This is a genomic window from Candidatus Pseudoscillospira sp. SGI.172 (assembly GCF_050313575.1).
GTDB lineage: Bacteria > Bacillota > Clostridia > Oscillospirales > Oscillospiraceae > Vermiculatibacterium.
Genome location: NZ_JBNPLQ010000012.1, coordinates 1 through 55,417 on the forward strand (window position 1 = coordinate 1; position 55,417 = coordinate 55,417).

Below are 55,417 nucleotides of genomic sequence, written 5' to 3' on the forward strand. Positions count from 1 at the left end.
GCCCGCAGGCGCGAAAAAGGTGGATCTGTTTTCTGCCGCGGCGTGTACGTGACAGGAAACACCTCTCAGCCCGTCAGTGTGCGCATGGTCCGCCTACGGCGGACCATGCGTGCGCGCAACGGGCTGCATCCTGCTCGAAAAAGCGGCAAAGCCACTTTTTCGACAGTCTCCAGACGTGCTTTTCAGCCGGAGTACAGCCAACTCTCGCTGCTGCGAATTTGATGCCGGCCCTTCCTGCTGCCGGAATAACGATCATTGATCTCCCCGCGGTCCAATCAAATGCAGCGGCGTTCTCCATCGGCCATTTATGATCCTCTCCTGCACAGCCGTCTGTCTTGGAGCCACGCAAACGCACGCCGATACGGTTATGACAGCAGAACGGCCGGAACCGGCCCCCGCTCTTGTGCTCTTTTCCCCTTTATGCTATACTTTTCCAAAAACAGAGGAGATCGTCTCACATGGAATGGATCATTCGTCCGGTAGAGGCGGGCGACGCCCTTCTGAATGAGATCCTGGATCTGGCCGATCACTGGCTCATGCTGGTGCGGGTGGAATTGGAGGTGTTCTCCGACAATGAAGGGGCCATTCGGCTGTATGAGTCCCTGGGTTTTCAAAAAGAGGGCCTCAAGCGAATGGCCACTGTGCGGGGAGGCCGCTATGTGGATGAATACCTCATGGCCCGGCTTCGCCCCGGTCTTGAGCCCTGAGTTCTCCCCTCAGGAAAACCATGCCCGCAGCTCCAGGCCGTCCTGAAATTCCCAGTGCTCCTCCAGAAAAGCGGTGCACCGCCCGATGAGCCACCCATTCACCAGCGCGCAGAGAACGGTCCCCCACCGGACCCTGACAAACTGTCCCGCGCCGAAAAAGACAAAGGACAGGATCACCGCCGCTCCGCAGCTGACGCAGTCGTAGACCGTCTTGATCCGGTGCATCTTCAGCCCTGTCTTGCGCGTGAGTTCTTTGACGGCAAGTTCATAGGCCGCCGGAGGAAAATAGGTATGGAACAGCAGAGTCACCCCCAGGGCACACAGGAGCATTCCCAGCAGATAGCAGCCTCCCCGGGCTGCCCAGCCGCTCACGGGAATGGGGGCGGTAAGTCTCATCGCGGTGTCCAGAAACAGGCCGTACGCCACCGTCGTGACAAAGGAAAAAAGGTAGGCCCCGCGAAATCGACCCATGACCGCAGCCAGCAGCAGGAGCACCACCGCCTGAAACAGATACTCCGCCATGCCGAAAGTGAACCACGGAAAAATCAGCGACAGCTTCCGGTAGAACACATAAGCCGGCGCCGCCACCATGGAAACCCCAAAATCCGCCGCCGCCATGAGGGTCGTTCCCGACGCCAGGATGAGCAGCCCCAGCAGATAGGCCGCCTCGGTGTAAAAAATCCGCTTCATTGTCTCTTCCTCGTATAAAAAATGAGCAAGACAGCTTTTTCCGTTTGATAAAGAAACGGAAAAAGCTGTCTGTTTATGAGGATATCATATTTTCTGCCGCCGCGCAGCCCCAAATACAAGCCCCGCGTTATTCGTACCGTTTCCCGGCAAAATAAGCCGGCAGGAAAAGTCCCACCATGGCAGTCAGCTTCAGCGTGAGATCCACTGCAAGAGGCCGCGCGGGGAAGAGCTCTTCCGCAGCCCACCAGGCCGCCGGAAACAGCACTGACGCCCCCAGAAGCCACAGCCGCATTCCCCGCAGAATGTGGGGCCAGTTGCTGTTGTTGAGCCGGATCCCCGCCAGATTCATGCGAAAAACCCCGTCTCCGTAAAAACTGATCCGATTTTCATCATAATAGGCGGGCAGGGTATCAGGGGCAAAAAAGCACAGCCATGCGCCGAAGAGAAGGCTCAGCCCCTCCACCAGCAGCACATTCTCCGCCAGCTCCGCCCACTGCGCTCCCCAAATCACCAGCAGACACACTTCCCCCAGCCCCACTGCTCCGCAGAGCAGATAGGCCAGACTTCGACGCCGCCGCGCCGCTTCCCGCGCCTTCCGTTCCTGTGCGGACAGCTCCACTGTTCCGGCCACCAGCCGGTCCACCGCGTCCACTTTCCACGGTTCCTCCCTGGGCATCCGCTGCCCGGAGAGGAGCTCTGTGACGCTCACCCCCAGGGCCTCTCCCAACGGGAGCAGCAGCTCCACGTCCGGCATGCTCAGTCCCCGCTCCCACTTGCTCACCGCCTTGTCGGAGACGAAAAGACGCTGGGCAAGCTCCTTCTGTGTCAGTCCCTCCTCTTTTCGCAGCGCGCTGACAAACGCGCCGAAACGCCCCTTGTCAATGGATTCCATTTCACAGCCTCCTTTTCCACGCCAGGGTAACCCATCCCGCCCTCCGGCGTCAACCGACTGGCGGTAGAGTCCTTTGCCCCCAGTGCCTTGAGGTCTTAATTTTCCCCCAGATCCATCACGTCCACCGCGTGGCGCATGTGGATGGCCATGGCATAACCCGCCCCGGCCTCATCCCGCTTCCGGAAAAAGTCCAGCAAAAGGGCGTGGTCCCGCAGGGTGTCCTCCGCCAGCTCCCGGGCGTGCCCGCCGGAGGTGATGGCCCCCGACACAGCCTGGCTGATGACGGGCATCAGGCGGGAAAAAAACTCGTTGTGGGCCGCCCGGACGATGGCGGTGTGGAAGTCCTGATCAGCCTGGGTCCGGTCCTCCTCCGCCAGAATGCACCGGTTCACCGCCTCCCCCCGGGCCACGATCTCCGCCAGCTCCTCCGGGGTGGCCCGGCGGCAGGCCAGACGGGCCACCTCCGGCTCAAAAATGCGCCGCAGTTCAAAGAGATCCCGCAGCTGCACCCGCTCCCGGGCCAGCGCGCCGAATCCGAAATCCCCCCGCTCCTCCACCTCACGGGAGACAAAGGCCCCTTTTCCCCGGCGGATCTCCACCACGCCCTGGGCGGCAAGGGTACGCAGCGCCTCCCGCAGCGTGGCGCGGCTCACCCCCAGCTCCCCCGCCAGCTCCACCTCCCCGGGCAGCTTCTCCCCCGGGGAAAAGCGCCCCTCGGCCACGATCCGGCTGTACAGCTGATCCGCCGTTCTCTGGGACAAACTTTTTTTCTCCATCGGTCCGCCTCTTTTCCTTGACATTGTTTCTTCTATCATATAGTATATTGTCAGACAATTCAAGTGTGTTCAGACACATTTTCAAGGAGGAAGTTTTGATGCGCAGCGACAACGTGACCCGGGGCGCCGAGCGCGCCCCCAACCGCTCCCTTTTCTACGCCCTGGGCTATACCAAGGAAGAGCTGGAGCGCCCCCTCATCGGAGTAGTCTGCTCCCAGAGCGAGATCGTCCCCGGCCACATGAATCTGGACAAGATCGCCGAGGCGGTGAAGGCGGGCATCCGGCTGGCGGGCGGAACGCCGGTGGAGTTCCCCGCCATCGCTGTGTGCGACGGCATCGCCATGGGCCACGTGGGCATGAAATACTCCCTGGTGACCCGGGAGCTCATCGCCGACTCCACCGAGGCCATGGCGCTGGCTCACCAGTTTGACGGCCTAGTCATGATCCCCAACTGCGACAAAAATGTCCCCGGCCTTCTCATGGCCGCCGCCCGGCTGAACATCCCCGCCATCTTCGTCTCCGGCGGACCCATGCTGGCGGGCACCCTGCGGGACGGCCGGCGTACCTGCCTGTCCCACATGTTTGAGGCAGTGGGCGCCTACAAGGCTGGAAAGCTGGATGAGGACGGCCTGGAGGAGTATGAGCAGAACGCCTGCCCCTCCTGCGGCTCCTGCTCCGGCATGTACACGGCCAACTCCATGAACTGCCTCACCGAGGGCATCGGTATGGCCCTCCGGGGCAACGGCACCATCCCCGCCGTTTACTCCGCCCGGCTTCGGCTGGCCAAGCACACCGGCATGAAGATCATGGAGCTGGTGGAGAAGGACATCCGCCCCCGGGACATCATGACCGAGGCCGCCTTCCATAACGCCGAGACGCTGGATATGGCCCTGGGCTGCTCCACCAACTCCATGCTCCATCTCCCCGCCATCGCCCACGAGTGCGGGATCGAGCTCTCCTTTGACTACGCCAACCAGATCAGCTCTCAGACCCCCAACCTCTGCCACCTGGCCCCCGCCGGGGACACCTACATCGAGGATCTGGACCGGGCAGGCGGCGTGTACGCGGTGATGAAGGAGCTGACCAAAAAGGACCTGCTGGACACCTCCCTCCTCACCGTCACCGGCAAGACGGTGGCGGAAAATCTGGAGGGGGTGGAGAACCTGGACGAGCACCTCATCCGGCCCATCGACAACCCCTATTCCCCCTACGGCGGGATCGCTGTCCTGAAAGGCTCTCTGGCCCCCGAGGGGTGCGTGGTGAAGCAGTCCGCCGTGGCGCCCGAGATGATGGTCCACACCGGCCCCGCCCGGGTTTTTGACAGTGAGGAGGACGCCATCGCCGCCATCTATGGCGGGAAGATCGTCGCCGGGGACGTGGTGGTCATCCGCTACGAGGGGCCCAAGGGCGGCCCCGGCATGCGGGAAATGCTCAACCCCACCTCGGCCATCGCCGGCATGGGTCTGGACAAAGAGGTGGCGCTCATCACCGACGGCCGCTTCTCCGGCGCCACCCGGGGAGCCTCCATCGGCCACGTCTCCCCTGAAGCCGCGCTGGGCGGTCCCATCGCCTTTGTGGAGGAGGGCGATCTCATCTCCATCGACATACCCAACCACTCCATTGAGCTGAAGGTGGACGAGTCCACCCTGGCCGCCCGGAAGGCCGCCTGGGTCTGCCCCGCCCCCAGGATCACCGCCGGCTACCTGTCCCGCTATGCCAAGCTGGTCACCTCCGCCGCCCGGGGCGCCGTACTGGAGTAATCAGCGCCGAGTCAAACTCCCGCCGCGAAACACAGGTTTCGCGGCGGGAGTTTTTTCCCCTTGACGGATATCGAATATCGATATATTTAAGGGCAGAAATGATTGGCAAAGAAGGAGGCAGAAACGTGGCGCGCAAAAAGCTGGAGACCCTCACGGAGCAGATGTACTACATCCTCCTCTCCCTGGCAGGAGAACCCCGCCACGGCTATGGCATCATGCAGGACGTCTCCCAGCGCACCGGCGGCCGGGTGAATATTGGCGCGGGCACTCTGTACGCCTTGCTGGCCCGATTTGAGGAGGAAGGACTCATCGCCCTCACCGACACCCGGGAAGGGCGGAAGTATTATCTGTTCACCGGCGAGGGCAGACGGATCCTGCGCGACGAGTACGACCGGCTCCGCCGTCAGGTGGCAGACGGGGCCGACGCTTTGGAAAAGGAGGAATTCTCTTGAAGGAGACCTGCTGGAAGCTCTTCTGTTATCTGATCATCGACCACAGGGCGGCGCAGGCATGGCTGAACCGCATGGCCGAAGACGGCTGGGAACTGGTACATATCTATTTTGGTCTGTTTGCCAGATTCCGCCGCACCGAGCGTACGGACCTGTCCTATTTTCTGGACTGGGCCGACCCAAAATACCTGGAGACAAGCGACTACCTCCAGCTCTGCTCGGACGCCGGATGGGAGCCGGTACAGACTGTGGACTATCTCAATCTTTATGCCTCCCGGCCGGGGACCTCCCCCGCTCCCATCCAGACCGACTCGGAGCTGGAATACCGGCGCTTCCGCCAAAAAGCCCTGCGGCGGATGGCGCTGGGCGGGGTGATTGCCTTTGTGGTCACGCCCCTGATCCTCCTGCCCCTGCTTCTTCTCCCCTCCAGCGCCAACGTGTCCCCACAGGAGATCGCAGCCGGTTTGCTCTCCTCCAGCCTTACCTCCTCCCTCATTCTGTTTTGCCTCCCCTTCTGGCTGGCGGGCGGACTGGCCTACCTGGCTCTGCTGGCCGGCAGGCTGCTGCGCTGGCGGCAGGCAGTGAAGGACGGCCGGCAGCTCCCGGTTCCCACTTCCCGAACGGCCGGAGCGTGGGGAAAACTCAAGCTGCTGGGCGAATTCTCCCTGAGCCTGATGCTCCTGCTTCTGCTTCCGGACGCGCTGCTCAATGGCGCGATCTCTCTTTCCAACGTCATCGGGCTTCTCATCGGCTGCGCCATCAGCATTTCTCTCTATCGGGACAATTCCAGACTGTTTCGGCGGGTGCTGTGCACTGCCGGGTGCCTGGCTCTCCTCCTTCTGTGCATACTTCTCCACAGCCCGGTCCGAAATGCGTTCCCCGGACGTCTGCCCCCCTCCCCCGTTCTGGCAGACACCCGGGTGATCAATGAGACACGGGCCGACACTCTGCTGGGCAGCCATGTCAAGTGGGAAGAGTTTTTCCCCAGACCGGACATGGGCGACTCCAAAATCGGATATCCGGCCTCCGTCACCGTGGAAGCGCAAACCTGGGTCTCCCCCGTCCTGGCGGACTGGGCCTTCGGCACACCGCCTTCCAACATGGTGGCGGTACCGGGCCGGGGCGATACCTGGCAGTTTACCGGCAATACCGCCGAACACGGCGGCTACCGGCTGCGCCGTGGAAATACCCTCCTGACCCTGTCCTACTACGGTGACCTTCCCGCCGATCCGCTCTCCGCCGCCCTGGCTTGGCTGGATGGTTTTTAAAAAAGCGCCCCTGACGGTTCTGAGCCGTCAGGGGCGCTTTTCGGTTTGTCAGAAGGGTTTTGGCCCGTCATTCGAAAAGTTGTCATAATTGGGTCCGGCATATCCGCCGTTTTGCCGCTGGGCACCCGCGGAGACAAAATCGTAGAAATTGGCCTCCGCCGCCCCCATGTAGGGAGAGACCCACACGTAGAGCACCCCCATGGTGCAGGCGCCCAGGAGAAGCCACCCCAAAAAGGACAGATCCAAAACAAAGAGCTCCATCTTCCAGCCCCGCATGGTGATCTTACTTCTGGAAATGGCCTGACGGGCCGTGCATTCCGGATCGTCCAGCAGGAAATAGCAGGCCAGACGGTACCGATAGGATACCATCACCCCCACGACCCCCGCCGCCACATAAAGCACGACGCTCACGGTGAGCAGGACCTCGTTTTCCTGCAAAATTCCCACAGTCAGGAGGATGGCTCCCGGGATCATAGCCAGCAGCTCCCACAGGGAAACAAACACCCAGATCAGGATGTTCATCCACAGCACTCTTCCCACTTTGGCAAATCCGTCAAAGAGGTTGCGGTAACCGGGCTGTTCATTCCGTGCCAGACGCAGCGTGTAGGAGGTATAGCCAAAGCTCATGACAGCCCCGTACAGCGCCAGAAGCAGCTGGAGGACAGAGAAAATACCCACGCTGCCCATATCCCGTAAAAAGACGTATTGAAAAACTTCTTCCCAGTCATAGCCCCAGGCAAGGTACTGCATGGCCTCCACGAAGGGGTCACCCACGATGCGCAGTGTGATCCCATTCACGGCAGTGGTCAGCAGGATGAACACCAGCGTCACCCAAAGCGGATTCGGCCGAGTCCGGCGCATACTGTTTTTCGCCGCCATCTTCGCTTCAAATCGGTTAAATCCCATGTTTTCTCCTCATTTCCCTCTGAAACGCGATCAGTGGTCAGCGACCCGCGCCGCCGCCCCGGGAGCCGCCGCCCCCAAAACCGCCGCCGGAAAATCCGCCGCCACCGAAGCCGCCGAACCCGCCGCCGAAAGAACCACCGCCCCGGCCCGCACCGCCGCCTCTGCTGCTTCCGCCGCCGAAGCCGCCGCCGAACCCGCCGCCAAAGCCGCCAGGGCCCCCGCGGTGGTCGTCCCAGTGGTCATGAGGCGGATGATGATAATGACGATGGGGACGTCCAAAGAAAATGGGACAGTAGATGGGGGGCGGGGGCATCCCCGGTCCCAGATAGCGCCGGCGATAACGGCCATACCGGGCGGCATCCAGCGCCACCAGCACCACTACGATCAGGATAATAAGGAACATCGTCTTAAACATTCCGGCCCCCGGATGGTAGGACTCATAGTAGCCATGCTCCGGCCCGGGACCGTAAGCCCCCCCCTGAACGGGAGCCGGATCCGCTACCACGCCGCTTTGAAGTGCGGCGTCGATCCCGCCGTAGTAGCTGTCATACCAGTCGTAGGCAGCGTCGAAGAAAGCCAGGGTGGCCGAGTCGTACTTCCCGGCGTCATAGTCGTCGTAAAAACAGTCCTCCAGCATGTTCTCCAGCTTGGCGGAGGTAAGGGAGTCCTCGATGCCGCTGCCCTGGAGAGCCCGGACCTTGTTCTCCCCGACCGCATAGACCAGCAGCAGACCGTTGTTTCGCTCCTTGTCGCCGATGCCCCAGGTGTTGAAGCACTCATAGGCGTAGTCGGCGGAGTCCATGCCGTCCATAAAGTCCACTGTGACCACCACGACGGCGCCGCCGGTGGCCCGGCTGAGCTTGTCGTTCTGGTCAATGATATGCCGCTCGGTCTCCGCCGAGAGGACGTCGGCATAGTCCCCCACATAGGTGTTGGCGGGGGCGTCCACGATAGCAAGGGCGGGAACCGTCAGCAGTGTTCCCAGCGCCAGTGCCGTCAGGGCGGATACAATTTTTTTCATATCGTCTCTCCTCAGCGGTAGATGGGCAGTTCTTTCACGCCGGTCAGCGGCCCTATCAGGCTGGCGGGAAAGCCGCCCAGGACGCGGGTGTTGAACTCCTCCGCCAAGTTGTTGTATGGGTCGTGGGCGATGGTAAATTCCAGGGAATCCAGCTGGGCCCGGAAGCCGGAAACGTATTTCGCATCCTGTTCCGACAGCTGTGCCGCCTCCAGCTTTTCAATGAGCGCCCTTGCCTCGGTGTCGATCGTCCCATAGCGCTCCGCCTCTTCGGGGGCAATGGGGTCCATCAGGAACGTCTGGAGCCTCTCTGCCTGTTCCCGGACCCCCGGCGCGTCGGGATACCGTTCCGCCACGGAGCAGAGGTTGCTGGCGGTATTGAACCGGGTGAACAGATCGTTGCTCACCGAGCGGCCGTCGCCGTTGGCTCCGTTCACACAGACGTTCCATGCGTCGTTCCGCACCGCCGCCAGGGAACGGTGAGAACCGAAAAAGGCGCCGAAGAGGACGGCGGCGGCCAGCACGACTGCCCCGCCCTTCCGGGATTTGAAAAAGCTCACGGGGAGACCCCCTTTCCATTAAAACAGCGGCCGGTTTAACCTCTCAATTCCAGCAGCTTCTTTTTCAGCTCGCCCTCGATGCGCCCCAGCTCCGCCTCGGCCTCCTTGCGCTTTTGGGCGCCCTCTGTCTGGATCTTCATCATCTCATCCAGGGTGGAGATCAGCTGCTGGTTGGTGTGCTGGAGGGCCTCGATGCTCACCACGCTCTTTTCAGCCTCCCGGGCGGTCTTGATGGTGCCCATCTTGAGAAGGTCGGCGTTCTTCCGGAGCAGGTCGTTGGTCATGTTGGTGACGGCACTCTGGGCCGCGGTGGCCTGACGGGAATTCTCCATGCCCAGAGCCAGCACCATCTGGCTCTTCCAGAGGGGAATGGTGTTCACCAGAGAGGACTGGAGCTTCTCCAGCATGAGGGCATCATTGTTCTGGATGAGCCGCACCTGGGGCCCCATCTGGATGGAGACCATGCGGGTCAGCTCCAAGTCATGGAGCTTCTTCTCAAAGCGGCCGCACAGGTTGGCCAGGTCGTTGTAGGCCTGGGCATCCTCCTGCTTGCCGGAGGCAGTGGCCTTTTTCCGCAGCTCCTCCAGCTCTCCGGCCCGGGTAGCCTCCAGCTTCTTTTTGCCCGCCAGAATGTACATGGTGAGCTCCTTGTAGTACTTGGTATTCAGCTCATACATCTGGTCCAGCATGGCCACGTCCTTCATCAGGGTCACCTGGTGGCCCTCCAGGACCTCCACGATCTGGTTGACGTTGGTCTCCGCCTTGCTGTACTGGGCCTTCATGGCCCGGATGTCGTTTTTCTTCTTCTGGAAGAAGCCGAGGATGCCCCCCTTCTCCTCCTGCTGACCGAAGTTCTGGAGTTCCCCCACCAGTCCGGCCAGAGCGTCGCCCACCTCCCCCAGATCCTTGGTACGGACCTTGCTGAGGGCACTCTCGGAAAAGCCCGCGATGTTCTTCTGGGCGGCCGCGCCGTACTGGAGCACCACGTTGGAGTCCCGGATGTCGATCTTCTGGGCAAAGTCATCCACCATCTTCCGCTCCGGCTCAGAGAGCATAGACTCGTCGAGCTTGACGGCGTTGGCATCCCGGGCGGCCTGATCGGCCTGCTGAACGGCGGTCTCCGAGGCGGTGGGCTCCAGGGTCAGGCCGGGAGCTTCCGGCGCCGCGGCCTGCGCCGCAGCGCCCTCATTGGGGGTCAGGGTCAGTTCCGGCATAAACTCAGTGTTCTCAGACATACAGCTACATCCTTTCCCGGGCCGCCTTCAGGGCGCGCCCCTTGTTTTCCTCGTATTCAGCCGCCCATGGAGAAGGGCTTCTCCTCCTGCAGCCCCTCCTGTTTGAGCAGATTCTCCATCACGGTGATGTCGGTGGAGATGTCCAGCGCCTCATCGGCAAAGAGGGCGTCAAGCTGCTTGTCAAAAGCCGAGACGATGGTGTCCATCATAGTCTCGATCTTGCCCCGGGCCCCGTTGATGTTCGCTCCTGACACCCCGGCCTCGCCCATGCGGTCATACGCATTGAGCAGCTTCAGCGTGGTGGGGAGATAGTAGTTCATAAACTTGCGGATCTGACCCAGTTTTTCAGGGTGGGAGACCACATGGGTGATGATCTTTCGGGTGTCTTCCTCCAGCCGGTCGATCTGGGCGGAGATCTTCTCCCCGGGGATGTTGTCGTTGAGCCGGCGCATTTCGGCCAGCGCCCTGTCCCGCTCGGCGCTCAGGGCGTCCAGCTGGGGATTCCCGGTGGTCTCCGGCTCCACAGGATCCGGCATCTCAAACACCTTGTCCGGAAAGAGCTTTTTCCCCGCCAGAGCCGCGCCGAAGGAGACGGCAATGACGAGGAGAAAGTGGGTAAGCTTGTAAAGCGGAAAGAACAGCGCCCAGACCACCCACACCGCCGCCGCCAGATAGAGCGGGGCGGGAGAGCGTTTGACCACCTTTGCCACGGCACTTCCTCCTGTCCGGGGCCGACACCCCGCAAATCATTTTACCTTCTCCGTTTTCCCCTGTCAAGGAAACCGGGTGGAATTCACACTTCCTTTAAAAGTTTGCGTTTTCTCGTTTGTTCTTATTTTTCTCCGCTCCGGCGTTGACTTTCAGCAGGAAAAAATATATCATAGTGAGAAATACCAACGGAAAGAAGATGGTCCCCATGATGACCCTGGAAGATTTCAAAGCCGCCCGAAAGTTTTTGGACGGTGTGATCGCCCCCACCCACCTGGTCCCCAGCCCTGCTTTTTCCAAGGCGACCGGCAACCACGTCTATCTGAAGCCGGAAAATATGCAGATTACCGGCGCCTACAAGCTCCGCGGCGCCTATTTTAAGATCAGCACCCTCTCCGAGGAACAGAAATCCAAAGGACTCATCACCGCTTCCGCCGGAAACCACGCCCAGGGCGTGGCCTACGCCGCCCAGCATGCCGGGGTGGCCGCCACCATCGTCATGCCCACCACCACTCCGCTGGTAAAGGTCAACAACACCAAGGACTACGGAGCCACCGTCATCCTCCACGGCGAGACCTTCGACGACGCCGCTGCCGAGGCCCAGCGCCTGGTGGAGGAAAAGGGCTACACCTATATCCCCCCCTTCAACGATCTTACCGTGGCCACCGGCCAGGGCACGATCTCCTATGAGATCTTCTCCGATCTGCCCGATGTGGACATCATCCTCATCCCCATCGGCGGCGGCGGACTGGCCGCCGGCGTGTCCACGCTGGCCAAGCTTCTCAATCCCAAGGTGAAGGTCATCGGCGTGGAACCCACCGGGGCGGCCAGCATGTACGCCAGCCGTCAGGCGGGCAAGGTGGTCACTCTCCCCCGGGTGGACACCATCGCCGACGGTGTGGCCGTCAAGACCCCCGGTGATCTGGTCTTCCCCTTCGTTCAGGAAAACGTAGATGAGATCCTCACCATTGACGACAGCGAGCTGGTGGACGCCTTCCTGGACATGATGGAAAAGCACAAGATGATCGTGGAAAACGCCGGCCTCCTCACGGTGGCCGCGCTGAGCCACCTGAAGGCCGAGGGCAAGAACGTGGTGCCTGTCCTCTCCGGCGGCAATATGGACGTCATCACCGTCTCCTCTCTGGTCCAGCACGGACTGATGGGCCGCGGACGGGTGTTCACCTTCTCGGTGATCCTCCCCGACCGCCCCGGCGAGCTGCTGCGGGTGGCCGACATCGTGGCCTGTGAAAACGGCAACATCATCAAGCTGGAGCACAACCAGTTCGTCAACCTCAACCGGCAGGCCGGCGTGGAGCTCAAGGTCACCCTGGAGGCCTTCGGCCACGACCATAAGCACCAGATCATGGCCGCCATGCAGGCGGCGGGCTACGCCGCCCGGGAGATCGACACCACCGGTTTCTGACCTTCTCCAGATAGCCATTGCCGCCGGTCGGGGCACAGGCCCCGGCCAGCGGCTATATCATGCGGAGCCGACGCATCCGATCCGCCGGGGCCGGCTCCGTGGGGCGAGCGAGCTCTGGGGAGACCGGCGGCGACCCATCGGTCATCCGCTTGGTGTATCCTATGTCCGGGGACTCTTCCCGGTCACCGGCTTGGCGCCAACATTTTTCTGTTGCCACGAAAGGACGGTTCTCATGGTCAAGATCGCACCCTCCATTCTCTCTGCCGATTTCTGCAACCTGGAGCGGGACATTCAGAAGGTCTCCTCCGCCGACTGGCTCCATGTGGATGTGATGGACGGCATGTTCGTCCCCAACATCTCCATCGGCGTGCCGGTGGTCCAGTCTATCCGTAAGCACACCGGCATGTTCCTGGACACCCACCTGATGGTGGAGAAGCCCGGCCGGTATGTGGACGCCTTCGCCAAGGCGGGGGCCGACCTCCTGTCCATCCACCTGGAGGCCGACATGCCCCCCGCGCTCCACGCCGCCCTGGACCGGATGGAGGACCTGGGGGTCCAGAAGGGCATCGTCCTGCGCCCCATCACCGCGGCCGAGGCGGTGATCCCCTACCTGCAGCGGGGGATCGATCTGGTATTGGTGATGACGGTGGAGCCCGGCTTCGGCGGGCAGTCCTTCATGGCCGACCAGCTCCCCAAGATCGCCGCCATCCGAACCTATATCGACCGCTACTGCCCTGCCTGCCACCTGGAAGTGGACGGCGGTGTCAACACCCAGACCGCCGGAAGCTGTGTGGCCGCCGGGGCCGACGTGCTGGTGGCCGGCTCCGCCGTCTACGGTGCGGCGGACATCCCCGCCGCCATCGCCGCCCTCCGGGGCTGAGCGGAGGAGACAGACATGGAATACTTTCCCCCCGCTCTCGAAGCACTGGTGGAACAGTTCGCCCGCCTGCCCGGCGTGGGCAAAAAGTCCGCCCAGCGGCTGGCTTTTTTCGTGCTGGGCCTCCCGGACGAGGAGGCGCGCGCCTTTGCCGACGCCATTGTCTCCGCCAAAGGCTCCATCGCCCTGTGCCCGGTGTGCCGCAACTTCACAGAGGGAGAGGGGCCCTGCCCCATCTGTGCCAGCTCCAAGCGGGATGAGTCCACCATCTGCGTGGTGGCCGATCCCAAGGATGTGGTGGCGCTGGAGCGCTCCCGGGAATATGCCGGGCGCTACCACGTGCTCCACGGGGTGATCTCCCCCATGAATCATGTGGGCCCCGACGATCTGCACATCAAGGAGCTGCTGGATCGTGTGTCAACCGGAGACATCCGGGAGGTCATCATGGCCACCAACCCCACCACCGAGGGAGAGGCCACCGCCATGTACCTCTCCCGGCTGCTCAAGCCCTTCGGCGTCCGGGTGACCCGGCTGGCCTACGGAGTTCCCGTGGGCGGCCAGCTGGAATTTGCCGACGATGCCACCCTTGGCCGGGCCCTGGAGGGCCGCCGGGAAATGTGAATGAGCCTTCTTTTCTGCCTCCGGACAGGCTTCCCCCCTGTCCGGAGGCTTTTCTTTTGAAAAATAATTGTGAAACTGGAAAATGAAATCGGGTGTCAAACCCGTCTAACGGGCAAAGAGAGGGAGGCGATGACTTTGGAGGAAGCGGAATTCGCTCAACGGGCCGAGGCGCTCCAGCCCCGGCTGTACCGCACCGCCCTGCTGTATCTGGGCGGGGAGGCTCCCGCCGCCGAGGCGGTGGCCGAGACGGTCTACCGGGGATTTCTGAATCGGAAGAAGCTCCGTCAGCCGGAGTTCTTCTCCACCTGGATGACCCGCATTTTGATGAATGTCTGCTGCGACGAGCTGCGACGCCGCAAGCGGGAAACCGCCCGGGAGGACCTGCCGGAGCCCGCCGCCGAGGACTATGACCCGCTCCCCCTGCGTACGGCGGTGGAGCGCCTCCCCGACGAGGTGCGGGCGGTCATCGTCCTGCGGTATTTTACCGGCCTGACCCTGGCCGAGACCGCCGAGAGCCTGGGCATCCCGCCCGGGACGGTCTCCACCCGCCAACGGAAGGGGTTTGCTCTGCTCCGGCTTGATCTGGAAGAGGAGGGATTTTGATGGAACGCAGAGAAGAATACGAAAAGCTGTTGGAAGCATGGAATGAAACCCCGCTTCCTCCCGCCCTGGACAGCTGTGTGGGCCGTGCCCGGAAACGGGCTCACCGCCGCCGCTTGGGCCGGGACTGGGGCGCGGTCCTGGCCTCCCTGGGCGGAGCAGCCGCCGCCTTCGCCCTGGCGGTGAACCTGTCGCTCCCCTTTGCGCTGGCCTGCGGGCGCATCCCAATTCTCAAGGAGATGGCTGCCGCCGTGGCCCTCTCCTCCAGCCTGAAAGCTGCGGTGGAGAACGACTATGTCCAGCCGGTAGGGCAGAGCCAGACGGTCAACGGCCTGACCATGACGGTGGACTACCTTATCCTGGACAAAAAGCAGGTCAACATCTTCTACCACTTTACCGGAGACTTCTCCTCCCTCTCCGGCTCGCCGGAGCTTCGGGATCCGGCCGGGGAGCGCCTCTCCTGCTCCTACTCCGGCGGCGGACTGGCGGAGGCCTCCGGGGAGATCCACCAGGTCTCTGTCTCCTTCGGAGACGGCGGAGAGCTGTCCCAAACGCCCCCGGCACTGCGCTTTCTCTATCGGATCGAGCATCTGGAAAACGGCACGGAACAGGGGCCGGAGCCGGACGTTCCCGTGGAAGAATACGACCCCTGGGAAAAGCCTGCCACGCCCGAGGCGCTGTTCACCTTTTCCTTTGATCTGGAGCTGAACGAGGAATACCGCTCCCAGGGTCTCTCCTACGACCTCAATGAGTGGGTAGAGCTGGACGGGCAGCGCATTCTGCTGAAAACCGTGGAGATCTACCCCACCAACCTGCGGGTGGAGCTGGAGGGCGACCCGGCCAACACCGCCTGGCTCAAGTCCCTGGACTTCTACATTGAGGATGAGACCGGGCGGCGCAACGACCCCATCACCAACGGCATTACCGCCTCCGGCACCACGAACAGCCCCGCCATGGGCGCCTTCTACCAGGAGAGCAGCTTTTTCTGGAACTCCCGCCATCTGAACCTCTACATTACCGGCGGGCAGTGGCTGGACAAAGATCAGCGCTTTGTTACGGTAGATCTGGACACCGGGACCACCAAGGATCCCCTCCCCGAGGGCATTCTGCTGGGCGGCGCCGTCCGCCGGGGAACCAACACGGCGGTGGTCCTCTACGGACGCACCCTCGAGGGTGACTCCGATACCGACCTGCACGCCTATCAGCTGGCGGGCTGGACCTGCTGGGGCCCCGACGGCAGCGAGTGGAGCTTTGACAGCATGCAGAGCTCCGCGGGCGGGATAGATCAGATCGGCGGCGCCACCTTCCAAACTCCGGAGGGCTACTTTGAGGAGACCTGCCTGATGACAGGCTATCCCCACAGTACCCTGACCCTGGAGATGCTTCAGAGCCGAAGGTTCACCCTGGATCGGCCGGTGACGGCGGCGCTGAAATGATCCGCCGCACCTTCAAACTCCCGCTTGACATTTTCCGCAAAATTGATACAATAATCCTGTTCTTGCAAGACCCCGTTCATGCGGGGTTTGAACGGTGTGTTGGCCGGATAAGACGGCAGGCGAAACGCCTGCGTCTTGTCCGGCCTTTTGATTGGGTTTGCCTTTTTTCGGGAAAACTGATATACTGATTTTCCGACGTTTTCCTGCCGGCGCTTTTCCGGCCCATTCCGCTGACGAGGTGCTCATATGGATTTTTACAACATCAACGACATCAAAGCCCTGCTGGCCCGGCACGGCTTTCGCTTCTCCCGGTCCATGGGGCAAAACTTTCTCATTGAGAGCTGGGTCCCCCGGGATGTGGTGGAGGCCTCCGGCGCGGGGCCGGGCACCGGCGTACTGGAGATCGGCCCCGGCATCGGCCCCCTCACCGCAAATCTGGCCCGGCGGGCGGACAAGGTGGTGGCAGTGGAGCTGGACCGGTCGCTGCTTCCCATCCTGACGGAGACGCTGGCCGATTGTCCCAACGTCTCCGTCATCTCCGCGGATGTGATGAAGCTGGATCTGGCCGCCCTGGCGGCCGAGCACTTCCACGGCCTCACCCCGCTGGTCTGTGCCAACCTCCCCTACAACATCACCACGCCGGTGCTCACCGCCCTGCTGGAGAGCGGCCTCTTTGCCGCCATCACCGTGCTGGTCCAAAAGGAGGTGGCCCAGCGGATCTGTTCTGCCCCCGGAAAGGGGAACTACGGCGCCTTCTCCATCTTCTGCCAGTACCACGCCGACACCGAGCTGCTTTTCGATGTGCCCAAGGAGTGTTTCCTCCCTGCCCCCAAGGTCACCTCCGCCGTACTGCGCCTGACGCCCCACCCCGCGCCCGCCTGCGTCCACGATGAAGAATTCTTTTTCCGGGTGATCGCCGGGGCCTTCTCCCAGCGGCGGAAAACCCTTTTAAACGCCCTCTCCTCCGCCTTTCCCCTCTCCAAAGAGGAACTGCGGGAGTGCATCGACCGGGCGGGCCTCCCCGCCGACGTGCGGGGGGAGCGGCTGAGTATAGCGGAGTTCGCCCGCCTGTCCGACGAGCTTCAGGCCCGGCTTCCCTAGAAAACAGCCTTTCCGTACCCTGGCGGAAAGGCTGTTTTTTTGTTAAATATTCTTCCGGATCTGCTCCAGCGCGCTCTTTTCCAGCCGTGAGACCTGGGCCTGGGAGATCCCGACCTCAGCGGAGACCTCCATCTGGGTCTTGCCCTGAAAGAACCGCAGGGCCAGGATGCGCTTTTCCCGCTCGGGCAGCTTGTCCACCGCGTCCTTCAGCGCGATGCGGTTGAGCCAGCTCTCGTCGGTGTTGCGGCCATCCTTGACCTGATCCATCACGCACACCGCATCGCCGTTGTCGGAGTAGACCGGCTCGTAGAGGCTCACCGGGTCGGTGATGGCCTCCAGGGCAAAGACCACATCCTCCCGCTTGGCCTCCAGCATCTTGGCGATCTCCTCAATGGTGGGTTCCCGCTGGTTCTGCGCGATGAATTTTTCCTTGGCCTGAAGGACCTTATACGCCGTGTCCCGCATGGAGCGGGACACCCGCATGGCGCTGTTGTCCCGGAGATAACGGCGGATCTCCCCCACGATCATAGGCACTCCGTAAGTGGAAAACCGCACATCCAAATCAATGTTGAAGTTGTCGATGGCCTTGATGAGGCCGATGCACCCCACCTGAAAGAGATCGTCGGCGTTTTCTCCCCGGCGGTCGAATTTCTGAATGACCGACAGCACCAGCCGCAAATTGCCCGCGATGAGCTGCTCCCTGGCGTTCATGTCCCCCCCCTTCGTGCGCCGGAGCAGTTCCATGGTCTCCTCGTTTTTCAGTACCTTCAGTTTGGAGGTGTTGACTCCGCAGATCTCTACTTTCCCCTGCAACTGTGATCCCTCCCGCCTAAAATACTGATTTCAGTATTTCCTCGGCGGGAGCTTTCATACTGGGGCGGGTGTCTCTATATTTTTTATCGTGGGACCCATTTCGATGGATTTTTCCCATGCTCCGCAGAATGTTTCCCAGGAAGCACAGACAGCCCCCGTCCCGCCTTTCCAAAAGGCGGGACGGGGGCTGTTGAATCTTTTCAGCGGTTATCGCAGTGTATAGAGCACCTTGGCCACCTGGCCCCGGGACATAGAAGCTCCGGGACGAAGGGTCCCGTCCTCATAGCCGTTGACCACTCCCTGGCCCACCAGGCTGCGGACGTAGGCCTCCGCCCAGGCCGGCACACTGGCGGAATCGGTAAAGCTGTTCAGCTCTGCCTCCGGATAGCCCCGCATCTGCGTCCGGCCCAGAATGGTCATCGCCTCGGCGCGGTTGATGCTGGACATGGGGTAGGCATAGAGCCCGCCGCGATCCTGACTGCCCTTGACGATGCCTTCGGCATACATGGCTTTTACTGCGGACACTGCCCAGGCCGGGATCTCCTGCGCATCGGCAAAGGGGAGCGACACGCCGGCGTATTTGCTCAGATCCAGCCCCATCCACCGGGCGGCCATAGTGAAGAACTCCGCCCGGGTAATGTTGGCGTCCGGCTGATAATAAAGCGTTGTCCCCTGAGACACGCCCTTGGTGATCCCCTGCTCGTAGAGGTAGTCGGCATAAGAGGCCGCCCAGTGATCCTCCAGATCGGCAAAGATGAGGGTGGCGCCCTCGCCCACCTCCCGGGAGGCGCGGCCCAAGTTGCCGCTGGCGTCCACCGCCGTCACCGTCACCCGGTGCCCGGCCGCGCCGGGCGCGGGCAGATTGGCCGAGAGGGTGCCTGTCTTTTCATTCCAGGTTCCGGTGAGGACCGCTCCGTCATACTGCAGGATGACCGCACCCGCGGTGAGACTGCGGTCGACATTGTCGCTGACTGTGGCGGTGAATTTGGTGCCCGCCACCTTGATGCTCACCGTGGGGGGGGTGAAGTCCTCCAGATCCTCATTGGCACTGGTGAGCTGATCCAGCCAAAGGGTCCCCGTGCGGCTGTTGCCGCCGCCGTAGACCACCCGCAGAGCGGTGAGCCGGACGGCTCCGTCCGTCAGAGGCACCAGGACATGCTTCCAGCCGGTAAAGCTCAGGCCGGTCACCGGCACGATGGACTCGTTCCCGGCGGCGTCGGCCACCACGGCGGTGAGATTGTTCCCGGAGCCGTCGCCGTACACCCACAGTCCCAGATAGCGTTCCCCGGCAGAGATGGCAATGGAGGTATTCAGCTGAGCAGTGCCGCTTTCCCCGGCGTCATACTCCAGACGCAGGCTCTGACGTCCGGTGCGGACCTTGGACAGATCGGCCTCGGTCCCGGCACGAGCCCCCTCCGCGGAGACGAACGCGGAGTTGTCCCCTTCCATATCCTCCAGCAGATAGATATGCCCGGCCACATTGACTGGGATCGTCACCTGCCTGCCTCCGGCAGAGACCGTGAGATTCCCGGACGAACTCTTGCTCCCGGCAGTGAATGTTCCGTCTGCCGTCACAGTTCCCACCGCCTCGTCGCAGGTCCAGGTGTAGCAGGTATCCTGAGAGCGGAGATTCAGATTTTTCCAGATACTGGACGCCGAGAGCGGGACGCTCTCCCCCGGCTCCAGGGAAAGGGCCTGTACCGAGCCTCCGGTGGATTCGTTGGTGATGTTGATCTGGCTGGGCGTGGCCACCACCGTCACATTTGCGCTGCCGGAAACTCCGTTGGCCTGCCCGGTGACGACAGCCGACCCGGCAGAGGCGCCTGCGGTGAAGAGCCCGTCATCGGTCACGCTCCCCGCCCCGGAAGCCGTGTAGGCCACCCCTGAGGCAGCCCCCATGGCGTAATAGGCCGTATCTACGGTCTGGGCCGAAAAGGGCACCTGTGCCCCGGCCAGAGCCAGGGTGTCCCCCGGACTCAGCATCAGGGAGCCCGGCACACCCGTGGCCTTCAGCTCTGTGGTGAGGAACATGGCAGTGGAGTTGGCCCGCTCGGCTCCGTCGGAAGGGCTGTTGACCACCTGCATGGAGTTTTTGTCCGGATAAGTGACGCCGATGGTGGTGGAGCCGCCGCCGTCCAGGCCCACCGCCTCTACACAGCCCAGCTCCTTCAGGCGCTGGGCCACCTGTGCGCAGGTAGCGCCCACGCTGATCCCCTCCTGCTTGCCGTCCAGCGTATAAAAGAGGACGGAACCGTCGGCCTTGACCCCGACGGCGGTGCGGGCGGTCCGCTCGGTGCTCAGGGCAGATCCCACCTGGCCGTTCTGCAGCAGGAGGTACATGGCCCCCAGGGCCTCTGTGGCCTCGCCCCAGCGGGGGTCGGCGCTGGTGACGTCAATGGACACCTCATCCCCCGGCTGGAGGGAGCGGAGCATGTTCAGCGTCCCCGCGTCATCTTTGGCGTTCATGGTCAAAATAAAGCAGCCTGCCGGGATGGCGTTGGCGCCGGCGGCCTCCACCACCTGATCCACCGTGCAGCGGACCCGCCCGCCGATCCGGAGCTGATCGGACAGCACCAGGTCGTAACCCGAGCCGTTCTCTCCGGCGGGGAGTGTCTCCCCCACATTTTCTGTCACAGGGCGCAGCACCACGTCCACTCCGGGAGAAGTGTTCTGTGTGGTGCTGCCGAAGTCGCCGGTGAGCAGGGTCAGTCCACCGCCGTCGACCGTGCGGACCTGGCGGATCTTATTCACCCCTCCGAACACAGTGACCCGCTCCCCCAGCATAGTGGCGGTGATGGTCAGATTGGGTGTGCCCACAAAAGCGGTGCCGTCGGAGCGGAATCCCACCCCATAGTGGTAAGATGCCGAAGAGCGCAGCACGCCGTCGGTGACCACCAGGCCCAGCGGCTGCCCCGTGGAGAGAACATAGAAGTCGCCGTTGGTACCTCCCACCACCCGTTTGCCCCGACTTTCCAACTGCCGGGCCATGGTGGAGAGGGTCGCCCGCTGGAGCACGTTGGCGCCGTAGGCCACGGTGGGCGTCACGTTCTCATTGGGTGTATAGGTCACATAGCGCTCCGTGCGCAGGTCGGAATATGTATCGCTCCAGAAATACCCCTGAGTGAGCGCGGCCCCCTGAGAGAGGGCCGTAGTCCCCGCGTGGAGGTCGTGCCCCAGGGCATCGGAGGCCAGGGCAGCCTGTCCTATGCTGAGCGACAGCGCCATTGCCGCCGCGGTAATCTGCTTCATCCAGTGCTTCATGCTTCCTCCTATTTTCTCCGTGTCAAAGGGGCGTGCCGGACGTGCGCCCGGTACGTCCTATCATATCACGGCCCGGAGCGGGTGTAAACCGCTCCGGGCCCTCTGGAACAAAATGTTATTTTTCCTTCAGAAGTTTCCCCTCCGCCCGCAGCCGGGGCAGAGTGGTCTGCAAAGTGGCCGCCTCCTGAATGGTGAGCAGATCCCCAATCAGCTGGTTGGAGACCAGAAAACCCTTGGGCGTCAGGTACCACCGCCGGTCCCGTCGGGCCGCCCAGCCCTGGCGCTCATACTCCTCCAGCTTCTGCTCCAGGGGGTCGAAGTTGAGAGAGAACTCCCGGCGATACTCCCACTCCTCAATGCCGCGGGTGGTCCGCAGCCGCAGCATGAGGTATTCGCTGCCCCGCTCCCGCCGGGGAATGAGCTCCGACTCGTCAATGACCGGACCGCCCCCCAGAATACCGGAGACATAGCGGTCCAGATTTCGCACAAAGGAGTAGCGCCGCCCTCCGAAATCGGAGTGCGCACCCGGGCCAAAACCGACATAGGGCCGCCCCATCCAGTATTTCAGGTTGTGTCTGGATTGAAAACCGGGCTTGGCGAAATTGGATATCTCGTACTGGACATAGCCCGCCTGGGTCAGGCGATCCACCATCCACAGGTACATGTCGGCCTGGGCGTCGTCATCTGGGAGAACCTCTCCCCGGGTCACCCGGCCGTCCAGAGGCGTGCCCGGCTCCACCTTCAGCCCGTAGCAGGACAGGTGTTCCGGCCGTAGGGCCAGCGCAGCCTCCACGCTCCGGCGCCAGCTCTCCTGATCCTGTCCGGGCAGGCCATAGATCAGATCGAGAGAGAGATTCTTGATCCGGGCTTTCCGGGCCGCGGCCACCGCTCCGGTGACCTCAGAGAAGTTGTGGAGACGGTGGACGGCGGCCAGTTCTCCGTCGCATGCCGACTGCATCCCCAGAGACAGCCGGTTTACCCCGGCCCTGCGGAGCGCCCCCAGCAGCGGCGCTCCCGCGCTCTCCGGGTTTGCCTCGCAGGTGATCTCGGCGTCCCGGGTCAGGTCGAAACGGCGGCGCACCTCCCGCAGCAGCGCTGTAAGTCGCTTGGCCCCGAACACCGTGGGCGTGCCTCCGCCGATGTATACCGTGTCCACCTGCCAGCCTCTGGTGAGAGGGGCTGTCTCTTTGATGTGGGCTGCCACAGCCTTCAGATAGTCATCCATGACCGACTCCCGATCCGGCAGAGAGTAAAAATCACAATAATCGCACTTGGCGCGGCAAAATGGGATATGGATGTAGATCCCCAATTTTTCCCCCATTGAAATCACCTCGTTTTCGTGCGCACGGCCCCGCCGCGCACAAAGGCCGTTTCCGGCCGACTGAATGAAAATATTATACTCTTTTTTCGGCCGCTTGGAAAGAGCTTTTCCTTACCGGTACCGGCGAGATGTCATTTTTTTCGTTTTGTGATATAATAAAAATGATATACCTTTACATCCCGTACCCGCTGCCATGGGCAGGAAAGGAGAGAGACACCCTGCGCTACCTCGATTTTACCGTCACGCCTGAGGAGGAGGGCCGCCGGGTGGATGCCATTCTCCGCCATCATGGCCTGTCCACCTCCGCCGTACGCCGCGCCAAGCACCGCCCCCGGGGGCTTCTGGTGGATGGGGAGGACATCTACACCAGCTATCCGGTCCACGCCGGACAGACCGTCTCCATCCTGGCCGACGACAAAGCCCCCTCCGACATCGTCCCCTTTGACGGCCCTGTGGACATCCGCTGGGAGGATGACGACCTGCTGGTGGTGGACAAGCCTGCCGGGCTCACCGTCCATCCCTGCGCCGGAAACTGGGAGGATTCTCTGGGGGCCCGGCTGGTGGCCTATTATCGCCGCATCGGCCTCTCCGCCGGCTTTCATCCGGTCCACCGCCTTGACAAAGGCACCTCCGGCCTGATGGCGGTGGCCAAACACCCCGCCGCTCAGCACGCCCTCACTTCCGCGCTCCACTCGGGAGCGTTTTATCGGGAATATCTGGCAGTGTGCGAGGGGACGCCTGTCCCGCCCTCCGGGGTGATCGACGCCCCCCTGGGCCGGTCGGAGGACTCCTTCCTCCGTCAGGTGGTCCGCCCCGACGGAAAACCGGCCCGCACCCACTACGAGATCCTCCGGCCGGGATCTCCCTTCTCCCTGGTGCGGCTGGTTCTGGACACCGGGCGCACCCATCAGATCCGGGTCCATATGGCCTATCTGGGCCACCCGCTGGCGGGAGATTTTCTCTACGGTACCGAGCGGCCGGAACTCATCTCCCGCCCCGCGCTCCACTCAGCCCGGCTGGCACTGACCCAGCCCTTTACCGGAGAGCGTCTGGTCTTTACTTCCCCGCTTCCCCCGGACATGTCGGAGCTGGCCTGAAGCGCGAACACACCGCAAATCCAAGCTCGAGATATTGAAAGCCTGTGGCGATGGCCGCCACAGGCTTTCAATATCGCGGAAATGGCTTGGAGCTTCAAGTCATTTCGGTATTCCAGCACCCCTCGGGTGGATCTCTCGGTCACGGCAGAAAGCAGCTTTCGTGGATCACGTCTGCTGATAAACTCACCGGGCCCAGGTTGCGGCAGACTCCAACGCTCCGCCAAAGATGCCCCCGCCGGGATATTGCAATATAATGGGCTGCTTTTTCCCATACCTCGGGGGAATCGCTCTGCTTAGGTAAATATCTCTGGAGCTGCGGCAGTGTTTTTCCCCCGACCGCACCCGGAATGTCTGAAATATAGTCGAGGTTCAAACGGTTCCTCAGTGCCTCCAGCAGTTGGTCGGCGTCCTGATTGGGGAAATCCCCGGCATCTGTGTCCTCCAAGGTTTCCAGCCCCTCTCTCAAGCCGGATTTCAAACGAGGGCCACGGCACGATATGCATCCGCGCCGCTCTCTCCGGGCACAGCTCAGGCAAATACCCTTGCCGCGGCGGTGAACACAACGCACAGGACGATCCCGACCCCTGTCGGGATCGCGGCCGCGAGCGCCGTCCATTTCCAGCTTCCCGTCTCCTTTTTAATGGTGAGCAGCGTGGTGGAACAGGGCCAGTGGTTGAGGGAAAACAGCATCATGCTCACTGCGGTGATCCAGGTCCAGCCGTTTTCCACAAACAGGGTCTTCATCTGGGCGAGACTGTCGAGTTCCAGAATACTCCCCTGGGCCATGTACGCCATGATAATAATAGGAACAACGATCTCATTTGCAGGGAAACCCAAAATAAACGCGATGAGAATAACCCCGTCCAGCCCCATCAAACGGGCAAATGGGTCCAGAAATGCGGCGCAGTGGCGGAGGATGCTGGCGTCGCCAATCACAATGTTGGCCATAAGCCAAATCACAAGCCCGGCGGGGGCCGCCACCGAAACGGCGCGCCCGAGCACAAAAAGCGTCCTGTCGAAAATAGAGTGGACAATGACCCTGCCGATCTGCGGCTTCCGATACGGCGGGAGCTCCAGCGTAAAGGAGGACGGGATCCCTTTGAGCAGCGTTTTTGACAGTGCCTTTGTCACCGCAAAAGTCGTCGCCACACCAAGTACGATAATCATTGTCAAAAGCAGCGCAGACAAGAGCGATGTAAGTGCCCCGCCCCCCGTCCCCACAAAAAACATGGTGAGAATGGCGATCAAGGTGGGAAATCTCCCGTTACATGGCACAAAGTTGTTTGTGAGGATCGCCAAAAGCCGCTCCCGCGGGGAGTCGATGATCCGGCAGCCGATGATTCCAGCCGCATTGCAGCCAAATCCCATGCACATAGACAGCGCCTGTTTGCCGCACGCACAGCATTTTTTAAACGGCTGATCCAGATTATACGCCACCCGCGGAAGGTATCCCGCATCCTCAAGAAGGGTAAAGAGCGGGAAAAATATGGCCATGGGCGGCAGCATAACGGACACCACCCAAGCCAGGACCCGATAGACACCCAGCACCAGCACACCGTGAAGCCATTCCGGCGCATGCAGATAGGTGAAAAGCTCCGTCAGTCTGTCCTGCACCCAAAACAGGCCGTCGGACAGGATCTGAGACGGATAGTTGGCCCCCGTGATCGTGAGCCAGAAGATCAGGGCCAGAAGGGCCAGCATGACGGGATACCCCGTGAGCTTGCTGGTCAGGATGTGATCCAGTCTGCGGTCGGAGGCTGCATATTGGCGGTTTTCAAAGATGATCGCCCCGCGGCAGACCTCCTCCGCACTTTTCACCAGGGAGGAGACGATCCGATCCTTGAACTGGTCTCCGGTTTCAACGCCCTGTCGGGCCAGCTGCGCCTTTGCCTCCGCCAGAGCATCCGAAAGCTCCTGATCCTGCAAAAACGCAGTTCCTAAGTACGCGTTGATCTCGCGGATCAGGGATTCGTCCTGATCCAGCAGCTTTAGACTGAGCCATCTGCTGTTCAGTTTTCCGCCGCACTTTTCCTTGACGACCGGCTCCAGCAGGGCCACAGACGACTCAATGCTCTCCGGGTAGCGAACGCGCAGCGGCGTGCCGCCCCCGCCGTCTGAGACCACATCGTCCAGGGCCTCCATCAGCTGAGACAGGCTTTTCTTCTTGTGCGCGGTGGCCCCAACCACCGGGACCCCCAGCCTTTGAGACAGCAGCGGCAGATCGATTCGGATATTTTTTCGTTTGGCCTCATCCATCAGATTGACGCAGACCACCACACGGTCCGAGATCTCGAGGGTCTGTAAAACCAGATTGAGGTTGCGCTCCAGGCAGGTGGCATCGCACACGACCACTACGGCGTCCGGTGCGCCGAAGCAGATGAAGTTTCGCGCCACCTCCTCCTCCGCGGAATGGGCCATCAGCGAGTATGTCCCCGGGATATCCACCATGACGTAGGACTGCCTCTTTGTGGCGCAGTAGCCCTGCGCGTTGGCAACCGTTTTCCCGGGCCAGTTTCCTGTGTGCTGATTCATTCCGGTCAGGCTGTTGAACACGGTGCTTTTTCCCACATTGGGATTTCCCGCCAACGCGACCACTTGATCCTCCGGAGTCTGCTTTTGAATCACCAGGCCGGAATCCACCGCTTTGATCCCGACAGAACTGTTTGTCAGCCCCATTCCGTCACCCCGCTTATGACGCGTGAATTAAAATGTTGCCGCAGTCCTCCGAGCGGATGGCGATGACTGCTCCCCGAATCAGAAATGCGGACGGATCGCCGCCGGGGCTTCTTCCCAGGCACTCCACCTCCGTATTTTCAATCAGGCCGATATCCAGCAGCCTGCGCCGCATGCTCCCGGTGGAGCGCAGCGCGGCAACAACGGCGTGTTGACCTGGTTTTATATCATTCAGACAAATATGCTGACTCATAACATAAGCACCTTTCGAATAGTTTTAGGTGAAGGAAACTTCCCGTCATCATACTATTCCATACGGAAAAAAAGGTGAGCGCTATGAAGGAGACCGATGGGTTTTACACCCTGAAGGGCTACTCCCTTCAGGAGAAGGGTCAGATGACAAATGCCATGGAGGACTACCTGGAGATGATCTCCCGCCTCTCACTGGAGGGCAGGCGGATCCGGGTGAACGACCTTTCAAAAATGCTGCACGTCAAATCCCCTTCCGTGACCAAAATGGTGCAGCACCTGGCCCAGGCCGGATATTTACAGACTGAGAAATACGGGGATATCTCCCTGACGGAGAAAGGCCGCACGGCCGGCAGCTATCTGCTCCATCGGCACGATGTGCTCCAGCGGTTTCTGTGTTTCCTGAATCACACGGAAAATGAACTGGAACAGGTTGAGAAGATCGAGCATTTTTTAAATGAAAACACCATAAAAAATTTGGAGCTGCTCATCCAGCAGCTCCAAAAAAATAATTTTTCGCGCTAAAAACCACAGCCGCTTTCCCCGTTCCCGGCTCACACCGGCTCAGTCAAAGGTAAGATACCGCTCCAGGGTCTCAACAAAGGCGGTCAGCCCTTCCTCATCCTTGTGGCTAAAACGGTCCGGTATCGGGCTGTCGAGATCCAGCACCGCCACCACTGCTCCGTTTTTACGGATGGGTACCACGATCTCCGCGTTAGAAGCGCAGTCGCAGGCGATATGCCCAGGAAAACGATGGACGTCCGCCACCCGCTGCACCTGATTTTCCCGCACCGCCGCGCCACACACACCACGGCCCACCGCGATCCGAATGCAGGCGGGCTTTCCTTGAAAGGGCCCCAGTACAAGCGCCCCGCCCCGCATGAAATAGAAACCGGCCCAGTTGATGTCCGGCAGGGCCTCCCATAGCAGCGCCGAGGCGTTGGCCAGCAGCGGAACATAAAAAGGCTCCTCCTCGCAAAGGGCGCGCAGCTGCTCGGTCAGCAGTTTGTAATCTGTCATAGGTTCCTCCCTCTTCAATCCCCGGACTGCGGGAGCCGCCCCTGCTCCCCTTGGGAAAGGCGGTCCCTCAGCTCCAGGATCTTCTGCTCAATCCGGCGTATGGTACGGACCAGTTCTTCCTCCCCCCTGCCAGTGGGATCCTCTATGCCCCAGTCCTCCCGGAACCGGCAGGGAACGTCCGGACACTCCACATTGCAGCCCATCGTGACCGCCGCATCCACCTGCGGCAGCGCAGACAACAGCTTTGGCTTCTGGGGCTCCTCCATATCGATCCCGTAGAGCTGCTTCATCACCCGCACCGCGTCCGGATCGATCCCGGCCTTGACAACCGTCCCGGCAGACCAGCTTTCAAACACATCCCGGGCGTAATACCTGCCCAGCGCCTCAGCGATCTGACTGCGGCAGGCGTTATGGACGCAGAGAAACGCCACCCTGGGTTTTCTCATGCCTTCTCCCGGGCCTTCCGAAGAAGCCGCGCCGCCTCATCCTTTTTCAGCACCTTGCCGTAAGAGACCACTTTGCCGTCCACCACCAGCGCAGGAGTACTCATCACGCCGTATGCGGCGATTTGAGAAAAATCCGTCACATGCTCAACTTCCTCCGCGATCTCCAGCTCCGCCATCGCCTCCTTCACCGCCGCTTCCAGCGCATTACACTTGGCGCAGCCGGAACCCAGGACCCGAATGCCGCTCTCCGAGGGCTGAGTCATTTTTTCCCGGGCGATCTTCCCGCAGCAGCAGGCCCCCGGCTTTTCCGCTTTCTTGATTGGAAACAGTCTCATGGCTTTTCCTCCTTAAATGAGCAAAAATTGAACCTCATTGAACAGGTAGCCCACCAAGATGATGCCGGCGGTGCAGATACCGATAAAAAGGCTCAGGAGTTTCGGTTTGACCGCCTTGCGCAGCATAATGATAGACGGCAGAGACAATGTGGTGACCGCCATCATGAAGGACAGGATGGTACCCAGCTGTGCGCCTTTGTAGAGCAGCGCCTCCGCCACCGGTATGGTACCAAAGATATCCGCATACATGGGGACACCGATCAGCGTAGCCAGAATGACTCCGAAGGGATTCCGGCTGCCCAGTACGGCCTCGATCCAGCTTTCCGGGATCCAGTTGTGAATGACTGCCCCAATGCCCACCCCCACCAGAAGGTAGGGCAGCACCTTTCGAAACGTGGAACTCACCTGATCCCGGGCATACTCCAGCCGCTCTCTGCGGGTCAGATCAGGCGAGTCGATCTCCACCGCACCGGCGCTGCGGATAAAATCCTCCACATAGGGCTCCATATGCAGCCTCTCGATGAGCGTTCCGCCCGCCACCGCCACCACAAGTCCTACCGCCACGTAGACCAGCGCCACCCGGGTGCCGAAAATGCTCATGAGTAAAACCAGACTTCCCAGATCCACCATGGGGGACGAGATCAAAAACGAAAACGTCACCCCCAGCGGCAGCCCCGCACTGGTGAAGCCGATAAACAGCGGGATCGAGGAGCAGGAGCAGAAGGGGGTCACCGTTCCCAGCAGCGCCGCCATACCGTTGGCCCACACCCCGTGAAAGCGCCCCATGATCTTTTTACTCCGCTCCGGCGGGAAATAGCTTTGAATATAAGAGATCAAAAAGATCAGGCAGCACAGCAGAATGGTAATTTTCAGCACGTCGTAGAGGAAAAATTGTACGCTGCCGCCCAGCCGGCCGGTGACGTCCAGCCCAAGGAAGGTCAGCAGTTGGCCTACCAGCGCGTTGAGCCATTTCATCCCCAGCACCTGGTTTTGGATCAAATCCCAGAGCACAGACATCCGTCCCCCTCTTCTCCCTGTTCACAGGAGAGTCCCTCAAAAAAATGCTTCAGTTCCCCCAGCGTCTCCCCGTTGAGGGAGTAATGGCTCCACCGCCCCTCCCTCCGAACTTCCACCAATCCGCACTCACACAGGATCTTCATGTGGTGGGAAAGGGTCGGCTGAGTGATCTCAAACCGCTCCAGCAGTTTGCAGGCACACTTCTCCCCGCCGGACAGCATCTGTATGATCTGCAGGCGGTTGCTGTCTCCCAGCGCCCGACAGAGCAGCGCCACATCCATGGAACTCATTGATATCCCTCACATTCACAATAGTCTATGTAATAATATATGCATTACATTGATGATTGTCAATCTTTTTTCCAAAATTCGTAATGCCGCAAGCGGGCAGGCCCCCGCTCAACGCCTCCTGCAAAAAAGAGGAACGCCCCATTCCAGGAATGAGACGTTCCTTTTCCGCATCCTTTGCTACTTCCACAGTGCCGCCGCCAGCGGCAGCAGCACACAGCCGCAGAGCAGCGCAGCCCAGTCCCGGCGGCGCAGCCGGGACCGGGCAAACTCCGACCGCTCCGCCCCGCTGGAAAAACCCTTGGACTCCATGGCGACCGACAGCTCCTCCGACCAGCGCACCGCCTTGACCAACAGGGGCTTTAAAAGCGCGGGGGACATGGGAGCCACCCGAATGCCCCGGGCCCGGAAGGCCGCTTTCGTGCGGCGGTATTCCCGGGCGGCCTGGGGAAAGATGCCCCAGGCCGCCAGAAGGCCGTAGGCGAACACCTGGGGCAGTCGGAACCGCCGCTGAAAGGAGCGCACCATGTCCACCCGGTCGGTGGTGAGGGCAAAGAGAAGGCCCAGGCCCGCATAGGCCAGCACCCGGCTGGACAGGGTGAGGCCGTTCCAGAGCGCGCTGTCCCCAATGTGCAGGGTCTCTGTCCGGAAGGGCAGCGCTCCGTCGGCGGAAAAGCGGTAACCGGTAAAAAACATGCCCGCCGCCGTCAGCAGGACCGGCAGGAGCAGGAGCCCCATCGTTTTTCCCCGCACCCGGGAGATCAGCATCCAGCCCACCGCCAGAAAGAAGGCCGCCAGATTCCACACCGGGTCGTGCCGGGCGGCCAGCACAAAGGTAGCGCACAGCAGGGAGACAAACTTACAGGCCGGATCCAGCGTACGCATGCAGCGCTCCCTCCCTCAGTTCCCAAATTTCGTCGGCATAGTCCTCCGCCAGCTGCCGGTCGTGGGTGGAGAACACCAGCGCCACGCCGTGTTCCCGGGCCTGCCTGCACAAAGCGTCCATGATGGCCCGGGTGTTGTTCCGGTCCTGGGCGTAGGTGGGCTCGTCGCAGATCAGGGCCTTGCAGGGATACGCCATCAGCGCCGCCACCCCCAGCCGCCGCTGCTGGCCCTGGCTGAGCAGGTAGGGGGAGATGTCCCGATAGCGCCAAAGGCCGATCTTCCGCAGAATGGCCTCGCTCTGCTCCCCCGCGCGGGGATCCCCGCGCAGTCCCACGGTGATCTCCTCCCGAACGGTGTCGCTGACGAACTGATCCTGCGGATTTTGGGTGACAAAGCCCACTTTGCCCAGGTCGGCCCGGCGCAGACGCCGCAGCTCCCGCCCTTCCAAGAGCGCCTGGCCCTTGTAGGGATAAAGGCCGGAAAGGGCCCCGAACAGACTGCTCTTTCCGCAGCCGCTCTCCCCCACCACCGCATAAATGCACCCGGCGCGGAAGGCTGCGTTCACCCCTTTTAAAATGGCGTTCTGCCCGTGGGAGAGGGTCAGCCCCCGCAGCTCCAGGACCACCTCCCCCGGCTCGGCCGGGGCGAGCGCCGGGGCATAGGAACGGCCGGGGACGATGACGCCCAGCGCCTCCAGCGTCTCGGGGGTCAGGCCGGCGGGTTCCATCCGCTCCGGCCTCAAAAGGCCGCCCTCCATGACCCGCACGGTGTCGGCCACCGCCAGCCAGTTGTCCAGCCGGTGATCCACCGCCAGGATCCCCATCCCCCGCTCCCGGTGGAGCTGACGCAGCTTGGCGGCGATGGCCCGGGCGGAGGCGTCGTCGATGTTGGCAAAGGGCTCGTCCAACAGGAGCCACCGTGGCTCCAATGCCGTCAGGCAGGCCAGCATCACCTTCTGCCGCTCCCCCCCGGACAGGCTCAGCAGGGCCCGCTCCTTCAGATGCGGAATCCCACAGAACTCCAGTGCCTCATCCAGACGGGCTTCGATCTTCTCCGGCGGCGTGCGGATGTTTTCCAGGCAGAACACCAGCTCGTTCTTCACGGTGTCCATGCAGAACTGGAGCTCTGGGTTTTGAAACATCATCCCCACCCGCCTGCACCGCTCCGGCGGTGCCAGCGCCCCCGGCTCCTCCCCGTCCACGGTCACCCGCCCCCGCCGCACCACGCCGGCGCTGTGAGGATAGGCCCCGGCGGCGAGATAGAGCAGGGTGGATTTCCCGCAGCCCGAGGCCCCGGTGAGCACCGTGATCTCCTCCGCGTCAAACTCCGCCGTCAGGCCCGGGAGCACGGCCCGGCGGTCTGCGAAATAAGAAAACTCCAGATCTTCAAACCGGATGCTCATGAGAAATAGGCGTTGGTAAACTCGCCGTCCCGGCGCCGGGAGATCACCCCCGCCTCCACCAGGAAATCGGCCATTCGATCCCAGCGCTGAGGGGCGATCCGTCCCCAGCGGCCCTGATCGTCCAGCAAAATGGGAGCCAGGTGCTTCTGGCTGCGGGTCAGCAGTGCGTCGGAGGCATCGGCAGGCAGGAGATCCCGCACCTCCAGGACGGTGCCCTCCGGGTCGCAGGCCACCTCCCGATAGGCCCGGTCCAGCACGGACAGGAAGGTCCGCACCGCCGCGGGCCGCTCCCGGAGCACCTGATGGGTGGCAGCCATGGCCGGGGCGCAGAAATCGAAGATGGGATCCACATCCCCCAGATTGAAATAGTTGATCTCCTTCCCCGCCTCCAGCAGGACTTGATTTTCCCAATTTTCGTAGACCCACGTGGCGTCGGCCACCGACCCCAGAGTGGCGGTGATGTCGCCCACATCCAGGTTGACCAGTTGAATTTTATCGTAATCGCCGCCGTCCTTCTCCACCACCCGGCGGATGGCGGCGTGGAACCAGGCGGGGGTCCAGTGGGTCAGGCGCTTGCCCTCCAGCTCCCGGGGACGGGTGATGCCCGCCTCCTTCAGAGAGACGATGCCCGAATCACACTTCTGGGTCATCACCGCCACGCCGGTGAGCCCGATCCCCCGTTCCAGACACTCCAGCATGGCGATCTCCGGACCGCACACAAAGTCGGCCCCGTGGAGCTCCATGGAGCCGTGGACCTCTCCGTCGATCTCCACATCCAATCCCGCCGCCCGGAACCAGCCCCGCTTCTGCGCCAGCAGATAGCCGGTGTGATTGGTGTTGGGGAACCAGTCCAGAACAACCTTCAAATGTTCCATATTATGAGTCCTCCTCATCGTAGATGGTCCCGATCCGGGCGGTGGCTCCAATGGCATAGCTCTTTACTGCACCGGTGCGGGCCAGGGCGTCGCCCACCAGTTTGCAGAGCACCCCGGAGAAGAGCACCGCGCTGAGAAAGCGCACGGCCAGCTGGGCCGCCAGGAGGGCGGGAGAGAGCAGATAGTAACTGAGGTAGTAGAGCTCATAGCAGAAGATGAACACCGCGGAGAAAATCCCCGCCAGGGACATGGAGCCCAGATCCCACTTTTTGTAACGGAACAGGGCGAAGGCAAGCTCGGCTCCCAGTCCCTGGATGACGCCGGTAAGCACCACGGTCAGGCCCCCGGCGTTGCCCATGAGCAGCTCCACCGCGGCGGCCAGCACCTCGGTAATGAGGGCCACGCCGGGTTTGCGGATGAGATAGGCGGCCAGAGTGGCGGCCATGAACCACACTCCGTAGATGAGCTCAAAGGCGAAGTTGGACAGTCCCAGCGGGGTCAGTGCGGTGGACAGCACCAGGCCGCCCTGAAACACCGCCAGATACACCGCCGAGAACACCACCCCCAGAATGGCCATCAGGATGACGTCCTTGAGTTCCCATTGCTTCTTTGTTTTCACGCTTGTTTTCCTCCTTGCAAAAAATAAAAGCCGCACAGCCTTCGCTGAGCGACTTTTATGCGCAAAAACAAATCCGCGCGACTCTCCCTACGATGGCATTACCCAACAGGTTCCATGGGTCATGGGCGGTATCAGCCCAAATCTCAGCCGGTTGCCCCGGCCCCCCCAGATTCAATTGTGCGGTCTTTCAAACATTATTTATACCACACTTCGTGCTTTCTCGCAAGAATTTTTTCCTCAACGCCGGTACTGCTTCCGGCCGATCCGATAGAGGTCGTTCCCCTGGGCGTCGATGGCTACGGTGAGGGGCAGATCCTCCACCACCATCTTTTTCACCGACTCACAGCCCAGCTCATCGAAGGCCACCACCTCCGCCGAGCGGATACACCTGGCAATGAGGGCCCCCGCCCCCCCCACTGCGGCAAAGTAGGCCGCGCCGTTGCGGACGATGGCCTCCGCCACTGCCGGGCTCCGCTCTCCCTTGCCGATCATGGCCGCCAGCCCCAAGTCCAGCAGCCGGGGGGCAAAGGCGTCCATCCGGCCGGAGGTGGTGGGACCGCAGGCTCCCACCGCCATTCCCTGCTGTCCGGGGGTGGGTCCGGCGTAATAGATCACCGCGTCCCGCAGCGGGATCGGCAGGGACTCGCCCCGGTCCAGCAGCTCAAAAAATCGCTTGTGGGCGGCGTCCCGGGCCGTGTAGATCACCCCGGAGAGGAGCACCCGGTCTCCGGCCCGCAGGGTTCCCATCGCCTGGCGGAGGCCGCCGCTCTCCAGGCGCTTCACCTCGCCGCTCATCTGCGCTCCAAAGGAAGGGGCTGGGGGGCCTTGGGTCCGGTCAGCTTTCCCAGGCTCTCCCGCAGGGCCTTCAGTTCCGCATCCCGGGCCGCCAGCTCGGCCGGACGGCCCTTCAGCGTCCGAGCCGCCTGCTCCAGCTCTCCGGACACCTGTTCCACCGACGCGTTCAAATCGGCACGCAGGCCGTCATAGGCCTTTTGGAGCTGATCGAGCCAGCTCTCCAGCTCCGCCTTGGTCTGCTTGACCTTGGCCTTGGCCTCCGCCTCGATGGCCTGGGCCCGGCTGTGGGCCTCCAGCTCGATCCCGGCGGTGCGGTCCTTCAGCCCGGCGTAAGCCGCGGCGGCAGGGGTGAGCTTCCGGATCTCCCCATTGAGCGCCTCCACCTGCCCCGCCAGCTCAGCGCGCTGAGCGCTCTCCCGGGCAAGGGTCTCAGACCGGGCGGCCAGATCGGCCGCCAGCCGGCGGTTCTCCTCCTCCAGAGCGCTCAGCTTCTCCTCCCGCTCCGCCGCCTGCGCCTCGGCGCCGGCCCGGGCCTGTCGGGCCTCCTCCAGCTCCCGCTGAAGGGCGGAGAGCTTCTCAGCGTGGTCCCTGGCGCTGGTCTCCAGATAGGCCAGCACATCCTGCTTTTGGAATCCGCCGAACGCCGCCGTGCGGAACTGCAACTCTGTCTCACTCATGGAGGTTCCTCCCTGATTCCAGATTATGATATGGTATCATATCACATTTTTCGACGCCTGGCAACGAAAGAAAATCCCGCCCCCTCAAACGGGAGACGGGATTTGAGGCTGTCGAAAAAGTGGCTTCGCCACTTTTCCGAGCAGGATGCAGCCCGTCGCGCGCACGCATGGTCGCCTTTGGCGGACCATGCGCACACTTACGGGCCGAAATGTGTTTTCTGCCACGTACACGCCGCGGCAGAAAACGGATCCCACCGCTTTCGCGCCTGCGGGCGCGAAACTCTGCGAGGCTTTTTCGACAGGCTGAAATCCCGCCCCCCAAAACGGGAGGCGGGATTTCCAGGCAGGCTCAGTGGGCCTGATAGACCGCCTTCATGCCCTTGTAGGTCATGTAGCAGTCCAGCTTTCCGGTGGTCTCAAAGGGAGAGTGCATGCTCAGCACAGGCACGCCCGCGTCCAGCGTGTCGATGTCCCGCTCGGCCATATAGACCGCCACGGTACCGCCGCCGCCGGCGTCCACCGCGCCCAGCTCGGACATCTGCCAGATCACTCCGGCGTCGTCCAGGGTGCGGCGGACAAAGCCAACCACCTCGGCGGAAGCGTCGGACGCGCCCGACTTGCCCCGCGCACCGGTGTATTTGCAGAAGCCCATGCCGTAGTTCACCCGGGCGGCGTTGTACTTGTCGTAGACCGAAGCGAAGTTGGGATCGTAAGCTGCCGTCACGTCGGAAGAGAGACAGAAGGAGTGCTCGTAGCAGACCTTCAGCGCCACCCGCTGGGCGTCGCAGAGATCGCTCATAAAGGTGTCGAAGGCCGCGGACTTCATGCCGGACACACCCTCAGAGCCGATCTCCTCCTTGTCCGCCAGCATGCACACCGCAGTGTGGGCGGGGCGCTCGGTCTCCAGCAGGGCCGCCAGGGAGGCATAGGCGCACACCCGGTCGTCCTGGCCGTAGGCCCCGATGAGGGAGCGGTCAAAGCCGATGTCGCTGGCCCGGAAGGCGGGCACGGCCTCCAGCTCAGCGGAGATAAAGTCGGCCTCCACCAGGCCGTACTTCTGATTGAGGATATCCAGAATGGCCAGCTTCACCCGATCCGAGCCGTCGTCATCCTTGAAGGGACGGGAGCCCACCAGAATATTCAGGCTCTCGCCGGGGATGGCCTCTCCCAGGGGCTTCTTGGACTGCTCGGCCCCCAGGTGGGGAAGCAGGTCGTCCACGGTGAACAGGGGATCTCCCGGGCAGGTGCCGATGGCCACCTTCACGGTGGAGCCGTCCTTCTTCACGATGACGCCGTGGAGCTCCAGAGGGATGGTCACCCACTGATACTTCCGAATTCCGCCGTAGTAGTGGGTCTTGAGGAAGGCCATCTCACTGTCCTCATAGAGAGGCTCGGGCTTCAGATCCAGGCGTGGGGAGTCGATGTGGGCCGCGCCGATGGACACGCCGTCGGCCAGGGGCTTGTCTCCAATGACGGCCAGCATGATGGCCTTGCCCCGGTTTACCCGGTAGAACTTGTCGCCGGGGTTGGCGGACATGCCCCGGGTGAAGGGCACAAATCCCTTGGCCTGGGCCAGCCGTACCACCTCGTCCACCGCCTCCCGCTCGGTCTTGGCGGCATCCAGGAACTTCTTATACTCCTCACAGTAGGACTGCATGGCCGCCTCGTCCTCGGGGGTGAGCCGGTCGTAGCCGTTCTTTCGATCGTCCAGCAGAGCCTCCCGGCGGAGCTGGGCAGGGGTCTTTTCCTTTTCTTCCATGACAATTACCTCCTTGTCAATTTCACTGTCTCCAAAATAGCATGCAATTATGAACATTTCTACTGCGGAAGGAAAATTCTCCGACCCGGGCTGTCACAGGAGCTGCTCAAAGAGCACCTTTGCCCGGGAGGCAAAGGTCTCCGGGGTGTCCATTTCGGTGTTTTCCAGCACATAGTCGCTGTGGCTGCGGAAAAATTCATCGGAGGGCTGGGCCCGGACCCGGCGAAGGGCATAGGCCTCGTCAATCCCGTCCCGGGCCATAATACGCTTGACCCGCAGCGGCTCCGGGGCCAGCACAGACACCACCGCGTCACACTTTTCCCCCGCACCGCTTTCCACAAGGGCAATGGCATCGATGGCGGCGGCGGGCCGCCCTTCCCGCCGGGCCAGCTCGATCCGCCGGTCCAGCTCAGCCATGATGTAGGGGTGGGTAAGCTCATTGAGCTCTCCCAGCCGGTCCGGATAGACCGCTCCGGCCAGCTTCCGCCGGTCTATTTTGCCCTGTTCGGCCAAAATATCCGTCCCGAAGGCAGACACCAGGGCCTCTTTCATGCCTTCGTTCTCCAAAAGCAGTCCGTGATACACGGCGTCGGCGTCCAGCACCTCGGCTCCCAAAGCCCGCAGGGCGTTCAGCGCCGTGGTCTTTCCCGCCCCCGTGGGGCCGGTAATGCCAAAAATCTTCACTCGTTCAGCTCCTTCGGCGGCCATAGGTATCCCGCGGAAAAGGCCGCGGCCAGCAGGACGAGCCCCATCAGCTCCATCCCCAGGAAGGTGGCCTGGCCAAAGTAGTTGGGCCGGGTCTCGAACAGCGGGGCAAGCCGGGCGGTATAGATCACAAAGATGTTGAACATCTGGCTGAAGCCCGCCAGCGCCGCGCTCCGCGCCTCACTGCTCACAAAGAGGAACTGCCACAGGTAGACCGCCGCCTCGGCCGCCACCACCCAGTGGGTCAGCGCCAGGGAGGGCAGATACCCCAGCGCCTTGGCCCGGCACTTCCGCCCCGCCTGATACCAGAAGAACAGCTCGGCCAGCGGCAGGCCGTACCAAACGAGGCCGCTCAGCAGGGGGATCTCGCTCCAGACCAGAATGGAGGCGTTGAAGAGCCAGCCCACCGCCGGAGGCACCAGGGACAGCAGCAGCTTCCAGACGCTCTTTCTCACACCGCTGCCTCCTTACCTGCTGTTTTCAGCGCTTTTCGAATGGCAGCCGCCAGGATCAGATTCACCACGGGGAAAAAGCAGAGGATCCCCCACAGTACCGTTTTCCCCGGGGACGTCCTTTGAACCGCCGCGCTCCGCAGGACGCCGTGGAGCAGAAAGAGAGACTGTGCGGTCCAGAACAGGCCGATGACCCAGGCGGCCAGCAGGATGACCGGGTCCAGCATCCAGGCCACCAGTGCCACGTGGAACACCAAATGGCACATGGGCCAGAGCGCCGCCACCGCCAGAGGATAAAGAGGAACCATCCAAAACGGCCCCTCAAATACCTGCTGAAGGGCTAGAGATGCCGCCGCATATCCCCCAATCAACAATATTTGCAGCGGCAGGCCCAGAGCCAGTCCGTCGGCCAGAAGCCGGGCCGCTTTGTCCGACGTTCCGCCTTTCTTTCGGCCCAGCGGGCACAGGTGGGCCTTCCCCACGACATAGAGCGCGAACAGGTTTCCGACAAGGGCCAGAACCCCCGCCCCCACCCACGTACTCAGGCGGGGCGTTCCACCTGCCGTCTCCACCAACGCCGCCAGAACCAGGGCCGCTGCGTAGACCACCGCCGTCAAATAGAGAACGCCCGTCACGATCAGTCCTACGGGGTGGGTCAGACTGATCTTCCCCTTCCAGTCAAGCCCCGCCAGCGCAAGAAGGGTCAGGGCCCCCAGCAGGGCGGCCATCAGGTGTTGGCGGCCACCGCCGCCTCGATGGCGTCTTCGCTCTCCTGCATGGCCTTCAGGGTCTTTTCCAGCAGGGCGTCCAGTTCCCAGCCCAGCAGTTCGGCCCCCTGGGCGATGGTGTCCCGGGAGCAGCCGGCGGCAAATTTCCGGTCCTTGAACTTCTTTTTCAAGCTCTTGAGCTCCATATCCCTGGTGGACTTGGAGGGCCGCATCAGCGCCGCGGCGCCGATGAGCCCGGTGAGCTCGTCGCAGGCGAAGAGCACCTTCTCCATCTCCGCCTCGGGCCTGGCGTCAGTGCCCGTCATGCCCCAGCCGTGACAGGCCACGGCGTGGATGAACTCCGGGGTGCATCCGGCGTCCCCCAGCAGCTCCGCCGCCTTGACGCAGTGCTCCTCGGGCCACTGCTCAAAGTCCACATCATGGAGCAGCCCGACCAGAGCCCAGAACTCCGCCTCATCGGCGCGGCCCAGGTCCCCCGCCATCCACTCCATCACCGCGCTGACCGTCAGCCCGTGGCGGAGATGGAAGGGGTCGGAATTGTAAGTTTTCAACAGTTTCAGGGCCTCATCCCGGCTGAGACCCGCCGTCAGTACGGACATGCATGCCACTCCCATTCTCTATTTTTTAGGGTCCGCCCCTCTTCGAAGCCGGTTGCCCGTTTCCTCAGCTCAAAAGGTCAATCGCATCTCATGCCAGACTGCGCCCCCGTGCTCCGAGGGAGACAGTCCCTCGTCCACAAAGCCGAAGCCGCCGTAATAAGACACCAGCGCCTCTTTGCAGGTCAGAACCAGCCCCTTGCGCCCCTGCGCCCGGGCGTCCGAAATGGCCCGGCGCAGCAGTAGTCCGGCCAGGCCCCGCCGCCGGAACTCCGGCAGGGTGTTGACGCCAAAGATCATCTGCCACGCTCCGCTTTCCCGGTGGAGCATGGCCCGGGCGTACATCTCATCGGTGAGGTGGGGCTCATCGGTGACCATTCCGTTGACAAAGCTGACCAGACGCCCCTCTTCCTCCAGCAGCCAGAAGTGGCCGGGATAACAGGCCAGCCGCTCCCGGAACTCCGCCCGGGTGGCCGCCTCCGCCGGCGGAAAGCAGCGCGCCTCCACCTCGCTCACCCGGTCCAGGTCCTCCAGTGTGGCTGTTCTGATCTGCACTTGACTCACCCCAGTTCGATAATGTGGAATCCGGCCGCCTTGTTCAGGCGGTTGGTCACCGCCAACCCGATGCCGCTGTCGTCGGGGGACTGGGCCCAGATGTCGGTCACCGGCAAATGGTCAAAGGCCCGCAGGGCGTCGAAAATGCGCCGGGCCTGCTCCGCCTGATCGGCCGCCGGGCCGATGGTCTCCACCGGATGGCCCCGGAAATACCCCCGGTACTCGTCAAAACAGATGACGCCGCTGGCCTCCCCCATCCGGGCTGCGATGTAGCCCGCCGTCTCGTCCGGATCCCCCTTCACCACGGTGACAGGGGCCTTGGGGGCGTAGTGGCGGTACTTCATGCCGGGGGCTTTGGGGTGTTCTCCGGGGGCCATGAGGCGGCGGACAGCCTCATCCACCGCCACCTCCCCCAGGGCGTCCTCCAGCTCCTCCAATGTCACCCCGCCGGGGCGGAGAAGCCGGGGCGGGGTCACGGTGAGGTCGACGATGGTGGACTCCACCCCCACCGCGCAGGGGCCCGCGTCCACGATGGCCTGGATCTTTCCATCCATATCCTCCAGCATGGCCGCCGCCGTGGTGGGGCTGGGGCGGCCGGAGGTGTTGCCCGAGGGGGCGGCCACCGGCACGTCGGCCAGGGCGATGATCTCCCGGGTAACGGCGCAGTCGGGACAGCGCATCCCCACCGTGTCCAGCCCCGCGGTGGCGGCGTCCGGGACGATGGCCTTCCGCTTCAGGATCATGGTCAGCGGCCCCGGCCAGAAGCGGTCGGCCAGCGTTTTGGCCTGGGGCGGGATATCCTCGCAGAAGCGCCCCAGCCAGTCGGCGGAGGGGATGTGCAGGATGAGGGGATTGTCCTGGGGGCGGCCCTTGGCCGTAAAAATCCGCCCCACCGCCGCCGGGTCCAGCCCGTTGGCCCCCAGGCCGTAAACGGTCTCTGTGGGAATGCCCAGCAGCCCGCCGCACCGGATCACCCGGGCCGCGTCGGAGGCGTCGGCCGGGGTCAGACGCTTGGTTTCCATGGTTGTCACCTGATCTCTCTTATTCGTAGATACCCACCGGCGTCCCCGCCAGCTCGATGGTGGTCTTGGGGTCAAACCCGGCCCGCTGGAGATAGGCCTTCACCGCCATGATGCCGTACTTGGGGTTGATCTTCTCATCCTCCAGCTCCAGCTCCACAAAGCCGCGCTCCCCTTCCTGCCCGGAGGCCAGCAGCCAGCCGTCGTCCTCCAGCACCTCGTCCAGGCCGCGCCGCAGCGCCGCCAGGTCCATCTCTCCGGGCAGTTCCGGAAAATCAATGCGCAGTTCCATCGTTCTTCTGTCTCCCTTTTCATTGTTTCGTTTCATTCGCCGTTCCGGAAGGAAGGTTTCCCTCACTGGGTCTCCCGCTCCAGCCGCTCGGCCTGGTCGGCCGTGATGAGCGCGTCCAGGATCTCATCCAGGTCGCCGTTCATCACCGCGTCCAGCTTGTAGAGGGTCAATCCCACCCGGTGGTCGGTGAGCCTCCCCTGGGGAAAGTTGTAGGTCCGCACCCGCTCGTTGCGCATCCCGGAGCCCACCTGGCTCCGGCGCTGGGCCGCGTGGGCGCCCTCCACCCGCTCCCGCTCCTGCTCGTAGAGCCGGGAGGCCAGGATGCGCATGGCCTTCTCCCGATTCTGGAACTGGCTGCGCTCCTGCTGGCACTCCACCACCATGCCGCTGGGCTTGTGGATGAGCCGGACGGCGGAGGAGGTCTTGTTGATGTGCTGCCCCCCCGCGCCGGAGGAGCGGAACACCTGCATCTCGATGTCGGCGGGATCCAGCTTGACATCCACCTCTTCCATCTCGGGCAGCACCGCCACCGTGGCGGTGGAGGTGTGGACCCGCCCGCCGGACTCGGTCTCGGGCACCCGCTGGACCCGGTGGACGCCGCTTTCAAATTTCAGCCGGGAGAAGGCCCCATCCCCCTGGATGGTAAAGCAGATCTCCTTGATCCCGCCAAGCTCGGTCTCGCTGACGCTGTCCACCTCTACGCCCCAGCGCCTGGCCTCCGCGTACATGGCGTACATCCGGTAGAGCGAGGCGGCAAAGAGGGCGGCCTCCTCCCCCCCCACCCCTGCCCGGATCTCCACGATGACGTTTTTGCCGTCGTTGGGGTCCCGGGGGAGCAGCAGGATCTTCAGCTTATCCTCCAGCGCGGGCAGCGCCTCCCTGGCGGCGGCGTACTCCTCCCGGGCTATCTCCCCCAGCTCCGGGTCGGAGAGCAGGCTCTCCGCCTCGGCCAGCTCGGCCCGGGCTTTTTCGCAGTCCCGGTAGGCCTCCATCAGCGGGGCCAGCTCGGCCCGCTCCTTGTTGAGCCTGGCCGCCAGGGCGGGGTCGCCGTAGGTGGCGGGGTCGGCCAGCCGGGCCTCCACCTCCTGATAGCGCTGTTCAATGGTTTTCAGCTTATCCAGCATAATATCCCCTTTTATCGGTCAAAAACGAAAGATTTCACCAGGGCCAGCGGCTCCCGGAAGAACATCTGCACGGCGGAGGGCTTGTGGGACACAGGCGCCGCCAGTGTGCCCGCCAGAGTCCCGCCTCCGGCGCGCTCCCACAGCATCTCGATCCGCTGTAAATGAAATCCACTGGACACCGCCGCCACGGTGCCGTCCGTGGAATACCCCTTGCCGGCCAACAGGTCCAGGGTGTAGTTCACGTTCTGCCAGGTGTTGCGGGAGGCATCCTCCATCAAGATCGTCTCCCCGTCCACTCCGTGGGCGGTGAGGTAGTCGTACATACACTGGGCCTCGGACTGGCGCTCGTCGTCTCCCTTGCCTCCGGTGACCACCACAGTGACGCCCGGGTGGCCGTCCAGATACTCCAATGCCGTATCAAGCCGATCCCGCAGCAGCACGGACGGCCCCCACGATTCCACCTTGCAGCCGAAGATCACCAGGATCTCCGGCGTTTTGCTCATCCGTGTCCTGCCGTGAACAACGATACCGGTCTCCACAGCGGCAAAAAAGAGGATCGCCGCAGCCAGCAGAAGCAGCAGCGCGCCGCGCAGGCCGCGGTGCCTGCCGGAATAGCCGCTCCGGCCGTCCCACATTTTCATCCCCTCGCCTCCTCCAGCTCGGCGGCCAATGCTTCCCATCGGGTGTAGAGGTGGGCGATCTCCTCCTCCAGCGCCTTCTGCTCCTCGCAGACCTTTTGCAGCTCCAGATAGTTGGAGGCGACCTCCTCGGCCCGCTGGGCCAGCTCGTACTGCCGCTCTTCGGCCCGGGCCACCGCCCGCTCGGCGGCGTTGACCTGCTTCTCCAGCTCCTTGGTCCCGCCGCTGCGCCGGGGCTTTTCCTTTTTGGGCTCCTCCCTCGCCGGAGGCGGCGTGCCCTTGGCAAAGGCCTTCTGGCGGTCCTTCCAGGCCAGATATTCCTGATAGGTCCCCCGAAAATCGCTGATCTTCTGATTTTCCAGCATCCATACCCGCCCGGCAAACTGGTTGATAAAATACCGGTCATGGGAGACAAAGAGCAGATTCCCCTCGTACCGGGACACCGCCCCCTCGATCCAGTCCCGGCTGTCCACATCCAGGTGGTTGGTGGGCTCGTCCAAAATCAACAGGTTGATCTGCTGGGACATGAGCATGCACAGCTTCAGGCGGCTGCGCTCCCCGCCGGAGAGGGTGGACACCTCTTTCAAGACGTCCTCTCCCCGAAAGTTGAAGGCGGCCAGCCTGTCCCGGGCTTCCTGGGGCGTGCAGTTGAGCTCCCAGAGAAGAGTGTCCACCAAATTGCGCTCCGGGTGGTCGAAGGTCACCATCTGGGGCAGATAGCCCACCCGCACCGTGGGGCCGAAGCGGAGCTTCCCCTCGGTGGGCTCCAGCTCCCCCAGCAGGAGCTTGACGAAGGTGGACTTGCCCGTGCCGTTGTCCCCCAGCAGGGCGATACGCTCTCCCCCCGTCACCTCCAGATCGACCCCCGAAAAGAGGGTGCGCCCGTCGAAGGCCATCCCCAGGTCCTTGGTCACCAGCACCTCATCCCCCCGGAACTCCCGCTCCCCAAAGCCCACGGAGAGCTTGCGCTCCTTGGTCGGCCGGTCGGTGGTCTGGAGCCGGCCGATGCGTTTTTCCATGGAGAAGGCCCGCTTGTAGAGCTTGTCGTTGCCCAGGAAGGCCCACAGGCGCAGCTTTTCGGCGGCGGCCTGGAGCTGCTCCACCTTGGCCTGTTCCTTTTCGTACTGCTTCAGCTTCTCCTGGAAGCGGCGCTCCTTCTCCTCCACATAAAAGCTGTAATTGCCGGAATAAAATTCCGCCCTGCCGTCCTGGATCTCCACACACCGGGTGACCACCCGGTCCAGGAACCACCGGTCGTGGGAGATGGCCAGGACCGTTCCCTTGTAGTGGGAGAGATAGTCCTCCAGCCATTCGGTGGCATGGAGGTCCAGGTGGTTGGTGGGCTCGTCCAGCAGCAGGATCTCGGTGTCCCGGAGGATGAGGCGGGCCAGGTTGACCCGGGTCTTTTCCCCGCCGGAAAGCGCGCTGAACATTTGCCGACGCATGGCCGGAGAGAGTTCCAGGCCGTTGCAGACCTTGTTGAGATTGATCTCCCGGTCGTACCCGCCCCCGGACTCGAAGGCGGCGCTCAGGGCATCGTAACGCCTCAGGGCCGCTGCGTCGGCGTGCTCCATATCCTCGGCCAGCCGGGTCAATTCTTCTTCCATCGCCCGCAGATGGTCGAAGGCGGTGCCCAGCACGTCCTCCACCGTATACTCCGGCGGATAGACGGGGATCTGGGAAATCAGCCCCACCCCCTTGCCGGGGGCGACGCGGGCCTCGCCCTCGTCGGGCTCCAGTTCCCCCGTCAGGATCCGGAAGAGGGTGGTCTTTCCGGCGCCGTTGCGGCCCAGCAAGCCCACCCGCTCTCCCTGGTCCACCTGAAAGGTGAGCCCATCCAGTATTTTCTTACCGACCTCAAACTCCTTGCTGAGGCCGGAGACAGATATGTCGATCATAGTGTCCTCTCGATGACGCGAAACGTGAAAAGTCCCTGCCCGGAGAAACCCCTTTTCACTGCTCTTTTGTGATTTCCTTCAAATAGCCGGTGATGCTCTCAAAAGCCATCCCTCTCGACGCCTTGACCAGCACGGTGGTGCCGGGGCGCAGCAGTCCCGCCAGGACGGGGAGAGCCTCCTCCTTGGTGGCGCAGTAGTGACACTCGGGCACATCCGAGGCCGCCGCGGCGTCATAGATGCCCCGGGCCAGCTCTCCCACCGCCACCAGGCAGTCCACATGGCTGCGGCCCAGGAATTCGCCCACGCCGGCGTGGAGCGCCGAGGCCAAAGGCCCCAGCTCGAACATGTCCCCCAGCACCGCCACCTTGTAATCCCCGGTATAGCCGTCCAGCACCTCGATGGCCGCCCGCATGGACTGGGGGTTGGCGTTGTAGGCGTCGTCCAGAATGGTGATGTTTTCCCCCCGGTTCAAAATGTTCATCCGCATCTTGGTGGGGGCGAAATTCCGCACTCCGGCGGCGATCTCCTCCAGGGTCATGCCGAAGCGCTCTCCCACGGCGGCGGCCATGAGGGTGGGATAGATCATATGCTCCCCCAGGGCGGGGATATCCATTCGGCAGAATCCCCTGGGGGTGTCCACCCGGCAGCTCACCTGGCTCCGCCAGTCGCTCTCCAAATCGCTGGCCCGGTAGTTCAGCCCCGCCCCCGATCCACAGAACACCGCGTCCCCCGGGGTCTTGCCCCGGAGAGTGGCCAGCAGGGGGTCATCGCCGTTGAGCACGGCACAGGCCCCCTGCTTGGCGTGGTGGAAGATCTCGCACTTGGCCTCGAAGATCTTCTCCCGGCTGCCGAAGTTTTCGATATGGGAGTCTCCGATATTGGTGATGAGCACCACGTCGGGCTGGGCGATGCCGGAGAGATAGTCCAGCTCTCCGGCATGGTTCATCCCCAGCTCCAGCACTGCAATCTGGTGCTTTTTCTCCAGCCGCAGCAGGGTCAGGGGCAGGCCGATGTCGTTATTCTTGTTTCCCTCGGTCTTGAGGACCTGAAACTTCTCGCTGAGAACGGCGGCCACCATGTCTTTGGTGGTGGTCTTTCCCACGCTGCCGGTGATGGCCACCACGGGGATGTCGAACCGCGCCTTGTACCACACCGCCAGGTCCCGGAGGGCCCGGTGGGTGGAGTCCACTTTGATATAAAATTTGCCGGGCAGATAGCTCTCCCGCTCCCGCTGAGTCAGGCAGCCCGCGGCCCCCGCCTCCAGGGCGGCGTTGATATAGGCGTGGCCGTCGAACCGCTCCCCGTTGAGGGGCAGAAAGAGGGCGCCGGGGCTGATGGTCCGGCTGTCGGTCTCCACCCGGGTAACGGCGGCCTCCAGATCAGAAAAATCCCCCAGCAGGCGGCCGTGGACCGCCTCCAGAATTTCCCGAATGGTCAGAGCTTCCATGGGTGAACGGCCTCCTTCAGGGTTTTCGCCGCTGGCGCAGCGAAGAGTCGATGATGCGCTGACAGAGCGTGGGGTAATCGATCCCAACCGCCGCCGCCTCCTGGGGCATGAGGCTGGTGGGCGTCATGCCCGGAAGAGTGTTGATCTCCAGGAACCAGAACGTCCCCTCGCCGTCCAGGATGAAGTCGGCCCGGGAGTAGACCGTCAGGCCCAGCGCCTCGTACACCGCTTCGGCCCGGCGGGCCACGTCTGCGGCCTGCTCCGGGGTGATGGGGGCGGGGCAGACTTCCTCTGCCGCGCCGGGCTGATATTTGTTCTCATAATCGTAGAAGCCCGTTTTGGGGATGATCTCGATGGCAGGCAGAGCCTTTCCGTCCAGTACGCCCACCTGGATCTCCCGGCCGGAGACATACCGCTCCAGCACGCACCGGCCGCCGAAGCGCAGGCCGTCGGTGAGGGCTTCGTGGAGTTCCTTCCTGTCGTGGGCAATGGACACACCGATGGAGGAGCCGGAGTCCACCGGCTTGACCACACAGGGCACCGGTGTCTTGCTGGTGAGCCGGTCCACGTCCTTTTCGGTGTACTCAGCGCAGCTCCACGCGGGAGTGTCCACCCGCTCGGCCACCAGGCGCTTGGTCATGTCCTTATCCATGGCGATGGCGCTGCCCAGGTAGCCCGAGCCGGTATAGGGAATATCCAGCAGGTCGAAGGCGGCCTGGATCCGGCCGTCCTCCCCGCACTGGCCGTGGAGGGCCAGGAACACGATGTCCGCGCCCTGGCACAGCTCCAGCACTCCGGGGCCGAAGTCGCCCTTCCCTTCCCAGCGGCGGCTGGCCCGCACCGCGGAGAGATCAGGGGCGGTCCGGTCCACCTGCCGCCAGCTTTCCGGAACCGGAGCGGCGTAGAGTTCCTCCCCGGTCAGCCCGGGATAATCCTCCAGCCCGAAGAACAGATCCACCAGGGCCGCCTGATGGCCCAAGCTCCGAAGGGCCTCCGCGATCTTGGTCCCGGAGGAGCGGGACACGTTGCGTTCCGGCGACAGGCCGCCGGCCAATACGACGATTTTCAAGGGACAGACCTCCCAAATTTAGCTGCAATCTATCAACATCTCTATGCCCGGCGGTCTTTTCACAGCACTCAGCCGCCGGTTTTTCGCTTTTTTCCCGGGATGACGGGAAGCAAAACGCTCCTTTTCTCCCGAAAAGCGCACAGCTTGACGATATATTGTAGCACAATCATTCGGGAATGACAAGGTTTGCCGGGAAAGGAACCCCCAATCCACGGCAATTTTGTTCCAATTTCTTCCCTCGGGCCGACTCAGGACCGCCGGACACACATCCGGATGATCTTGACCAGCTCATACCAGAGTACGGACCCGGCTGCCAGTGCCAGCGCAGTGAGCGCCTGCCCGCCGGTGAGGGGGGAAAGCTTCAGATAGACCGACAGGGGCGTATAGAGGATCAGGCCCAGCAGCGCCAGCGTCCCCAGGTTGACGGCCCACATGACCCCGTCCTTCGCCAGCCGGGCGATGGAGCGCACGGCGAGATCCCGGTCTGAGCTGTTGACCTGTAGTACCAGAAACAGATTGGCCAGCATGATGACGGCCAGCCCCACGGCCCGGGCCGTGGGAGCGTTGTCCGCCTTCCCCGCCAGGGTGATAAAGTACGCTCCAAAGGAGGCCGCAAACACCGTCAGACCCTGGAGCACGCTCTTGCCCAGCAGCCCCGCCGTAAGCAGCTTCTCCTGCGGATTCCTGGGGCGGCGGGCCATAATGTCCCGCTCGGCAGGCTGACGCTCCAGGACGATGGAGCAGGTGGGGTCGATGAGCACCTCCAGCAGCACCACATGGAGGGGCAGAAGAAAGAGCGCGGTGGGGGCAATGCCAAGGAAGGGTGCCAGCAGAGAGGACAGGGCGATGGGGATGTGGATGGTGAACACATAGCCCACCGCCTTGCGGATGTTGTCGTAGATCCGCCGCCCGTCCCGGACGGTCTCCACAATGGTGGTGAAGTTGTCATCCATCAGAATGAGATCGGCGGCCTCCCGGGAAACCTCGCTGCCACGCTTGCCCATGGCGATGCCGATGTCCGCGTATTTGAGGGCGGGCGCGTCGTTGACGCCGTCGCCGGTCATGGCCACAATCTCTCCGTTCTCCTTGAACGCCTTCACAATGCGCATCTTGTGCTCCGGGATCACCCGGGAGAAGATGGAGACGGTCTGAACCGCTTTTCGCAGCTCCTCGTCGGTCATCGCCTCCAATGCCTCGCCGGTGATCATGTGGCCGCTGCCGGGGATGCCGATTTTCTTTGCAATGGCGGACGCGGTGACGCCGTTGTCGCCGGTGATCATGACCACCCGGATCCCCGCCCGGTTACAGACGGCGATGTCGTCCTTCACGCTCTCCCGGGGTGGATCGGCAAGGCCCACCAGCCCCAGCAGCGTCAGGCGGCAGTCGGTGAGGGCGGCCGGGATGGCCGCCTCACTTTCAGGCCGGGCGGCGGCGACGGCAATGACCCGCAGGCCTCCGGAGGACAGGGCGTTGACCTGTGTCTCGGCGGCGGCGCGTTCCGCGTCCGTCAGCTCACAGATGGTCAAAATGCGCTCGGGACTGCCCTTGGCGGCAATCACCAGTCCATCGCCCTTCCGCCAGACGTGGCCCATCATTTTCAGCTCATTGGTGAAGGCGTATTCTGTCACAAACTTGTTTTCAAACAGGCTTTCCCGGGTGATCCCGTGTTCTTCACAGCAGCGGAGCATAGCTTTTTCCATGGGGTCGTAGGCCTCGGTCTCGCAGCCCAGGCCCATGGTCTCCACCAGATCCCGTTCTGTGCCGGACGCCGTCCAGAGCTCCTGCACCGTCATCTGGTTCATTGTGATGGTACCCGTCTTATCCACACAGAGCACCGAGACCGCCCCCAGCGTCTCCACGCTGGGCAGCCGGCGCACCAGAGAGTTCTTCCGGGCCAGACGCCAGGCCCCCATGGACAGGAACACGGTCAAAATCACCGGGAATTCCTCCGGGATCATGGCCATGTCCAATGTCACGCCGGAGAGCACGCTCTCAATCAGCCGGTCGGCAAACCGATGGTCGGGAAGGTTCCTCCAGGTAAAGGCCCCCACCAGGACAAACAGCACCCCGGCAATGACCGCGCAGGTCCGGACCAGCTTCCCCGTCTGCCTTTGCAGAGGGGTGTCCTCCCGAGGAGCCGAGGCCACCCCAAGGCCGATCTTGCCGTACTCGGTGGCCGCGCCGATCCGGTCTACCTCCACCAGCGCCGTCCCCTGGGTCACCAGGGTCCCGGCGTAGCAATAATCCCTGCGCCAGTAATCCTTCTGTTCTTGGACAGTATCCGCGGGCACCTTCCACACTCCCTCGGCCTCGCCGGTGAGGGAGGACTCATCCACGCACAGATCGGCACAGCGCAGCACCACGCCGTCCGCCGGGACTTTGATCCCCTCACAGATCATCATGAGATCCCCCGGCACCAAGTCGGCGCTGGCGATCTCCTGCTCCGTTCCATCCCGGAGAACCGTAACACGGGGGGCCGACAGGTCCTTGAGGGCATTGAGGGTCTGGTCGGTCTTCCATTCCTGGACCACGTCGATGGTGATGATGCCCACCACGAAAACGAGCATGATGGCCCCGTCCCTCGGCTCCCCGAGGACAAAATAAATGGCAGCGGCAAGAAGGAGCAAAAGGAACATGGGCTCACGGAGAACATGAAGAATTTTTTTCAAAAAATTCTCCTTCTTCTGAGGCGTCAGTTCATTTTTCCCGTACTGCTGCTGCCGCTGTCTGGCTTCGGCCGTGGTGAGGCCGGTTCGCTGGGTGGTTTCCGTCATAAAAGAATCCTCCGTTTCCTGCCGCAGATGGCGGCAGTGTCTTGATTTCTCCTATGGCACTCCAGTGAGGGTTCACCGCTCCGCAAGGGTAAAAAAGACACCTGCGGAACATACCACTGTCCCGCAGGTGCCTCAAACACACTCTGCTGCCGCTCGCTGGGCGGCCCGGCCCCACGCCCTTCCGGGCATCGCCTGCTCAGTTTGTACTGGTGATCTCGCATCCCGCTTTGGGAATGTAATGCAGTGCAAAGAGATTACCCCATATTATATGTGCCGCCGGGAAAACTGTCAACACATTTTAAACGGGGAAGCCGTCCCCCGCGCAAAAAATTCTTGCGTCCCAACGCAGATTGAACTATAATAATGATATATAAAATCATTCGTTATAGCGTCCCGGAAAAGGCAAACCCGCCTCGGGTTGCGAATCCCGGACATGGAGGTAACGAAAATGGTGAAAGCGATCGTGGGCGCCAACTGGGGCGACGAGGGAAAGGGTAAGATCACCGATCTGCTGGCGGAGAAGTCCGACGTAGTCATCCGCTTTCAGGGCGGGGCCAACGCGGGACATACCATCATCTGCGATTACGGCAGATTTGCCCTGCACCAGCTCCCCTCCGGCGTGTTCTACCCCCACACCACCAACATCATCGGCACCGGTGTGGCACTGGACATCCCCAAATTCCTCTCCGAGCTCAAGCAGTTGGAGGACGGCGGCGTCCCCGTCCCCCATGTGATCGTGGACCGGCGGACCCAGGTGCTGATGCCCTATCACGTCCTGCAGGACACCTATGAGGAGGAGCGGCTGGCCGGCAAGGCGTTCGGCTCCACCAAATCGGGCATCGCCCCCTTCTACTCGGACAAGTATGCCAAGATCGGCATCCAGATCGCCGACCTCTTTGACGAAGCCCGGCTCATGGAGCGGCTGGAGCATGTGTGTGAGCTGAAAAATGTGCTGTGGGTCCACCTCTACCGCAAGGATCCTCTGGAGCCCAAGGCCATCTTCGATCAGCTCATGGGCTATCGGGAGTCCATCGCCCCCTTTGTGGGCGACACCGTCACCTTTGTCCACCAGGCTCTCAAGGCAGGCAAGACCGTCCTGCTGGAGGGTCAACTGGGCTCTATGAAGGACCCGGATCTGGGCATCTATCCCTTCACCACCTCCTCCCACACTCTGGCCGGCTTCGGCTGCGTGGGCGGCGGCGTGCCTCCCACGGCCTTCCAGGACGTGGTATGCGTGTCCAAGGCCTACTCCTCCTCTGTGGGCGCGGGCGCTTTTGTCTCCGAGCTGTTCGGCCCTGAGGCCGACGAGCTGCGTCGCCGGGGCGGCGACAAGGGCGAGTTCGGCGCCACCACCGGCCGTCCCCGCCGGGTGGGCTGGTACGACGCCGTGGCCAGCCGTTACGGCGCGATGGTTCAGGGCGCCACCGAGATCGCCCTCACCGCCATCGACTGCCTGGGCTACCTGGATGAGATCAAGGTCTGTGTGGGCTATGAGGTGGACGGCCAGATCCTCCGGGACTTCCCCGTCTCCGCTCAGCTGGACCGGGCCAAGCCGGTATATACCACTCTCCCCGGCTGGAAGAGCGATGTTCGGGGCGTCACCGAGTTCGGCAAGCTGCCCCGGGAGGCCCAGGACTATGTGAAGTTCCTCGAAAAGGAGCTGGAGGTTCCCATCAAGATCGTCTCCACCGGCCCCAAGCGCCACGAGATCATCGACCTGCACTGATCCATCCCCCGCGCCGCCGCAACGTGATTGCGGCGGCGCGGTTTTTTCACAAATATTCGTGCGGCCCATCCTTTTTATTTACATTTTCCCCTCTCTCCTTTATAATAATGAAGCATATGCGTACAGACGAGTTCCGTCTGATAAACCAACCATAAGGAAGTGCGTTTCATGAACCGGACCATCGGAACCGTATCCCGGGGTGTCCGCGCCCCCATTATCCGCGAGGGAGACGACCTCGCCGCCATCGTCACCCAGTCCGTCCTGGATGCCGCCCGGGAGGGCGGCTACGAGCTTCGCGACCGGGATATCGTCGCCATGACCGAGGCCATCGTAGCCCGGGCTCAGGGCAACTATGCCACCGTGGACGACATTGCCGCCGACGTCCGCGCCAAGCTGGGCGGCGGCACCGTGGGCGTGCTCTTTCCCATCCTGAGCCGCAACCGCTTTGCCGTGTGCCTCAAGGGCATTGCCAAGGGCTGCGGGAAGGTGGTTCTGGTCCTGTCCTATCCCTCCGACGAGGTTGGCAACCACCTCATCTCCCTGGACGATCTGGATGCCAAGGGCGTGAACCCATACACCGACGTACTCACCTTGGAGCGCTACCGCGCCCTGTTCGGCTATGAGAAGCACCCTTTCACCGGCGTGGACTATGTGGAATACTACGAAAATCTGATCCGGGAGAGCGGGGCCGAGGTGGAAATCCTTTTCGCCAACGACCCCCGGGCCGTCCTCCCCTACACCAAGGATGTGCTCACCTGCGACATCCACTCCCGCGCCCGCTCCAAGCGGCTACTGAAGGCCGCCGGGGCCGAGCGCGTCCTGGGTCTGGACGACATTCTCACCGCGCCGGTGAACGGCAGCGGCTGCAATGAGTCTTACGGACTGCTGGGCTCCAACAAGGCCACCGAGGAGAAGGTAAAACTCTTCCCCCGGAACCCCAAGGCCCTGGTGGAGAAGATCCAGTCCCGGTTCCTGGAGGAGACCGGGAAGCATGTGGAGGTCATGGTCTACGGCGACGGAGCCTTCAAGGACCCGGTGGGCAAGATCTGGGAGCTGGCAGACCCGGTGGTCTCCCCCGCCTACACCGCCGGGCTGGAGGGCACCCCCAACGAACTCAAGCTCAAGTATCTGGCCGACAACGACTTTGCCGACCTCTCCGGAGCCGACCTCCGGGACGCCATTTCCGGGGCCATCCGCAAGAAGGACGGGGACCTGAAGGGCCAGATGGCCTCCGAGGGCACCACCCCACGCCGCCTCACCGACCTCATCGGTTCCCTGTGCGACCTGACCTCCGGTTCCGGCGACAAAGGAACCCCCATCGTCCACATCCAGGGCTACTTCGACAACTACACCACGGAGTGAGACAAAGATGAAGCAACAGCGGAACTACCCCATTGTCACCATCACCAAGAAGGGCCAGCGCGCCCTGGAAAGCGGCCACCCCTGGGTCTACGAGGGCGAGGTTCTCTCCTGCCCCGCCGGCGCGGAAAACGGCTGCATCGTGGACGTGCTGGGAGAAAAGGGAAACTGGCTGGGCGCGGGGCTTTTGAGCCTTTGCTCCCTCATCCGGGTGCGGCTCCTCTCCCGCAACGCCAACGACGTCTTTGACGACGCCTTCTGGCTGCGCCGGTTCCGCTACGCCTGGGCCTACCGGAAGAGCGTGCTGCGCCCCGAAGAGCTGACCTGCTGCCGGGCAGTCTTTGGCGAGGCGGATTCTCTGCCGGGACTCACGGTGGACCGCTTTGGGGATGTGCTGGTGGTTCAGACCCTCTCCTTCGGCATGGAACAGCGCAAGGCCCGGCTCTTCCCCCTGCTGGTGCAGGCCCTCCGGGAAGACGGGCAAAAGATTCGCTGCCTCTACGAGCGCAACGATGAGACGCTCCGGGACAAGGAGGGTCTGGCCCAGGGCAAGGGCTTCTTCCCCCTCTCCGGGGAAGCGCTTCCCGCCGAAACCGTTACCCAGATCGTGGAAAACGGCGTCACCTACCGGGTGGACTTTGAAAACGGACAAAAGACCGGCTTTTTCCTGGACCAAAAGTACAACCGTCAGGCGGTGGCCCGGTTGGCCCGGGGCAAGCGGGTGCTGGACTGCTTCACCCACACCGGCTCCTTCGCTCTCAACGCCGCCTTGGGCGGCGCAGAGCACGTCACCGCCGTAGATGTGTCGGAAGCCGCGGTGGAAATGGCCCGTCAAAATTCCGTTCTCAACGGGCTGGACAGCCGGATGACCTGCATGGCTGCCGACGTCTTCGACCTGCTCCCCCGGCTGGCCGCGGAAAAATGCCGGGACTACGACTTCATCATCCTGGACCCGCCCGCCTTCACCAAGTCCCGCCGCACTGCCGATCAGGCGGCCCGTGGCTACAAGGAGATCAACTACCGGGCCATGAAGCTGCTCCCCCGGGGCGGCTACCTGGCCACCTGTTCCTGTTCCCACTTCATGGAGGATCACCGCTTTGTTGGTGTGGTGGCCGCCGCCGCCCGGGATGCCGGCGTACAGCTGCGGCAGATCGAGGCCCGGCAGCAGGCCCCCGACCACCCCATTCTCTGGGGTGTCCCCGAGACCGGCTATTTAAAATTCTATCTGTTTCAGGTGGTCTGACCAAAAACAGGGCACATCCCAATACAGTGGGATGTGCCCTGTTTCATCGAATTAGTATGACCTTTACTCCTCCACCGGAATGAGGATCGGCTCCTTGCCCAGGAACTCAGCCAGCGTCTGTGTCAGTCGCCGGTGGTCCTGAAGATGGGGCAGGCCGGAAATAGTGATGATCCCCCGGTATTCCCCCTTCACCACGATGGGGAAAGCTCCTCCCTTGAAGGCGTAGTGCTCCTCGTCGTTCTGCCAAACCTCCCGGGCTCCGAAAAGTTCCCGCTCCACGCCCGCCGTCAGGGAACAATGGTGGGTCCGGTTCACGGTGGCACATTTGCGGCCCATCCAGCCGTTATTGTCCTCACCGGTCCCGGGCAGGAATGCCTGGTAGACGATAAGGTCATCCAGAACGATCCGAATGGCGATGGGTTTGGACTCTGTCTGCCCGTCTCTCCAAAGGCGCTCCCCCAACGTGTGGGCATCCTCCAGATCGAATTTTTCAAACACAAATGTCCGCTCCGCCCGCTTCAGGGCCTCCAAGGTCTCTTTTGTGTACACATCGTTCGCTCCCTATTTTTTTAATTTGTCCGATGTTTTCTTTATCATAGCACAGTCAAACAGGGAGCGCAAGAACAATACAACAGCGGGGCAGAACACCGGTCCTCCCAGTTGTTCCCCCCGCTGCTTCCCTGTTCAAAATGCCTTGCGTGCCTCTTCCGCAGCCCGGACCATCTCTTCATAAGTGGCAGGCCGATGCTTCCGGCTGTTGATCTGCGCCTGGATAAAACCGGGAAGGCTGTTGAAATAGGCCTCCGCTCTGGGGTCGTCTCCCAGCGGCGCGTATTGATCGCTGTAAGTTTCCATCTTCATTTTTCCCTCATAAAAAAGGCTTGAGCTGCTCCACGCCCGCTTCCTCCGCGGAGAGCAGCCGCTGCGCCAGATCCTTGGCCGGACCGCCGCCGTGGTAATCGTGGATGTGCTGTAAGGTCTTGCTGATACCCATGTTGTTTCCCTGGATGGTCATTTCCGCTATTTTAGAAGCGGAGTGATCCATCAGCAGCTTTCCTGCCGACAGCACCTCGGTGGATGCCCGGGCCACCGGACCCACACCGCCAGCCTCTTTCCCCCGTTCTTCCAGAAGCCGCCCTGCCTCCTGTTCCAAATTTTGATAGGTTCCCAGCTGCTCCCGCAGCGTCTTTTTCAGCTTCTCGTCCTCCACATAGTCCAGTACCGTCCTGATCCC

At 62.5% G+C, this 55,417-nt stretch carries 58 protein-coding genes, 1 pseudogene and 2 riboswitches (1 of these 61 cut by a window edge); of the genes and pseudogenes, 16 read left to right on the plus strand and 43 right to left on the minus strand.

The features are described 5' to 3' along the window. Together ACQRD3_RS06265 and ACQRD3_RS06270 are read left to right on the plus strand one after the other, a co-directional pair. A partial coding sequence (locus ACQRD3_RS06265) for a hypothetical protein (RefSeq protein WP_427780471.1) occupies positions 1 to 222 on the plus strand: 222 nt, incomplete at its 5' end. Between the two features lie 266 nt (positions 223 to 488). Then, a pseudogene (locus tag ACQRD3_RS06270) lies at positions 489 to 707 on the plus strand (GNAT family N-acetyltransferase); the annotation flags it as partial. Positions 708 to 716: 9 nt separating this feature from the next. On the opposite strand, the gene ACQRD3_RS06275 reads toward ACQRD3_RS06270, so the two are convergent. The 3 genes from ACQRD3_RS06275 to ACQRD3_RS06285 all read right to left on the minus strand — a co-directional run bounded on the left by ACQRD3_RS06275 (position 717) and on the right by ACQRD3_RS06285 (position 3,065). Continuing rightward, a complete protein-coding gene (locus ACQRD3_RS06275) occupies positions 717 to 1,397 on the minus strand; it encodes a DUF6198 family protein (protein ID WP_427780473.1) in 681 nt (226 codons plus the stop codon). Positions 1,398 to 1,524: 127 nt separating this feature from the next. Beyond that, positions 1,525 to 2,289 (minus strand): helix-turn-helix domain-containing protein, encoded by a 765-nt coding sequence (locus tag ACQRD3_RS06280; protein WP_427780475.1) that lies wholly within the window; start codon positions 2,287 to 2,289, stop codon positions 1,525 to 1,527. A 95-nt stretch (positions 2,290 to 2,384) separates the two neighbouring features. After that, positions 2,385 to 3,065 carry a FadR/GntR family transcriptional regulator gene (locus tag ACQRD3_RS06285; RefSeq protein ID WP_427780476.1) on the minus strand — a complete coding sequence of 227 codons (681 nt, stop codon included), beginning with the start codon at positions 3,063 to 3,065 and terminating at the stop codon, positions 2,385 to 2,387. A gap of 98 nt (positions 3,066 to 3,163) precedes the next feature. Here ACQRD3_RS06285 and ilvD point away from each other — a divergent pair, with 98 nt between their 5' ends. The 3 genes from ilvD (at position 3,164) to ACQRD3_RS06300 (ending at position 6,542) form a co-directional block, all read left to right on the plus strand. Beyond that, complete coding sequence (gene ilvD, locus ACQRD3_RS06290) at positions 3,164 to 4,825, plus strand: dihydroxy-acid dehydratase (RefSeq protein WP_427780478.1); 1,662 nt, start codon at positions 3,164 to 3,166, stop codon at positions 4,823 to 4,825. Positions 4,826 to 4,950: 125 nt separating this feature from the next. Continuing rightward, positions 4,951 to 5,277 (plus strand): helix-turn-helix transcriptional regulator, encoded by a 327-nt coding sequence (locus tag ACQRD3_RS06295; protein ID WP_080907903.1) that lies wholly within the window; start codon positions 4,951 to 4,953, stop codon positions 5,275 to 5,277. Then, positions 5,274 to 6,542, plus strand: a complete 1,269-nt coding sequence (locus ACQRD3_RS06300; RefSeq protein WP_427780480.1) for a DUF2812 domain-containing protein — start codon at positions 5,274 to 5,276, stop codon at positions 6,540 to 6,542. Before ACQRD3_RS06295 ends, ACQRD3_RS06300 begins: the two co-directional genes overlap by 4 nt. A gap of 48 nt (positions 6,543 to 6,590) precedes the next feature. On the opposite strand, the gene ACQRD3_RS06305 is transcribed toward ACQRD3_RS06300, so the two are convergent. The 5 genes from ACQRD3_RS06305 to ACQRD3_RS06325 are packed head-to-tail and all read right to left on the minus strand — an operon-like array spanning position 6,591 to position 10,971. Beyond that, a complete protein-coding gene (locus ACQRD3_RS06305; protein WP_080907901.1) occupies positions 6,591 to 7,448 on the minus strand; it encodes a DUF975 family protein in 858 nt (285 codons plus the stop codon). A gap of 37 nt (positions 7,449 to 7,485) precedes the next feature. Continuing rightward, positions 7,486 to 8,469 carry a TPM domain-containing protein gene (locus ACQRD3_RS06310; protein WP_427780482.1) on the minus strand — a complete coding sequence of 328 codons (984 nt, stop codon included), beginning with the start codon at positions 8,467 to 8,469 and terminating at the stop codon, positions 7,486 to 7,488. An 11-nt stretch (positions 8,470 to 8,480) separates the two neighbouring features. Beyond that, the gene (locus tag ACQRD3_RS06315; protein WP_080907899.1) at positions 8,481 to 9,026 is read right to left on the minus strand and encodes a hypothetical protein; all 546 of its coding nucleotides are present in this window, start codon (positions 9,024 to 9,026) and stop codon (positions 8,481 to 8,483) included. Between the two features lie 35 nt (positions 9,027 to 9,061). Next, on the minus strand, positions 9,062 to 10,261 hold the full coding sequence (locus tag ACQRD3_RS06320; protein WP_080907898.1) for a toxic anion resistance protein: 1,200 nt from the start codon (positions 10,259 to 10,261) through the stop codon (positions 9,062 to 9,064). Between the two features lie 56 nt (positions 10,262 to 10,317). Further along, on the minus strand, positions 10,318 to 10,971 hold the full coding sequence (locus tag ACQRD3_RS06325; RefSeq protein ID WP_080907897.1) for a 5-bromo-4-chloroindolyl phosphate hydrolysis family protein: 654 nt from the start codon (positions 10,969 to 10,971) through the stop codon (positions 10,318 to 10,320). Between the two features lie 206 nt (positions 10,972 to 11,177). On the opposite strand from ACQRD3_RS06325, the gene ilvA reads away from it, so the two are divergent. From ilvA to rsmA, 6 genes are all read left to right on the plus strand, one after another. Then, positions 11,178 to 12,392, plus strand: a complete 1,215-nt coding sequence (gene ilvA, locus ACQRD3_RS06330; protein WP_427780543.1) for a threonine ammonia-lyase — start codon at positions 11,178 to 11,180, stop codon at positions 12,390 to 12,392. Positions 12,393 to 12,624: 232 nt separating this feature from the next. After that, on the plus strand, positions 12,625 to 13,272 hold the full coding sequence (gene rpe / locus ACQRD3_RS06335; protein WP_080907895.1) for a ribulose-phosphate 3-epimerase: 648 nt from the start codon (positions 12,625 to 12,627) through the stop codon (positions 13,270 to 13,272). A 15-nt stretch (positions 13,273 to 13,287) separates the two neighbouring features. After that, positions 13,288 to 13,890, plus strand: coding sequence for a recombination mediator RecR (gene recR / locus ACQRD3_RS06340; protein WP_427780485.1), 603 nt, complete (start codon positions 13,288 to 13,290; stop codon positions 13,888 to 13,890). 135 nt (positions 13,891 to 14,025) lie between these two features. Continuing rightward, complete coding sequence (locus tag ACQRD3_RS06345) at positions 14,026 to 14,493, plus strand: sigma-70 family RNA polymerase sigma factor (protein WP_427780486.1); 468 nt, start codon at positions 14,026 to 14,028, stop codon at positions 14,491 to 14,493. After that, positions 14,493 to 15,926 carry a DUF4179 domain-containing protein gene (locus ACQRD3_RS06350; RefSeq protein WP_427780488.1) on the plus strand — a complete coding sequence of 478 codons (1,434 nt, stop codon included), beginning with the start codon at positions 14,493 to 14,495 and terminating at the stop codon, positions 15,924 to 15,926. The genes ACQRD3_RS06345 and ACQRD3_RS06350 overlap by 1 nt, the downstream gene beginning before the upstream one ends. Positions 15,927 to 16,172: 246 nt before the next feature. Continuing rightward, positions 16,173 to 17,027, plus strand: a complete 855-nt coding sequence (gene rsmA, locus ACQRD3_RS06355) for a 16S rRNA (adenine(1518)-N(6)/adenine(1519)-N(6))-dimethyltransferase RsmA (RefSeq protein ID WP_080907891.1) — start codon at positions 16,173 to 16,175, stop codon at positions 17,025 to 17,027. A 42-nt stretch (positions 17,028 to 17,069) separates the two neighbouring features. On the opposite strand, the gene sigG is transcribed toward rsmA, so the two are convergent. The 3 genes from sigG to hemW all read right to left on the minus strand — a co-directional run bounded on the left by sigG (position 17,070) and on the right by hemW (position 22,422). After that, positions 17,070 to 17,840 (minus strand): RNA polymerase sporulation sigma factor SigG, encoded by a 771-nt coding sequence (gene sigG / locus ACQRD3_RS06360; RefSeq protein WP_427780491.1) that lies wholly within the window; start codon positions 17,838 to 17,840, stop codon positions 17,070 to 17,072. A gap of 207 nt (positions 17,841 to 18,047) precedes the next feature. Next, a complete protein-coding gene (locus ACQRD3_RS06365; protein ID WP_427780493.1) occupies positions 18,048 to 21,089 on the minus strand; it encodes a phosphodiester glycosidase family protein in 3,042 nt (1,013 codons plus the stop codon). A 127-nt stretch (positions 21,090 to 21,216) separates the two neighbouring features. After that, positions 21,217 to 22,422, minus strand: a complete 1,206-nt coding sequence (hemW, locus tag ACQRD3_RS06370; RefSeq protein ID WP_427780494.1) for a radical SAM family heme chaperone HemW — start codon at positions 22,420 to 22,422, stop codon at positions 21,217 to 21,219. Positions 22,423 to 22,583: 161 nt separating this feature from the next. On the opposite strand from hemW, the gene ACQRD3_RS06375 reads away from it, so the two are divergent. Continuing rightward, complete coding sequence (locus ACQRD3_RS06375; protein WP_080907887.1) at positions 22,584 to 23,519, plus strand: RluA family pseudouridine synthase; 936 nt, start codon at positions 22,584 to 22,586, stop codon at positions 23,517 to 23,519. A 139-nt stretch (positions 23,520 to 23,658) separates the two neighbouring features. Here the strand turns inward: ACQRD3_RS06375 and ACQRD3_RS06380 are convergent, their stop codons facing one another. The 3 genes from ACQRD3_RS06380 to ACQRD3_RS06390 form a co-directional block, all read right to left on the minus strand. Further along, positions 23,659 to 23,964 (minus strand): hypothetical protein, encoded by a 306-nt coding sequence (locus ACQRD3_RS06380; protein WP_427780497.1) that lies wholly within the window; start codon positions 23,962 to 23,964, stop codon positions 23,659 to 23,661. Between the two features lie 83 nt (positions 23,965 to 24,047). After that, positions 24,048 to 26,195, minus strand: a complete 2,148-nt coding sequence (feoB, locus tag ACQRD3_RS06385) for a ferrous iron transport protein B (RefSeq protein ID WP_080907885.1) — start codon at positions 26,193 to 26,195, stop codon at positions 24,048 to 24,050. 13 nt (positions 26,196 to 26,208) lie between these two features. Further along, entirely contained in the window at positions 26,209 to 26,445 is a 237-nt protein-coding gene (locus ACQRD3_RS06390) for a FeoA family protein (RefSeq protein ID WP_080907884.1), read from the minus strand. 83 nt (positions 26,446 to 26,528) lie between these two features. On the opposite strand from ACQRD3_RS06390, the gene ACQRD3_RS06395 reads away from it, so the two are divergent. Beyond that, the gene (locus ACQRD3_RS06395) at positions 26,529 to 26,966 is read left to right on the plus strand and encodes a metal-dependent transcriptional regulator (protein WP_427780499.1); all 438 of its coding nucleotides are present in this window, start codon (positions 26,529 to 26,531) and stop codon (positions 26,964 to 26,966) included. Positions 26,967 to 27,005: 39 nt separating this feature from the next. On the opposite strand, the gene ACQRD3_RS06400 is transcribed toward ACQRD3_RS06395, so the two are convergent. The 26 genes from ACQRD3_RS06400 to ACQRD3_RS06525 form a co-directional block, all read right to left on the minus strand. Beyond that, a complete protein-coding gene (locus tag ACQRD3_RS06400; protein WP_080907882.1) occupies positions 27,006 to 27,461 on the minus strand; it encodes a GAF domain-containing protein in 456 nt (151 codons plus the stop codon). Between the two features lie 14 nt (positions 27,462 to 27,475). Continuing rightward, the gene (locus ACQRD3_RS06405) at positions 27,476 to 27,907 is read right to left on the minus strand and encodes an arsenate reductase ArsC (RefSeq protein WP_427780501.1); all 432 of its coding nucleotides are present in this window, start codon (positions 27,905 to 27,907) and stop codon (positions 27,476 to 27,478) included. Continuing rightward, positions 27,904 to 28,242, minus strand: a complete 339-nt coding sequence (locus ACQRD3_RS06410) for a thioredoxin family protein (protein ID WP_080907880.1) — start codon at positions 28,240 to 28,242, stop codon at positions 27,904 to 27,906. Before ACQRD3_RS06410 ends, ACQRD3_RS06405 begins: the two co-directional genes overlap by 4 nt. 12 nt (positions 28,243 to 28,254) lie before the next feature. After that, the gene (locus ACQRD3_RS06415) at positions 28,255 to 29,259 is read right to left on the minus strand and encodes a permease (RefSeq protein ID WP_427780503.1); all 1,005 of its coding nucleotides are present in this window, start codon (positions 29,257 to 29,259) and stop codon (positions 28,255 to 28,257) included. After that, positions 29,238 to 29,549 (minus strand): ArsR/SmtB family transcription factor, encoded by a 312-nt coding sequence (locus ACQRD3_RS06420; RefSeq protein WP_080907878.1) that lies wholly within the window; start codon positions 29,547 to 29,549, stop codon positions 29,238 to 29,240. Before ACQRD3_RS06420 ends, ACQRD3_RS06415 begins: the two co-directional genes overlap by 22 nt. 25 nt (positions 29,550 to 29,574) lie before the next feature. Then, positions 29,575 to 29,736 carry a hypothetical protein gene (locus ACQRD3_RS06425; RefSeq protein ID WP_158082962.1) on the minus strand — a complete coding sequence of 54 codons (162 nt, stop codon included), beginning with the start codon at positions 29,734 to 29,736 and terminating at the stop codon, positions 29,575 to 29,577. Continuing rightward, a complete protein-coding gene (locus tag ACQRD3_RS06430) occupies positions 29,727 to 30,431 on the minus strand; it encodes an energy-coupling factor transporter transmembrane component T family protein (RefSeq protein ID WP_427780505.1) in 705 nt (234 codons plus the stop codon). Before ACQRD3_RS06430 ends, ACQRD3_RS06425 begins: the two co-directional genes overlap by 10 nt. Continuing rightward, positions 30,406 to 31,833: an ABC transporter ATP-binding protein gene (locus ACQRD3_RS06435; RefSeq protein ID WP_080907876.1), complete on the minus strand. Its 1,428-nt coding sequence runs from the start codon at positions 31,831 to 31,833 to the stop codon at positions 30,406 to 30,408. The genes ACQRD3_RS06430 and ACQRD3_RS06435 overlap by 26 nt, the downstream gene beginning before the upstream one ends. Then, positions 31,830 to 32,708 (minus strand): ABC transporter substrate-binding protein, encoded by an 879-nt coding sequence (locus tag ACQRD3_RS06440; RefSeq protein WP_080907875.1) that lies wholly within the window; start codon positions 32,706 to 32,708, stop codon positions 31,830 to 31,832. The genes ACQRD3_RS06435 and ACQRD3_RS06440 overlap by 4 nt, the downstream gene beginning before the upstream one ends. Position 32,709: 1 nt before the next feature. After that, the gene (locus tag ACQRD3_RS06445) at positions 32,710 to 33,327 is read right to left on the minus strand and encodes an ECF transporter S component (protein WP_427780507.1); all 618 of its coding nucleotides are present in this window, start codon (positions 33,325 to 33,327) and stop codon (positions 32,710 to 32,712) included. 66 nt (positions 33,328 to 33,393) lie between these two features. After that, a riboswitch (TPP riboswitch) is annotated at positions 33,394 to 33,504 on the minus strand. 60 nt (positions 33,505 to 33,564) lie between these two features. After that, positions 33,565 to 34,122, minus strand: a complete 558-nt coding sequence (locus ACQRD3_RS06450; RefSeq protein ID WP_080907874.1) for a Fe-S-containing hydro-lyase — start codon at positions 34,120 to 34,122, stop codon at positions 33,565 to 33,567. Next, positions 34,119 to 34,799: a hypothetical protein gene (locus ACQRD3_RS06455; protein ID WP_427780510.1), complete on the minus strand. Its 681-nt coding sequence runs from the start codon at positions 34,797 to 34,799 to the stop codon at positions 34,119 to 34,121. Before ACQRD3_RS06455 ends, ACQRD3_RS06450 begins: the two co-directional genes overlap by 4 nt. 349 nt (positions 34,800 to 35,148) lie before the next feature. Then, on the minus strand, positions 35,149 to 36,558 hold the full coding sequence (locus ACQRD3_RS06460; protein WP_427780512.1) for an aminopeptidase: 1,410 nt from the start codon (positions 36,556 to 36,558) through the stop codon (positions 35,149 to 35,151). A 93-nt stretch (positions 36,559 to 36,651) separates the two neighbouring features. After that, entirely contained in the window at positions 36,652 to 37,242 is a 591-nt protein-coding gene (gene coaE / locus ACQRD3_RS06465; RefSeq protein WP_427780514.1) for a dephospho-CoA kinase, read from the minus strand. Further along, a complete protein-coding gene (locus tag ACQRD3_RS06470) occupies positions 37,239 to 37,718 on the minus strand; it encodes a hypothetical protein (RefSeq protein ID WP_427780516.1) in 480 nt (159 codons plus the stop codon). The genes coaE and ACQRD3_RS06470 overlap by 4 nt, the downstream gene beginning before the upstream one ends. Next, the gene (locus tag ACQRD3_RS06475) at positions 37,715 to 38,443 is read right to left on the minus strand and encodes a hypothetical protein (protein ID WP_080907869.1); all 729 of its coding nucleotides are present in this window, start codon (positions 38,441 to 38,443) and stop codon (positions 37,715 to 37,717) included. Before ACQRD3_RS06475 ends, ACQRD3_RS06470 begins: the two co-directional genes overlap by 4 nt. Further along, positions 38,443 to 39,042: a hydrolase gene (locus ACQRD3_RS06480; RefSeq protein WP_080907868.1), complete on the minus strand. Its 600-nt coding sequence runs from the start codon at positions 39,040 to 39,042 to the stop codon at positions 38,443 to 38,445. The genes ACQRD3_RS06475 and ACQRD3_RS06480 overlap by 1 nt, the downstream gene beginning before the upstream one ends. Positions 39,043 to 39,111: 69 nt before the next feature. Continuing rightward, entirely contained in the window at positions 39,112 to 39,594 is a 483-nt protein-coding gene (locus ACQRD3_RS06485) for a GNAT family N-acetyltransferase (protein WP_427780517.1), read from the minus strand. A gap of 5 nt (positions 39,595 to 39,599) precedes the next feature. Next, positions 39,600 to 40,616 carry an L-threonylcarbamoyladenylate synthase gene (locus ACQRD3_RS06490; protein ID WP_427780545.1) on the minus strand — a complete coding sequence of 339 codons (1,017 nt, stop codon included), beginning with the start codon at positions 40,614 to 40,616 and terminating at the stop codon, positions 39,600 to 39,602. A 19-nt stretch (positions 40,617 to 40,635) separates the two neighbouring features. Then, the gene (locus ACQRD3_RS06495; protein WP_427780519.1) at positions 40,636 to 40,941 is read right to left on the minus strand and encodes a hypothetical protein; all 306 of its coding nucleotides are present in this window, start codon (positions 40,939 to 40,941) and stop codon (positions 40,636 to 40,638) included. Positions 40,942 to 40,967: 26 nt separating this feature from the next. Continuing rightward, positions 40,968 to 42,029: a peptide chain release factor 1 gene (gene prfA, locus ACQRD3_RS06500; RefSeq protein ID WP_427780521.1), complete on the minus strand. Its 1,062-nt coding sequence runs from the start codon at positions 42,027 to 42,029 to the stop codon at positions 40,968 to 40,970. Between the two features lie 11 nt (positions 42,030 to 42,040). Next, a complete protein-coding gene (locus ACQRD3_RS06505; protein WP_080907864.1) occupies positions 42,041 to 42,670 on the minus strand; it encodes a YdcF family protein in 630 nt (209 codons plus the stop codon). Further along, positions 42,667 to 44,565, minus strand: a complete 1,899-nt coding sequence (gene abc-f / locus ACQRD3_RS06510; RefSeq protein WP_080907863.1) for a ribosomal protection-like ABC-F family protein — start codon at positions 44,563 to 44,565, stop codon at positions 42,667 to 42,669. The genes ACQRD3_RS06505 and abc-f overlap by 4 nt, the downstream gene beginning before the upstream one ends. A 55-nt stretch (positions 44,566 to 44,620) precedes the next feature. After that, positions 44,621 to 46,012 carry a UDP-N-acetylmuramoyl-tripeptide--D-alanyl-D-alanine ligase gene (locus ACQRD3_RS06515; RefSeq protein ID WP_080907862.1) on the minus strand — a complete coding sequence of 464 codons (1,392 nt, stop codon included), beginning with the start codon at positions 46,010 to 46,012 and terminating at the stop codon, positions 44,621 to 44,623. 16 nt (positions 46,013 to 46,028) lie between these two features. Further along, entirely contained in the window at positions 46,029 to 47,081 is a 1,053-nt protein-coding gene (locus ACQRD3_RS06520; RefSeq protein WP_080907861.1) for a D-alanine--D-alanine ligase, read from the minus strand. A 248-nt stretch (positions 47,082 to 47,329) separates the two neighbouring features. Continuing rightward, positions 47,330 to 49,855, minus strand: coding sequence for a cation-translocating P-type ATPase (locus ACQRD3_RS06525; protein ID WP_427780524.1), 2,526 nt, complete (start codon positions 49,853 to 49,855; stop codon positions 47,330 to 47,332). Between the two features lie 114 nt (positions 49,856 to 49,969). Continuing rightward, a riboswitch (NiCo riboswitch) is annotated at positions 49,970 to 50,065 on the minus strand. A 238-nt stretch (positions 50,066 to 50,303) separates the two neighbouring features. Between ACQRD3_RS06525 and ACQRD3_RS06530 the strand changes: the two genes are divergently transcribed. The 3 genes from ACQRD3_RS06530 (at position 50,304) to ACQRD3_RS06540 (ending at position 54,183) form a co-directional block, all read left to right on the plus strand. After that, positions 50,304 to 51,581, plus strand: a complete 1,278-nt coding sequence (locus tag ACQRD3_RS06530) for an adenylosuccinate synthase (RefSeq protein WP_427780547.1) — start codon at positions 50,304 to 50,306, stop codon at positions 51,579 to 51,581. Between the two features lie 168 nt (positions 51,582 to 51,749). After that, positions 51,750 to 52,943 carry a coenzyme F420-0:L-glutamate ligase gene (locus ACQRD3_RS06535; protein ID WP_080907858.1) on the plus strand — a complete coding sequence of 398 codons (1,194 nt, stop codon included), beginning with the start codon at positions 51,750 to 51,752 and terminating at the stop codon, positions 52,941 to 52,943. A 7-nt stretch (positions 52,944 to 52,950) separates the two neighbouring features. Beyond that, positions 52,951 to 54,183 (plus strand): class I SAM-dependent rRNA methyltransferase, encoded by a 1,233-nt coding sequence (locus ACQRD3_RS06540; RefSeq protein ID WP_427780526.1) that lies wholly within the window; start codon positions 52,951 to 52,953, stop codon positions 54,181 to 54,183. Between the two features lie 63 nt (positions 54,184 to 54,246). On the opposite strand, the gene ACQRD3_RS06545 is transcribed toward ACQRD3_RS06540, so the two are convergent. The 3 genes from ACQRD3_RS06545 to ACQRD3_RS06555 all read right to left on the minus strand — a co-directional run. Beyond that, positions 54,247 to 54,732: a heme-binding protein gene (locus tag ACQRD3_RS06545; protein ID WP_080907856.1), complete on the minus strand. Its 486-nt coding sequence runs from the start codon at positions 54,730 to 54,732 to the stop codon at positions 54,247 to 54,249. 135 nt (positions 54,733 to 54,867) lie between these two features. Beyond that, the gene (locus ACQRD3_RS06550) at positions 54,868 to 55,044 is read right to left on the minus strand and encodes a hypothetical protein (protein ID WP_427780528.1); all 177 of its coding nucleotides are present in this window, start codon (positions 55,042 to 55,044) and stop codon (positions 54,868 to 54,870) included. A gap of 7 nt (positions 55,045 to 55,051) precedes the next feature. Then, positions 55,052 to 55,417, minus strand: partial view of a hypothetical protein gene (locus tag ACQRD3_RS06555; RefSeq protein ID WP_080907855.1) — the 3' portion only. The gene runs 60 nt beyond the window's last position; the window shows 366 of its 426 coding nt (coding positions 61–426); the start codon falls outside the window, past its right edge; the stop codon is at positions 55,052 to 55,054.

Coding starts and splice junctions, on each gene's coding strand:
- ACQRD3_RS06410 (WP_080907880.1), bottom strand. CDS start 28,242: ATGAGACTGTTTCCAATCAAGAAAGCGGAAAAGCCGGGGGCCTGCTGC.
- ACQRD3_RS06455 (WP_427780510.1), bottom strand. CDS start 34,799: ATGAGTGAGACAGAGTTGCAGTTCCGCACGGCGGCGTTCGGCGGATTC.
- feoB (WP_080907885.1), bottom strand. CDS start 26,195: ATGGGGCTGACAAACAGTTCTGTCGGGATCAAAGCGGTGGATTCCGGC.
- rpe (WP_080907895.1), top strand. CDS start 12,625: ATGGTCAAGATCGCACCCTCCATTCTCTCTGCCGATTTCTGCAACCTG.
- ACQRD3_RS06440 (WP_080907875.1), bottom strand. CDS start 32,708: ATGGAACATTTGAAGGTTGTTCTGGACTGGTTCCCCAACACCAATCAC.
- ACQRD3_RS06275 (WP_427780473.1), bottom strand. CDS start 1,397: ATGAAGCGGATTTTTTACACCGAGGCGGCCTATCTGCTGGGGCTGCTC.
- ACQRD3_RS06320 (WP_080907898.1), bottom strand. CDS start 10,261: ATGTCTGAGAACACTGAGTTTATGCCGGAACTGACCCTGACCCCCAAT.
- hemW (WP_427780494.1), bottom strand. CDS start 22,422: ATGGGGGAAAAATTGGGGATCTACATCCATATCCCATTTTGCCGCGCC.
- ACQRD3_RS06395 (WP_427780499.1), top strand. CDS start 26,529: ATGAAGGAGACCGATGGGTTTTACACCCTGAAGGGCTACTCCCTTCAG.
- ACQRD3_RS06280 (WP_427780475.1), bottom strand. CDS start 2,289: ATGGAATCCATTGACAAGGGGCGTTTCGGCGCGTTTGTCAGCGCGCTG.
- ACQRD3_RS06525 (WP_427780524.1), bottom strand. CDS start 49,855: ATGACGGAAACCACCCAGCGAACCGGCCTCACCACGGCCGAAGCCAGA.
- abc-f (WP_080907863.1), bottom strand. CDS start 44,565: ATGATCGACATATCTGTCTCCGGCCTCAGCAAGGAGTTTGAGGTCGGT.
- recR (WP_427780485.1), top strand. CDS start 13,288: ATGGAATACTTTCCCCCCGCTCTCGAAGCACTGGTGGAACAGTTCGCC.
- ACQRD3_RS06350 (WP_427780488.1), top strand. CDS start 14,493: ATGGAACGCAGAGAAGAATACGAAAAGCTGTTGGAAGCATGGAATGAA.
- ACQRD3_RS06430 (WP_427780505.1), bottom strand. CDS start 30,431: ATGCGTACGCTGGATCCGGCCTGTAAGTTTGTCTCCCTGCTGTGCGCT.
- rsmA (WP_080907891.1), top strand. CDS start 16,173: ATGGATTTTTACAACATCAACGACATCAAAGCCCTGCTGGCCCGGCAC.
- ACQRD3_RS06495 (WP_427780519.1), bottom strand. CDS start 40,941: ATGAAACGAAACAATGAAAAGGGAGACAGAAGAACGATGGAACTGCGC.
- ACQRD3_RS06365 (WP_427780493.1), bottom strand. CDS start 21,089: ATGAAGCAGATTACCGCGGCGGCAATGGCGCTGTCGCTCAGCATAGGA.
- ACQRD3_RS06505 (WP_080907864.1), bottom strand. CDS start 42,670: ATGAAAATGTGGGACGGCCGGAGCGGCTATTCCGGCAGGCACCGCGGC.
- ACQRD3_RS06285 (WP_427780476.1), bottom strand. CDS start 3,065: ATGGAGAAAAAAAGTTTGTCCCAGAGAACGGCGGATCAGCTGTACAGC.
- ACQRD3_RS06460 (WP_427780512.1), bottom strand. CDS start 36,558: ATGGAAGAAAAGGAAAAGACCCCTGCCCAGCTCCGCCGGGAGGCTCTG.
- ACQRD3_RS06405 (WP_427780501.1), bottom strand. CDS start 27,907: ATGAGAAAACCCAGGGTGGCGTTTCTCTGCGTCCATAACGCCTGCCGC.
- ACQRD3_RS06515 (WP_080907862.1), bottom strand. CDS start 46,012: ATGGAAGCTCTGACCATTCGGGAAATTCTGGAGGCGGTCCACGGCCGC.
- ACQRD3_RS06535 (WP_080907858.1), top strand. CDS start 51,750: ATGAACCGGACCATCGGAACCGTATCCCGGGGTGTCCGCGCCCCCATT.
- ACQRD3_RS06310 (WP_427780482.1), bottom strand. CDS start 8,469: ATGAAAAAAATTGTATCCGCCCTGACGGCACTGGCGCTGGGAACACTG.
- ACQRD3_RS06480 (WP_080907868.1), bottom strand. CDS start 39,042: ATGTCCGTACTGACGGCGGGTCTCAGCCGGGATGAGGCCCTGAAACTG.
- ACQRD3_RS06420 (WP_080907878.1), bottom strand. CDS start 29,549: ATGAGTTCCATGGATGTGGCGCTGCTCTGTCGGGCGCTGGGAGACAGC.
- ACQRD3_RS06530 (WP_427780547.1), top strand. CDS start 50,304: ATGGTGAAAGCGATCGTGGGCGCCAACTGGGGCGACGAGGGAAAGGGT.
- ACQRD3_RS06540 (WP_427780526.1), top strand. CDS start 52,951: ATGAAGCAACAGCGGAACTACCCCATTGTCACCATCACCAAGAAGGGC.
- ACQRD3_RS06400 (WP_080907882.1), bottom strand. CDS start 27,461: ATGACAGATTACAAACTGCTGACCGAGCAGCTGCGCGCCCTTTGCGAG.
- ACQRD3_RS06435 (WP_080907876.1), bottom strand. CDS start 31,833: ATGAGCATCCGGTTTGAAGATCTGGAGTTTTCTTATTTCGCAGACCGC.
- ilvA (WP_427780543.1), top strand. CDS start 11,178: ATGATGACCCTGGAAGATTTCAAAGCCGCCCGAAAGTTTTTGGACGGT.
- ACQRD3_RS06490 (WP_427780545.1), bottom strand. CDS start 40,616: ATGGAAACCAAGCGTCTGACCCCGGCCGACGCCTCCGACGCGGCCCGG.
- ilvD (WP_427780478.1), top strand. CDS start 3,164: ATGCGCAGCGACAACGTGACCCGGGGCGCCGAGCGCGCCCCCAACCGC.
- prfA (WP_427780521.1), bottom strand. CDS start 42,029: ATGCTGGATAAGCTGAAAACCATTGAACAGCGCTATCAGGAGGTGGAG.
- ACQRD3_RS06550 (WP_427780528.1), bottom strand. CDS start 55,044: ATGAAGATGGAAACTTACAGCGATCAATACGCGCCGCTGGGAGACGAC.
- ACQRD3_RS06390 (WP_080907884.1), bottom strand. CDS start 26,445: ATGAGTCAGCATATTTGTCTGAATGATATAAAACCAGGTCAACACGCC.
- ACQRD3_RS06450 (WP_080907874.1), bottom strand. CDS start 34,122: ATGAGCGGCGAGGTGAAGCGCCTGGAGAGCGGCGGCCTCCGCCAGGCG.
- ACQRD3_RS06375 (WP_080907887.1), top strand. CDS start 22,584: ATGATATACCTTTACATCCCGTACCCGCTGCCATGGGCAGGAAAGGAG.
- ACQRD3_RS06415 (WP_427780503.1), bottom strand. CDS start 29,259: ATGTCTGTGCTCTGGGATTTGATCCAAAACCAGGTGCTGGGGATGAAA.
- ACQRD3_RS06475 (WP_080907869.1), bottom strand. CDS start 38,443: ATGGCCGCCCTGCTGGGGGCCCTGACCCTTCTTGCGCTGGCGGGGCTT.
- ACQRD3_RS06305 (WP_080907901.1), bottom strand. CDS start 7,448: ATGGGATTTAACCGATTTGAAGCGAAGATGGCGGCGAAAAACAGTATG.